The organism is Companilactobacillus nuruki (assembly GCF_002872255.1).
Classification (GTDB): Bacteria; Bacillota; Bacilli; order Lactobacillales; family Lactobacillaceae; genus Companilactobacillus; species Companilactobacillus nuruki.
Genome location: NZ_NIPR01000011.1, coordinates 1 through 53,130, shown reverse-complemented (window position 1 = coordinate 53,130; position 53,130 = coordinate 1). Strand labels below are relative to the sequence as shown.

Annotated in this window: 75 protein-coding genes, 1 tRNA gene and 1 pseudogene; 8 read left to right on the top strand and 69 right to left on the bottom strand. The window is 34.9% G+C overall.

Annotated features, from left to right (window positions below; all coding sequences use genetic code 11):
- Nucleotides 1-395: 395 nt before the first annotated feature.
- The 56 genes from CBP76_RS05255 to CBP76_RS05000 form a co-directional block, all read right to left on the bottom strand.
- Nucleotides 396-1,421, bottom strand: a complete 1,026-nt coding sequence (locus tag CBP76_RS05255; protein ID WP_102195893.1) for a GH25 family lysozyme — start codon at nt 1,419-1,421, stop codon at nt 396-398.
- Between the two features lies 1 nt (nt 1,422).
- Entirely contained in the window at nt 1,423-1,791 is a 369-nt protein-coding gene (locus tag CBP76_RS05250; protein ID WP_102195892.1) for a hypothetical protein, read from the bottom strand.
- A 152-nt stretch (nt 1,792-1,943) separates the two neighbouring features.
- Nucleotides 1,944-2,468, bottom strand: a complete 525-nt coding sequence (locus CBP76_RS05240; RefSeq protein ID WP_133120385.1) for a hypothetical protein — start codon at nt 2,466-2,468, stop codon at nt 1,944-1,946.
- Nucleotides 2,469-2,527: 59 nt separating this feature from the next.
- Complete coding sequence (locus CBP76_RS13335; RefSeq protein WP_245865617.1) at nt 2,528-3,493, bottom strand: hypothetical protein; 966 nt, start codon at nt 3,491-3,493, stop codon at nt 2,528-2,530.
- On the bottom strand, nt 3,471-3,716 hold the full coding sequence (locus CBP76_RS05235; RefSeq protein WP_245865615.1) for a phage holin: 246 nt from the start codon (nt 3,714-3,716) through the stop codon (nt 3,471-3,473). The genes CBP76_RS13335 and CBP76_RS05235 overlap by 23 nt, the downstream gene beginning before the upstream one ends.
- Nucleotides 3,706-3,981, bottom strand: a complete 276-nt coding sequence (locus tag CBP76_RS05230; RefSeq protein ID WP_102195890.1) for a hypothetical protein — start codon at nt 3,979-3,981, stop codon at nt 3,706-3,708. The genes CBP76_RS05235 and CBP76_RS05230 overlap by 11 nt, the downstream gene beginning before the upstream one ends.
- A gap of 36 nt (nt 3,982-4,017) precedes the next feature.
- Nucleotides 4,018-4,155: an XkdX family protein gene (locus tag CBP76_RS05225; RefSeq protein WP_102195889.1), complete on the bottom strand. Its 138-nt coding sequence runs from the start codon at nt 4,153-4,155 to the stop codon at nt 4,018-4,020.
- On the bottom strand, nt 4,155-4,535 hold the full coding sequence (locus tag CBP76_RS05220; RefSeq protein ID WP_102195888.1) for a hypothetical protein: 381 nt from the start codon (nt 4,533-4,535) through the stop codon (nt 4,155-4,157). Before CBP76_RS05220 ends, CBP76_RS05225 begins: the two co-directional genes overlap by 1 nt.
- A gap of 11 nt (nt 4,536-4,546) precedes the next feature.
- A complete protein-coding gene (locus CBP76_RS05215; RefSeq protein WP_102195887.1) occupies nt 4,547-5,815 on the bottom strand; it encodes a hypothetical protein in 1,269 nt (422 codons plus the stop codon).
- Nucleotides 5,815-6,594, bottom strand: coding sequence for a BppU family phage baseplate upper protein (locus CBP76_RS05210; protein ID WP_102195886.1), 780 nt, complete (start codon nt 6,592-6,594; stop codon nt 5,815-5,817). The genes CBP76_RS05215 and CBP76_RS05210 overlap by 1 nt, the downstream gene beginning before the upstream one ends.
- A gap of 15 nt (nt 6,595-6,609) precedes the next feature.
- Nucleotides 6,610-7,170 carry a hypothetical protein gene (locus CBP76_RS05205; RefSeq protein ID WP_102195885.1) on the bottom strand — a complete coding sequence of 187 codons (561 nt, stop codon included), beginning with the start codon at nt 7,168-7,170 and terminating at the stop codon, nt 6,610-6,612.
- Between the two features lie 4 nt (nt 7,171-7,174).
- Complete coding sequence (locus CBP76_RS05200; RefSeq protein WP_166667192.1) at nt 7,175-7,438, bottom strand: hypothetical protein; 264 nt, start codon at nt 7,436-7,438, stop codon at nt 7,175-7,177.
- 71 nt (nt 7,439-7,509) lie between these two features.
- On the bottom strand, nt 7,510-8,433 hold the full coding sequence (locus tag CBP76_RS05195; RefSeq protein ID WP_166667191.1) for a phage tail protein: 924 nt from the start codon (nt 8,431-8,433) through the stop codon (nt 7,510-7,512).
- Nucleotides 8,426-9,751: a phage tail protein gene (locus CBP76_RS05190; protein ID WP_102195882.1), complete on the bottom strand. Its 1,326-nt coding sequence runs from the start codon at nt 9,749-9,751 to the stop codon at nt 8,426-8,428. Before CBP76_RS05190 ends, CBP76_RS05195 begins: the two co-directional genes overlap by 8 nt.
- On the bottom strand, nt 9,748-10,605 hold the full coding sequence (locus tag CBP76_RS05185; RefSeq protein WP_166667190.1) for a phage tail domain-containing protein: 858 nt from the start codon (nt 10,603-10,605) through the stop codon (nt 9,748-9,750). The genes CBP76_RS05190 and CBP76_RS05185 overlap by 4 nt, the downstream gene beginning before the upstream one ends.
- Complete coding sequence (locus CBP76_RS05180) at nt 10,598-15,889, bottom strand: phage tail tape measure protein (RefSeq protein WP_102195880.1); 5,292 nt, start codon at nt 15,887-15,889, stop codon at nt 10,598-10,600. Before CBP76_RS05180 ends, CBP76_RS05185 begins: the two co-directional genes overlap by 8 nt.
- 6 nt (nt 15,890-15,895) lie before the next feature.
- A complete protein-coding gene (locus CBP76_RS13135) occupies nt 15,896-16,072 on the bottom strand; it encodes a hypothetical protein (protein ID WP_166667189.1) in 177 nt (58 codons plus the stop codon).
- Between the two features lie 47 nt (nt 16,073-16,119).
- A complete protein-coding gene (locus CBP76_RS05175) occupies nt 16,120-16,533 on the bottom strand; it encodes a phage tail tube assembly chaperone (protein WP_102195879.1) in 414 nt (137 codons plus the stop codon).
- A gap of 29 nt (nt 16,534-16,562) precedes the next feature.
- Nucleotides 16,563-17,222 (bottom strand): major tail protein, encoded by a 660-nt coding sequence (locus tag CBP76_RS05170; protein WP_102195878.1) that lies wholly within the window; start codon nt 17,220-17,222, stop codon nt 16,563-16,565.
- Nucleotides 17,223-17,588, bottom strand: coding sequence for a DUF806 family protein (locus tag CBP76_RS05165; RefSeq protein ID WP_102195877.1), 366 nt, complete (start codon nt 17,586-17,588; stop codon nt 17,223-17,225).
- Between the two features lies 1 nt (nt 17,589).
- Complete coding sequence (locus CBP76_RS05160; protein WP_102195876.1) at nt 17,590-18,024, bottom strand: HK97 gp10 family phage protein; 435 nt, start codon at nt 18,022-18,024, stop codon at nt 17,590-17,592.
- A complete protein-coding gene (locus CBP76_RS05155) occupies nt 18,011-18,364 on the bottom strand; it encodes a phage head completion protein (RefSeq protein ID WP_102195875.1) in 354 nt (117 codons plus the stop codon). Before CBP76_RS05155 ends, CBP76_RS05160 begins: the two co-directional genes overlap by 14 nt.
- On the bottom strand, nt 18,342-18,695 hold the full coding sequence (locus CBP76_RS05150; protein ID WP_102195874.1) for a head-tail connector protein: 354 nt from the start codon (nt 18,693-18,695) through the stop codon (nt 18,342-18,344). The genes CBP76_RS05155 and CBP76_RS05150 overlap by 23 nt, the downstream gene beginning before the upstream one ends.
- A gap of 2 nt (nt 18,696-18,697) precedes the next feature.
- Nucleotides 18,698-19,918: a phage major capsid protein gene (locus CBP76_RS05145; protein WP_102195873.1), complete on the bottom strand. Its 1,221-nt coding sequence runs from the start codon at nt 19,916-19,918 to the stop codon at nt 18,698-18,700.
- Nucleotides 19,887-20,510 carry an HK97 family phage prohead protease gene (locus CBP76_RS05140; protein WP_166667188.1) on the bottom strand — a complete coding sequence of 208 codons (624 nt, stop codon included), beginning with the start codon at nt 20,508-20,510 and terminating at the stop codon, nt 19,887-19,889. The genes CBP76_RS05145 and CBP76_RS05140 overlap by 32 nt, the downstream gene beginning before the upstream one ends.
- Nucleotides 20,476-21,678: a phage portal protein gene (locus CBP76_RS05135; RefSeq protein WP_102195871.1), complete on the bottom strand. Its 1,203-nt coding sequence runs from the start codon at nt 21,676-21,678 to the stop codon at nt 20,476-20,478. Before CBP76_RS05135 ends, CBP76_RS05140 begins: the two co-directional genes overlap by 35 nt.
- 28 nt (nt 21,679-21,706) lie before the next feature.
- Nucleotides 21,707-21,901 (bottom strand): hypothetical protein, encoded by a 195-nt coding sequence (locus tag CBP76_RS05130; RefSeq protein ID WP_102195870.1) that lies wholly within the window; start codon nt 21,899-21,901, stop codon nt 21,707-21,709.
- Between the two features lie 12 nt (nt 21,902-21,913).
- The gene (locus CBP76_RS05125) at nt 21,914-23,788 is read right to left on the bottom strand and encodes a terminase large subunit (protein ID WP_102195869.1); all 1,875 of its coding nucleotides are present in this window, start codon (nt 23,786-23,788) and stop codon (nt 21,914-21,916) included.
- A gap of 3 nt (nt 23,789-23,791) precedes the next feature.
- Complete coding sequence (locus CBP76_RS05120; RefSeq protein ID WP_102195868.1) at nt 23,792-24,280, bottom strand: phage terminase small subunit P27 family; 489 nt, start codon at nt 24,278-24,280, stop codon at nt 23,792-23,794.
- A 96-nt stretch (nt 24,281-24,376) separates the two neighbouring features.
- Nucleotides 24,377-24,886 (bottom strand): HNH endonuclease, encoded by a 510-nt coding sequence (locus tag CBP76_RS05115; RefSeq protein WP_102195867.1) that lies wholly within the window; start codon nt 24,884-24,886, stop codon nt 24,377-24,379.
- Between the two features lie 813 nt (nt 24,887-25,699).
- Nucleotides 25,700-26,134: a transcriptional regulator gene (locus tag CBP76_RS05110; protein WP_102195866.1), complete on the bottom strand. Its 435-nt coding sequence runs from the start codon at nt 26,132-26,134 to the stop codon at nt 25,700-25,702.
- 182 nt (nt 26,135-26,316) lie between these two features.
- A complete protein-coding gene (locus tag CBP76_RS05105) occupies nt 26,317-26,694 on the bottom strand; it encodes a hypothetical protein (protein ID WP_102195865.1) in 378 nt (125 codons plus the stop codon).
- 58 nt (nt 26,695-26,752) lie between these two features.
- The gene (locus tag CBP76_RS13130; RefSeq protein ID WP_166667187.1) at nt 26,753-26,926 is read right to left on the bottom strand and encodes a hypothetical protein; all 174 of its coding nucleotides are present in this window, start codon (nt 26,924-26,926) and stop codon (nt 26,753-26,755) included.
- Nucleotides 26,923-27,132 carry a hypothetical protein gene (locus CBP76_RS05100; RefSeq protein ID WP_102195864.1) on the bottom strand — a complete coding sequence of 70 codons (210 nt, stop codon included), beginning with the start codon at nt 27,130-27,132 and terminating at the stop codon, nt 26,923-26,925. Before CBP76_RS05100 ends, CBP76_RS13130 begins: the two co-directional genes overlap by 4 nt.
- Nucleotides 27,133-27,134: 2 nt before the next feature.
- A complete protein-coding gene (locus tag CBP76_RS05095; protein WP_102195863.1) occupies nt 27,135-27,320 on the bottom strand; it encodes a hypothetical protein in 186 nt (61 codons plus the stop codon).
- Nucleotides 27,320-27,592 (bottom strand): hypothetical protein, encoded by a 273-nt coding sequence (locus CBP76_RS05090; RefSeq protein WP_102195862.1) that lies wholly within the window; start codon nt 27,590-27,592, stop codon nt 27,320-27,322. Before CBP76_RS05090 ends, CBP76_RS05095 begins: the two co-directional genes overlap by 1 nt.
- Nucleotides 27,592-27,822, bottom strand: a complete 231-nt coding sequence (locus CBP76_RS05085) for a hypothetical protein (RefSeq protein WP_102195861.1) — start codon at nt 27,820-27,822, stop codon at nt 27,592-27,594. Before CBP76_RS05085 ends, CBP76_RS05090 begins: the two co-directional genes overlap by 1 nt.
- Complete coding sequence (locus CBP76_RS05080) at nt 27,819-28,103, bottom strand: hypothetical protein (RefSeq protein ID WP_102195860.1); 285 nt, start codon at nt 28,101-28,103, stop codon at nt 27,819-27,821. Before CBP76_RS05080 ends, CBP76_RS05085 begins: the two co-directional genes overlap by 4 nt.
- Before the next feature lie 19 nt (nt 28,104-28,122).
- On the bottom strand, nt 28,123-28,275 hold the full coding sequence (locus CBP76_RS13125) for a hypothetical protein (RefSeq protein WP_166667186.1): 153 nt from the start codon (nt 28,273-28,275) through the stop codon (nt 28,123-28,125).
- The gene (locus tag CBP76_RS05075; RefSeq protein WP_102195859.1) at nt 28,272-28,664 is read right to left on the bottom strand and encodes a hypothetical protein; all 393 of its coding nucleotides are present in this window, start codon (nt 28,662-28,664) and stop codon (nt 28,272-28,274) included. Before CBP76_RS05075 ends, CBP76_RS13125 begins: the two co-directional genes overlap by 4 nt.
- A complete protein-coding gene (locus CBP76_RS05070; protein WP_102195858.1) occupies nt 28,657-29,082 on the bottom strand; it encodes a hypothetical protein in 426 nt (141 codons plus the stop codon). The genes CBP76_RS05075 and CBP76_RS05070 overlap by 8 nt, the downstream gene beginning before the upstream one ends.
- A gap of 75 nt (nt 29,083-29,157) precedes the next feature.
- Nucleotides 29,158-29,379: a hypothetical protein gene (locus CBP76_RS05065; protein WP_102195857.1), complete on the bottom strand. Its 222-nt coding sequence runs from the start codon at nt 29,377-29,379 to the stop codon at nt 29,158-29,160.
- Nucleotides 29,380-29,388: 9 nt separating this feature from the next.
- Nucleotides 29,389-29,544 carry a hypothetical protein gene (locus tag CBP76_RS13120; RefSeq protein ID WP_166667185.1) on the bottom strand — a complete coding sequence of 52 codons (156 nt, stop codon included), beginning with the start codon at nt 29,542-29,544 and terminating at the stop codon, nt 29,389-29,391.
- 206 nt (nt 29,545-29,750) lie between these two features.
- The gene (locus CBP76_RS05055) at nt 29,751-30,044 is read right to left on the bottom strand and encodes a hypothetical protein (RefSeq protein WP_102195855.1); all 294 of its coding nucleotides are present in this window, start codon (nt 30,042-30,044) and stop codon (nt 29,751-29,753) included.
- Nucleotides 30,037-30,534, bottom strand: a complete 498-nt coding sequence (locus CBP76_RS05050; protein ID WP_102195854.1) for a hypothetical protein — start codon at nt 30,532-30,534, stop codon at nt 30,037-30,039. Before CBP76_RS05050 ends, CBP76_RS05055 begins: the two co-directional genes overlap by 8 nt.
- 110 nt (nt 30,535-30,644) lie before the next feature.
- Nucleotides 30,645-30,794 (bottom strand): hypothetical protein, encoded by a 150-nt coding sequence (locus CBP76_RS13115; protein WP_166667184.1) that lies wholly within the window; start codon nt 30,792-30,794, stop codon nt 30,645-30,647.
- Nucleotides 30,781-31,086: a VRR-NUC domain-containing protein gene (locus CBP76_RS05045; protein ID WP_245865610.1), complete on the bottom strand. Its 306-nt coding sequence runs from the start codon at nt 31,084-31,086 to the stop codon at nt 30,781-30,783. Before CBP76_RS05045 ends, CBP76_RS13115 begins: the two co-directional genes overlap by 14 nt.
- A 315-nt stretch (nt 31,087-31,401) precedes the next feature.
- Complete coding sequence (locus CBP76_RS05040; protein WP_102195852.1) at nt 31,402-33,726, bottom strand: phage/plasmid primase, P4 family; 2,325 nt, start codon at nt 33,724-33,726, stop codon at nt 31,402-31,404.
- Between the two features lie 11 nt (nt 33,727-33,737).
- A complete protein-coding gene (locus tag CBP76_RS05035; protein WP_102195851.1) occupies nt 33,738-34,262 on the bottom strand; it encodes a DUF669 domain-containing protein in 525 nt (174 codons plus the stop codon).
- Nucleotides 34,263-34,276: 14 nt separating this feature from the next.
- Nucleotides 34,277-35,635, bottom strand: a complete 1,359-nt coding sequence (locus CBP76_RS05030) for a DEAD/DEAH box helicase (protein WP_174683319.1) — start codon at nt 35,633-35,635, stop codon at nt 34,277-34,279.
- Nucleotides 35,628-36,098 carry a hypothetical protein gene (locus CBP76_RS05025; protein WP_102195850.1) on the bottom strand — a complete coding sequence of 157 codons (471 nt, stop codon included), beginning with the start codon at nt 36,096-36,098 and terminating at the stop codon, nt 35,628-35,630. The genes CBP76_RS05030 and CBP76_RS05025 overlap by 8 nt, the downstream gene beginning before the upstream one ends.
- Nucleotides 36,040-36,780, bottom strand: coding sequence for an AAA family ATPase (locus tag CBP76_RS05020; protein WP_102195849.1), 741 nt, complete (start codon nt 36,778-36,780; stop codon nt 36,040-36,042). Before CBP76_RS05020 ends, CBP76_RS05025 begins: the two co-directional genes overlap by 59 nt.
- A complete protein-coding gene (locus tag CBP76_RS05015; RefSeq protein WP_102195848.1) occupies nt 36,781-37,260 on the bottom strand; it encodes a siphovirus Gp157 family protein in 480 nt (159 codons plus the stop codon).
- Entirely contained in the window at nt 37,261-37,536 is a 276-nt protein-coding gene (locus CBP76_RS05010) for a hypothetical protein (protein WP_102195847.1), read from the bottom strand. It lies immediately after the preceding gene.
- Between the two features lie 30 nt (nt 37,537-37,566).
- Entirely contained in the window at nt 37,567-37,755 is a 189-nt protein-coding gene (locus CBP76_RS05005) for a hypothetical protein (protein WP_102195846.1), read from the bottom strand.
- Between the two features lie 15 nt (nt 37,756-37,770).
- Nucleotides 37,771-38,115 (bottom strand): hypothetical protein, encoded by a 345-nt coding sequence (locus tag CBP76_RS05000; RefSeq protein ID WP_102195845.1) that lies wholly within the window; start codon nt 38,113-38,115, stop codon nt 37,771-37,773.
- A gap of 46 nt (nt 38,116-38,161) precedes the next feature.
- On the opposite strand from CBP76_RS05000, the gene CBP76_RS04995 reads away from it, so the two are divergent.
- Nucleotides 38,162-38,428: a hypothetical protein gene (locus CBP76_RS04995; protein WP_102195844.1), complete on the top strand. Its 267-nt coding sequence runs from the start codon at nt 38,162-38,164 to the stop codon at nt 38,426-38,428.
- Here CBP76_RS04995 and CBP76_RS04990 read toward each other — a convergent pair.
- The 5 genes and pseudogenes from CBP76_RS04990 to CBP76_RS04975 all read right to left on the bottom strand — a co-directional run bounded on the left by CBP76_RS04990 (nt 38,421) and on the right by CBP76_RS04975 (nt 40,137).
- Nucleotides 38,421-38,636 (bottom strand): hypothetical protein, encoded by a 216-nt coding sequence (locus tag CBP76_RS04990; protein ID WP_102195843.1) that lies wholly within the window; start codon nt 38,634-38,636, stop codon nt 38,421-38,423. The two genes, CBP76_RS04995 and CBP76_RS04990, sit on opposite strands and share 8 nt — an antisense overlap.
- A 13-nt stretch (nt 38,637-38,649) precedes the next feature.
- On the bottom strand, nt 38,650-38,772 hold the full coding sequence (locus CBP76_RS13470) for a hypothetical protein (RefSeq protein ID WP_281258463.1): 123 nt from the start codon (nt 38,770-38,772) through the stop codon (nt 38,650-38,652).
- A gap of 11 nt (nt 38,773-38,783) precedes the next feature.
- Entirely contained in the window at nt 38,784-39,128 is a 345-nt protein-coding gene (locus CBP76_RS04985; RefSeq protein WP_102195842.1) for a DUF771 domain-containing protein, read from the bottom strand.
- A gap of 3 nt (nt 39,129-39,131) precedes the next feature.
- Nucleotides 39,132-39,914, bottom strand: a pseudogene (locus CBP76_RS04980) (phage antirepressor KilAC domain-containing protein).
- A 19-nt stretch (nt 39,915-39,933) separates the two neighbouring features.
- Nucleotides 39,934-40,137: a helix-turn-helix domain-containing protein gene (locus CBP76_RS04975; RefSeq protein ID WP_076615752.1), complete on the bottom strand. Its 204-nt coding sequence runs from the start codon at nt 40,135-40,137 to the stop codon at nt 39,934-39,936.
- Nucleotides 40,138-40,199: 62 nt separating this feature from the next.
- On the opposite strand from CBP76_RS04975, the gene CBP76_RS04970 reads away from it, so the two are divergent.
- A complete protein-coding gene (locus CBP76_RS04970) occupies nt 40,200-40,547 on the top strand; it encodes a hypothetical protein (RefSeq protein ID WP_102195841.1) in 348 nt (115 codons plus the stop codon).
- Here CBP76_RS04970 and CBP76_RS04965 read toward each other — a convergent pair.
- A complete protein-coding gene (locus CBP76_RS04965) occupies nt 40,537-40,746 on the bottom strand; it encodes a Thoeris anti-defense Tad2 family protein (RefSeq protein ID WP_102195840.1) in 210 nt (69 codons plus the stop codon). The two genes, CBP76_RS04970 and CBP76_RS04965, sit on opposite strands and share 11 nt — an antisense overlap.
- Nucleotides 40,747-41,222: 476 nt before the next feature.
- On the opposite strand from CBP76_RS04965, the gene CBP76_RS04960 reads away from it, so the two are divergent.
- The 4 genes from CBP76_RS04960 to CBP76_RS04945 all read left to right on the top strand — a co-directional run bounded on the left by CBP76_RS04960 (nt 41,223) and on the right by CBP76_RS04945 (nt 44,449).
- The gene (locus tag CBP76_RS04960; protein ID WP_102195839.1) at nt 41,223-41,564 is read left to right on the top strand and encodes a helix-turn-helix domain-containing protein; all 342 of its coding nucleotides are present in this window, start codon (nt 41,223-41,225) and stop codon (nt 41,562-41,564) included.
- On the top strand, nt 41,554-41,964 hold the full coding sequence (locus CBP76_RS04955) for an ImmA/IrrE family metallo-endopeptidase (protein ID WP_102195838.1): 411 nt from the start codon (nt 41,554-41,556) through the stop codon (nt 41,962-41,964). The genes CBP76_RS04960 and CBP76_RS04955 overlap by 11 nt, the downstream gene beginning before the upstream one ends.
- A 30-nt stretch (nt 41,965-41,994) precedes the next feature.
- Nucleotides 41,995-43,242: a hypothetical protein gene (locus CBP76_RS04950; RefSeq protein ID WP_102195837.1), complete on the top strand. Its 1,248-nt coding sequence runs from the start codon at nt 41,995-41,997 to the stop codon at nt 43,240-43,242.
- A gap of 67 nt (nt 43,243-43,309) precedes the next feature.
- Nucleotides 43,310-44,449, top strand: a complete 1,140-nt coding sequence (locus CBP76_RS04945; RefSeq protein WP_102195836.1) for a tyrosine-type recombinase/integrase — start codon at nt 43,310-43,312, stop codon at nt 44,447-44,449.
- A gap of 213 nt (nt 44,450-44,662) precedes the next feature.
- On the opposite strand, the gene CBP76_RS04940 is transcribed toward CBP76_RS04945, so the two are convergent.
- The 4 genes from CBP76_RS04940 to CBP76_RS04925 form a co-directional block, all read right to left on the bottom strand.
- A tRNA-Ser gene (locus tag CBP76_RS04940) sits at nt 44,663-44,752 on the bottom strand.
- Between the two features lie 37 nt (nt 44,753-44,789).
- Nucleotides 44,790-45,308, bottom strand: a complete 519-nt coding sequence (locus CBP76_RS04935) for an adenine phosphoribosyltransferase (protein ID WP_102195894.1) — start codon at nt 45,306-45,308, stop codon at nt 44,790-44,792.
- A 22-nt stretch (nt 45,309-45,330) separates the two neighbouring features.
- A complete protein-coding gene (gene recJ, locus CBP76_RS04930) occupies nt 45,331-47,640 on the bottom strand; it encodes a single-stranded-DNA-specific exonuclease RecJ (RefSeq protein ID WP_102195835.1) in 2,310 nt (769 codons plus the stop codon).
- Nucleotides 47,641-47,754: 114 nt separating this feature from the next.
- Nucleotides 47,755-48,414, bottom strand: a complete 660-nt coding sequence (locus CBP76_RS04925; RefSeq protein ID WP_102195834.1) for a class A sortase — start codon at nt 48,412-48,414, stop codon at nt 47,755-47,757.
- Nucleotides 48,415-48,578: 164 nt separating this feature from the next.
- Here CBP76_RS04925 and galE point away from each other — a divergent pair, with 164 nt between their 5' ends.
- Nucleotides 48,579-49,571 carry a UDP-glucose 4-epimerase GalE gene (galE, locus tag CBP76_RS04920; RefSeq protein ID WP_102195833.1) on the top strand — a complete coding sequence of 331 codons (993 nt, stop codon included), beginning with the start codon at nt 48,579-48,581 and terminating at the stop codon, nt 49,569-49,571.
- A 119-nt stretch (nt 49,572-49,690) separates the two neighbouring features.
- On the opposite strand, the gene CBP76_RS04915 is transcribed toward galE, so the two are convergent.
- Genes CBP76_RS04915 through thiD form a run of 3 tightly spaced genes read right to left on the bottom strand, consistent with a single transcriptional unit; the run spans nt 49,691 to nt 51,563 of the window.
- Nucleotides 49,691-50,260 carry a TIGR01440 family protein gene (locus tag CBP76_RS04915; protein WP_102195832.1) on the bottom strand — a complete coding sequence of 190 codons (570 nt, stop codon included), beginning with the start codon at nt 50,258-50,260 and terminating at the stop codon, nt 49,691-49,693.
- Between the two features lie 6 nt (nt 50,261-50,266).
- Nucleotides 50,267-50,773: an ECF transporter S component gene (locus CBP76_RS04910; protein ID WP_102195831.1), complete on the bottom strand. Its 507-nt coding sequence runs from the start codon at nt 50,771-50,773 to the stop codon at nt 50,267-50,269.
- A complete protein-coding gene (gene thiD / locus CBP76_RS04905) occupies nt 50,754-51,563 on the bottom strand; it encodes a bifunctional hydroxymethylpyrimidine kinase/phosphomethylpyrimidine kinase (protein ID WP_102195830.1) in 810 nt (269 codons plus the stop codon). Before thiD ends, CBP76_RS04910 begins: the two co-directional genes overlap by 20 nt.
- Before the next feature lie 118 nt (nt 51,564-51,681).
- On the opposite strand from thiD, the gene CBP76_RS04900 reads away from it, so the two are divergent.
- A complete protein-coding gene (locus CBP76_RS04900; RefSeq protein WP_102195829.1) occupies nt 51,682-53,085 on the top strand; it encodes an aminotransferase-like domain-containing protein in 1,404 nt (467 codons plus the stop codon).
- The last annotated feature ends 45 nt before the right edge of the window (nt 53,086-53,130 follow it).

Genomic DNA, 53,130 nt, shown 5'->3' with positions numbered 1-53,130 from the left:
TTTTACTGAGATATTATGCTTATTTAAGTCAAAAAAATAGAACATCCGAGAATGTTCTAAAATCAGTTATTTAAGGAGAGTACAGGATTATTTTATTGCTACTTTACGCCGTTAAATCAATGCTTACATGAATCTTTGGGACAACTTTGGGACAATGGATTTTAAAAGAGTATAGGTTTAAATACTGTCGTTAGTCTTAATTGACTAGCGATTTTTTTGTATAAAAATGAACTCAAATAAAAAAAAGCCCATCATCTAAATTAATAGATGATGGGTATTTTTTGTGTTTAGTAAGATACTAATAAATTAGAAAGGCAAGCTTAATATCACAAAAGCAATTATTAAGCTTAATTTAAAGTTAACTTCTTTCCGTATATTTCACAACATTTCTGTTTCTATTCAAATTTTGAACCTGATGTGTACTCGAATGGAATAAATTCATTGGTTGCAATTTTAGCCATCGGAATATCATTGATAACTTTGAATCCAGCGGTCTTAAAGGATTTACCAGTGCTGACAGATGCGTTCTGTACTCGGTTTCCATTACTATCAAAGACAGGTGCCGGTGAATAGCCCGTATATTTAACGATGATAAAATCTTTAAACTCTGTTTTTGATAGTGGCACAAAAATATTTGTTGCAATTTTATAATGTGGTTCGTTATTGATCATTACAATATCTGAACTCTTCCAAGTTGAACCAGCCTCATAAGCTTCAGGTCGTTCAATTCCTAATCTATCTACTGGATGAGTTTGTTCCGTCAATTTGATGACATTTTCTACTTTTGGTTTTTCAGGTTCAATTGTAGGCTGTGTGACTGCTTCAGTTTTAGCTGGTTGCTTATCAAAGATTCCCCAGTCATAACTCATATCTTGAGAACCACCTCCCCAGCTTGATGTGTATTGCCAAGCGACAATATTACCTCTTGCTCCACAATCGCTTGATCCGTAACTAGCTACCCAAGTCGGGTACTTATTAGCATTTAAGATACCTTGGTTGAACCAACTAGCCATACTGTATTGAAATACATTTGTATAGCCTTGTGCTTCAAGGTAATTAATGAAAGTATCGACATAACTTCCTACATTATTAGCATCCAATGATGGATCTTCAACATCAACACATAGTGGCGTATCCTTTCCAAAACCAAGTTTAATTACTGATTGCTCGAAGAATTTAGCTTCATTGATCGAATCGGCAACACTTGAAGCTAGAAAATAATGATAGAAACCAACATTCATTCCAGCTGCTAAAGCATTTTTTGCTTGGTTGATTGATTTAGGATTGAGGTAGTTATCTCCATCAGGGCTGCCTTGTGTGGTTTTAATTAGAACGCTAGCCACACCTGCATTAACTAATCCTTGAAAGAAGCCTAAATCGTCACGTTGAAAGCTAGACACGTCCGCAAAATATTTAGTCATACTAGTTCCTCCTTGTATTATTTTCTTGATTATACTTAGGTGTTTTCACTTCAGTTAAATCATCACTAATGGTACTTTTTGCTGAGGAATCGTATCCCCCAAGTGATCCCTTTACTCCAGCATATAAACCGGAAGTAAATCCACCTACCAATAATCCGGCAATTGTAGCTCTCCCTATATCTTCATGGAAAATAAGTGCAACTAATATACCGGCAATTATTCCAAAGATCATCGATGCAAATGGTAAATATTTACTCTCTAAAGGCGTTGCTACCTTAGTTAAGGCAGTGAATCCCATAGAACAGATAAGAATCAAAACTGTTAATCCTGCATTATCTATTAAATTTAAGCTTTTAATTATCTCCATCATGTTTACCCTTCTTATTGTTTTCCTTTAAAAAAGGCTAGCCAAACGGCCAGCCAGAACTTGACACTCAGTAATCGTACTTTCCAATTAATCTTCATCATCATTATCTCCTTTGATGAGTGCCTTCAACTTGCACTTATTCAATTGTTTACCCCCTAATTTAATACGTCTTCTGGTGCCGGTGTCCAAGGTGTAGTAGTGGTGCCCACCTCAATCTTAGGCTGATAAAAATATAAGAAGGTTCCTTTAGTGAAATCAAAAACGGCACCTAAGTTGGCAAGGTCAAATGCCCTAATATTGTCAGTGCTACTAGCAGGCCACGTATACGTGCTCGTTATTCTGTATACGTTTTTGCTAATGCTTGAAATATCATCTTTACCATTTGTATTATGTCCATACGTTGTAGTAAACCAGCTCACTTGCACAGCTTCCCCAGTTAAAGGAGCATCAGTGCTCACATAAATAGACTGTGTATAGAAAATTCCAGGAGTAGCACGAAGGTAAAAGGCAGGGTTTTGAGGCGTTATTTCCCTTGGTGAGACCGTTGCAGGTAAAGATATTTCCGTGCGTTTTTTATCCGCATTCCATACAGTATTCAGTGTTCCATACCACATAGTGAATGGGCCACTTGTCCCTGCCACCAAGTTTCTACCATAAACTTGTTTGTCGTTGCTGAACACCTTGTCTACTGGCGTGCCATTAACAACGCACGCTCTACCATTAATCGTTGTCATTTTAATCACCCCTCAATAAAATAGACACCAGACTTGTCAGTCAATGCGTCATAATCAGCTTGTGATATGACATTGATGACGGCAACTTCACCTTTGTCGCCCTTGTCACCTTTGTCACCCTTGTCACCCTTAGGTCCTTGTGGTCCAATATCGCCTTTGTCACCCTTAGGACCAGTTTTAGCAACCGTTAAAGCATCTATTTTAGCCTTTAAGTCTGAAATTGATTGAGCTACTTTTGCTTGCTGGTCAGCTGTGAAACTAGCGTTGGCTGCAATAATTTGCTTTTGAACGTCATCTAAAAAAGAATTAACGGGAGCTAATTGTGCCTTGATATCCGCAATTGTTTTATTTAATTCATCGCTGTTATTTTCCAAATCTAATTTTTTAGCAGCTAAATCAGCAACGATATTCTCGACATTTTCTTTAGCAGCATCTATGGTTGGTTGATATTGAGCCTTGGCATCACTCAAAGCCTTATCCATAAGCAACTTGAATTCATCTGGAATGTCTAATCCATCAATTTGAGATTTCATTTGTTGGATTTTTCCGAGCCAGTCTGCTTCGGCAGATTCCAAAAACTTATTAATGCTCTCAAGACCCGGAATGTAGTTGACTGAAGTATCATCAAGCTGTGCGCTAGGGATAATTGAGATATCAAATCCATTTGTGGTCACCTCGTTATTGATCACAAAATAAGCATCTTGAATCTTACCAACAGACTCAGTTAAATGCTTACTTACAGAATAACTGATCACGCTACCATTAACATTTGCTGGGTCATTAGAAACAATTGTCCCATCGGGTTTTTTGGCTACAAAGGTAGCAAAATCAATTTGTAAGGTTTCGTCTCCCCCATTTAAGATAGTTGCTTCAATAGTCACATCACTTTCACCTTGACGCAGAATAATTGGTTCATTATTGATCACAGCATCTTTACGAATATCGAGGCTAATATTTGCTATTTTTGTCATTTTTATCACTCACACCATCCTTTCCTGAAGTATCATAAATTAATCCTAGTGATCCAGCTATAACCAGCAACGTATTTACAATAGCCACAATCTGATTAATTTCATCGCTAGTAATTTCCCAACCAAATAAATGGCCAACTTGCTGGATTAATACCAAAACTAAGGAAGTCATGGATAACCACCAAGTTTTATTTTGATTTTTAATCGTTAATTTATTTTTCATTATTTATTCCTATTCCTATCCTATCTTCAACACGAATCAATCTTTTTTCATGATCCTTAAATATTTCTGTTAGGGTTTGATTATCATTCTTTGTTTCATCTTTAAAAGATTTAAATTGATTAGATAAATTCTTAATATCTGACCTTAATGGCTTAATAATTAATACGTTTACAAACCAAGCTAGTGCACCAATAAATATTGAAAAAAGTGAAAACAATGATAACCACTCTTCTAAGGAATACCCCATTATGATATGTGGTGGCATAAATTACCTTCTTCCCACAAAAAACTAGCCAAATGGCTAGCCTTCTTTGTTGTAATCTTGTCCTGTAATTGTCTTATATTGATCTGCATCAATATTCCCAATACCTACAAAGTAGGCAACTCCTTTATTGTCATATCCATTAATTGAATACATAAACTTGATAAATTCAAACATTATTTAGTACCTCCGTCTGTTGCTGTATTTTGTGCTGCTACTTGTTTTCCTAAAAGTGCTAATCCTGCAATAGCATTATCGGCCTTTTGATCAGCTGTATTGGCTGTTGCTATTGCCACCCCAACATTTTTACCTAGTAATGCATCAGCTTGAGTTTTCTCCTCGTCTGGTGTCATACCCGTTGAAACGTGAACTAATTTATTATCGGATTCGCGAATTGTCCACAAATACGATTCAGCACTAGAAAAGGCTGGATCACTATCAACTAGTACCCAACCTTTATCTTTAAATAATTTGACTTGTAATTCTGCACCTAGTTCATTAGTCGTTACTGTACCAACGATATTTCTATTATCGTCTAATTGAACTGCTATTTTCATATTCTGCCTCCTTAATTTTTATATGTAGTTACTTTAGTTGTTTTAACTGTGAAGCCAGGATATGTGCCACCACTATTATTTCCCTTTGCATCTTTTGATGTAAGACTAAAGGAAATCGTTAAATCAATAACCGAATTTTCTTTAATGTCAACATATGCATCATCAATTTTTGACAGATAATACGACATGCTCCCTTTATAAACATCTTCTTTAGAAGAAACCCAAGTGTCACGGTTTGATTCAATTTTAGTTTCAAGACTTAACTCAGTCGTTACATTTTTAATATCTAATTTATATCTATTTCCAATGATTAATTCTTCTTTAGGAATAGTAATTTTTGAAATATCAAATGGTGCTAAATCAAATCTATAACCAAAACCATTGCCCGGCAATCCTAGTGTATACGGCCCTGTAGCGTAATTGTCGGTAGTTACTTGTAACCCGTCCATTGAGTTATCAAATCCTTTTGTTAATCCTGCTAAAACAATATCTCCACTTGCACTTCCTGCAAACAAATTCACACTGGGTGGTAGTTGTGCCACAGCTGACTGAACTGAAAATGTGGCAATTATATCAACAATATAATCATAATTAGCACCCGTTGCACCAGATGTATTTCCATCATTAACATATCCTTGAATATGTTTGATAGTCAGTGTTTTGTCAGTATTGTAAGCCAATTGAATTTCTGGAGACTTAATATTGTCTCCATTTAGATTTTCACCCACACCGTTTATTGGAATAGATAGACTCTTACCGACTACTAAACCTTCAGATTTAACATAGTTTGGATATGAAGCAGTAGTGGTAAAGTAACCATCTTTTGGAGTATTACTTGGATCATAATTCAAATCAAGTGTACTTACTGCTCCTTTGGTTCCAGCAGTCATGACGGTCTTTTGAATATGGCCCAAAATTGTAAGCCCTGTATATTGCCCAAAGGGTTTTAATCCAGGGTCATCATTAAATGTGACAATAGTATCTTTTGTAGGATCATCAATTCCCGACCATTCCAAATTTCTTTCAGTAATTTCACCATCTGCTAATGATCCAGCGTAATAATTATCTCCAAAAGTCGGATGACCTGGGTTGTCTGGATCTGTATTGCCACCATTATTGTTTGATGAGGAGCCAAACCATTTTGATTCTAGAGAAATATAATTAGTTTTCAAATCTGTTTTTGCAGTGTGTGTTGTATTCCCTTTATCATCAATTATTTTAACTCCAACAGGCATCATGTTATTACGATTTCTCGATTCATTATCAATCACATTTACCATTAATTTGCCTCCAATTCTGATAATATATATTGCCAATGCTTTTCAATATCAGGATCAACTTGACCAATATCAAAATCACTATTTAAAGCTGTTTGAATAGCCTTAGTAAAATCGTTGTTTTTGATAGCCTCTTCAATAACAGACATGCGGTTGTTGTAGTCAGATAACTTTGCCAAAACAATATCATCTAAATTTTGAATATTATTCATAATCAAATCTGTATATGACTTTTGAAGCTGTCCTAACTCATATAGGGCTCTTTCACCCTCACCCCAATATTCCTTATGAGGAAGTTCATCAGGATAATAATTACTATCTTCTAAAATTCGCACATTGAAAAATAAAGTTTTAACAACATTTAAATTCTTATCTCTAAATTTGAAATAGGCGTTTCGATAATCTCCTGCATGAATAGTTGCCTCTTTTGGTAATGAGAAACTAATCAAACCTGTAGTTGGATCTTTGGAATCAAAATTATCATCACTTGTAATTGGAATACCTGCTGGATCTGTTCCAACAAAATCTCCATGCCAATCTGTTAAATCGAATTTATTGCCATAATTCAATATCTGAACATCAATCTTGGAAAGGCCACCCTCACCTTGCTTAGCCAAAAGAATTGGCATAACCCGTTTTGTAATCTGTCGCATATAAACACTTTGAGGACTGTTCATATTGTTTTCGTCAGATGAATCTAATCTGTCTAAATAAAATGCTTCTTCTTTACCGATATCAAAAATTATAATTTGAGGAATTGGTAAATCTGTTGTTACATCCATATTTTTACTTCCTTTCTAAAATACTCCTGGTTTTTTAATCCCATTAGAAGTAGGATTTTCATTTTTTAAATGATCTATTTGTGACTGCAAGACACGTACTTTTTCGTCAATTTCTTCTTTTTTATAATATTGATCAGAAAACTTACTTAAAAATTCCGCCGTTTTAGCAGAAATAATTGTTTCAACAAACCCTTTAAAGTTGCTTAACGTATCTTTAAGCTTTGCAAAAAAATTTCTTTGATCAGTTTCATATTCATATAGTGAATTAATAGACTTTTGAATCTGATCGCTGTTGCTATTGAAAATGTCTTTAGAATTGCTATCAATAACACCATTCCATTTATCTAAATCAACGTTGTGCCAATAATTAGGTAAGTCAGGAACTGGTGGGAATACCGTTTCATCAGTTACAGCTTTAAAGTTATATACTTCTGAATCAGTAGTGCCATCAGAATTTTGTTTTGAAATAATTACTTTCTCACCATTATCAAAACTTAAAACTGCTGTCTTTCCATCTTTAGACTGCATACTCAAGCCTGGAAATTCTGAATCTACTACTCCGTCTGGTAAGTACAATTAATCACGCCCTTTCTTTTAATTCAGACATTTCACCGTCTGTAAATTCGTAATATTCGTTAGTTGTAATAATTTCTACAATTCCATTTTTTGAATCTATAAATGTTGCCCGTAGGTATCCTTTTGGGATATTTGCGGGTTTATTTAATGTATTTTCATCAAAATAAAAAGGACCCGAAGCATTAATTAACTTCATATCCTTAACATATGTTGCATAAGTATTATTTTGATTCATTAATTCTTTAATGTGATCGTCTAAATCAACCACGGCTAAATAATGCGTTTGTGGATAATAATATTTACCAGTTATTGGATCAGGAATCCTACGTATATCCTCCGTTATACCTCGCCTACTTTCTGTGTAATGAATGGACTTGCAATAACTCCATTTGATATTGAAATTGCTCCATTGTACCTAGCGTTTGCTAAAGAACTTTGAACTGATAATTCATAATCTGATAATGTTTGGGACGTATTATTTAATGTAACCTCATAAGTATTCGTATAACTTAACGGATTATATTTAATACTTACAACTGTGACCCAAGTAGTAAAATTTTCTGGTTCTATATCACAATAGACCATATCACCAATACTGAAAGTTTCTTTGCCTGAATAAGTTAGCGTAATGTCCACAGTTGGTTCTGTTTTCATTTGAGATAACGCATATTTTCTCATTTCTTCCGGATCTTCAATGTCATTGTTAGTGATTGGTGGCCCTGGTCGTTCTCCCCATTCTTGAATAGATTTTTCATCTCTAATAATAAAGGGCTGGAAGTAATCGGTCGAATGGTCGTCTTCTGCGTTGTCATCATCTGACTTTTTAACTTCTGTTGGCTCTACATCAGTATCACCAGTAAATATGAAATTATCAGAACAGACCCACTCATTTGTAGCCACACGATACCATGTCTTTCCCCCTGCGCCATCAGTGATTTCTCCGTTAATTCTCCATTGAGTACCATTAGCTAACTTTCGGCCCACTTCATGTTGTGGTGTCCATGGTGAATCGTAAATAATTGATTCAGTGGGTGTTACTTCCGATGGGCTAACATCTGTTTTGCCTGAAAAATCTAATTGATCTTGCATTACCCATTGATTAGTTCCAATTTGATACCAGGATTTACCTTGCGCTCCGTCTGAAACCGAAGCATTAATAAACCACTGTGTCCCAGGAGCAAGCGTGCCACCAGTCTTATTTTGAGGAGTAAATGGCGAATCGTAAACATAAACAATTGAGGAATCTTCTGTAGAATCACTCATTTGAATCATCACCGTCCTTAGAATCCGTATCAGCACTCTTATCAGTCTCTGGAGCCTTAACAGTTCCTTGCCCACTTACTGGTGTAATAGTGTGATCTTCTGGTTTCACGCTTCCATCTTTATCGAAATTAATATATTGAGAATCTACCCATTGATTAGCAGCAACCTCATAATAGGTTGTATCATTAACAACTTTTTTATTGTTAATAGACCATGTTGACCCATTGACCAAGTGATTAACTATTGAATCAGGTTTCAATGGATCACTCAACACAGGTGCACCACCACTCACCATAGTATTAACAGTACCAACAGCATTACCAACTGGTAGAACTTTGCCACCAGAAGTATCTTCCTTTAGTGCGTCTGTGGAAGTTTTGATTGTTCCCTGTCCTGTTACCTCGGTAATAATATGATTTTCTGGTTGTACGTCACCATTCTTATCAAATACGATGTACTTTTCATTGACCCAGCCGTTGGTTGATACACGGTACCAAGTTTCACCATTTGCTACTACCTTAGAATCCATTACCCATTTAGTACCATTAGGCAAATTCTGAACTGTGTGAGTGGGCTTATTAGGATCATCCACAACAGGAGCACCATTGGTTTCCATTGTGTTAATAGTTCCAATGGCTGTACCGATTGGAGATGTAACTGGTGCGTTAGCTTTGCCGTAAACCCTAGCAATATTTTGAATTTCTGTTGTATCAATGTTAGCTGTGAATGTGGGTGTGTTGTTAATGTATCTAAACGACCTATTAACCTTATGTTGCCAATCATTCATAGGAATTAAAGTAATATTTTTATTGTCTGCGACAACAACTAGATTAAATTTCTCAATACAATCATTCACACATTCAAGACCTGATTTTTCACCGTAATCTGTGAATGTTAATTTATCAGTTGTACCAGAAACTTTCCAAGTAAAACCATGATTACCGAGTTCGTTCTGATCAAAAACGAAGCTCATCAAATCGTTGGCTGAAAGTTTCTTAGTACCTTTGATTTTGTCATATTGATAAACATATTGGCAATCAAACCAGATGTGAGTTGCTGAAACAGTTCGTTTGAAGTCGTAGCCTTCATCGTCCTTTTCAGCCTGCTTGATACGATACTTTTGACCGTCAAATACAATGTAATTTTCATTTTGCAATAATTGATAACCAATAGAATTATCATTAGTTGCCGTGAAATCGATTTGATTGGTCTTGTTCATTTCTTCTGAATTTGATAATGAATCTCTATCAATACAAGTAAGTGTTTCATCATACTTGCCTTCTCTGTCTTGAACTCTATACTTTTTAAAATTGATCATAGATATATAAAAGGAAAATCAAACGTGACGGTACCACTAAAACCTGTCAAATTGAAATTGTTCCACCCTTTCTTTAAATTGATATGACCGTGATTGGTTTCTATTTCACAAGAATCACCATTAAGCAGTGGGTGCACACCTTTTAAAACCAGAGAATCGTTTGAAGAAATGTTTGAGTTCATTGAGAAAGTATTATTAGTAGTTGTGTTAGTTAAACTAGGACTACCAGAACCTTTAAAAGTAATATTTAATTCATGATTCTGTTCATACGGTTGGATATCGAAATCGGACGGATTAAATATTTTAAAAGTTCCTTGAGAGTGAGTGTAATTCAAATCAGTTGTTGAAAGATTCAAATTATTAGAAATCAAATCTTCCTTACTTGGATCAATTGGAAAATCCGTTGATCTAGCCACTGAATACATATAAGCACTAGGAATATCAAACTCTACTGAAAAAGTTTTATCATAAAATCCAACATCAGTATAGGAAAATGGTTTAGGGATTCCGTAGAAACAACGACCAATATCATAGCTTTGACGAACTCTCACTAAACCCCGATTGAAGAACTTATTATAAAATTCATGGAATCGGCTTTCTAAATCAGTTCCATCATCAACTCTTAGCAAAAAGTCGGCCTTTGCCGTGCGTGAGGTGTACAATACAGGACCAGTTTGGACTTGTCCGTCTACACCCGCATTAGTCTTTAGATTAGGAACTGTCTGCGGTGAACCAATCGTGAGTCTGGTAAATATCAATCCACGATAGTTACTTATTTCAAATTCATTCTGCCCATCAGATTTAATTAATAATGAGTTCTGTCTATAATGTCCATCTGATAATCTTTTAGACAAGTGCAGTACCTCCTTTAGCTTGGAATTTAGTCATTTTACGATTAGATAAACCAATTTTATCTAGAACGTTAGAAATGTCATTTAATGATGTACCGCCGTTTGAAACGTCAGAAGCCATTGAACCATCAGCAATTTTGCTCAATAATTTAACCATGACTTGTGTCATCATCAATTGTTGTTGTTGATTGCTTTCAACTCTGGCCGTATCAACCGATGCAGTCACATTAGAATCATCAGGACCACCAATTGTGTTCTTAGCTTGTTGTAAGATTTGAACAGCTCTCATTTTATTGTTCAAAGGAATCATAACTTCGGGACCAGCTTCTCCACCAATAATACTTGTTGGCTTATTAATAAAACCACCATCATACATTAGTCTTGGACCAGAAGGTCCACTAGCTGAACCACGCCATTCACCATATTTCCCGTTATAGCCCATACCCATATCAGAACGCCATGTGGCATCATTGAATAACGCTATTAGTTGATCTAATGGATTGTGGATATTAGTATGTCCTGGCATAGCATAGTTTAAAAATGTAGGTAGAATATACTGAAGAATACCAGTTGATGGATGACCTGCCTTAGCATTATCATCCCAATTATTAGTAACATTAGGATCGCCACCAGATTCATTAGCAATGATTCTTTCAATCATATCCACATTGAAATCGGTTATTTGCTGGTGCATATAAGCAGCAGCGGCTTTAATCATTGGACCATATGCTTTAGCTGGTCTAGCTCCACCAGCTCCACTAAAGTCCATATCAGCTAATGTCTTCTTAAACGGCTCTGCAATAGCCTTCAAGAAACCGTTTGAAATAGCATTTCCGAAACGACTAATAAACTCACTTCCATTAAAATTAGCCTTTTCAAAGTAAGGTTTCTTTAAAAATGGAACTGGGTCTTTTTTTAACTCGTCTAAATGTTCAAAGACATAATCAGTCATATCTTCGGAAGTTTTATTTGTGTCGCCCTTACCAGTTGCATGGTGTGGAAGGTTAGCTACCATTCCCATAAATTGCTCTGATAAATGATGTGGAAGGATTGCCGTGTCAGCTCCTAAATAGCGAACTTCTTCGCCTTTTAAGCCAACTGGATAAATTCCATTAGCTTTGTCATAAGCAAGCTCATATCCTTGCTCACCAACAACAGCTAAATTACCACCAGGAGTACCAGCAGTACCAACAGCATATTTTGCTAAATTCAGTGATTTACCACCAAAATCAGTAATGACTGAATTAATTCCGCCAATACCTTTATTAACTTCTGAAATGACCTTACTTAGTGATTTACTTGCAAGGCCAGGTAACGAATTGAAAGCAGTCTTAAATGTGCTTGTAACAGATTTTAACCATGAACTCCATTTATTTAAATAGTCGCTAGAAAAGCTAGTTTCCTTCTTAGAAATAGCATTCATTTTAGAGCTGTAATTATTTACAACTTTGGCTAATGCGTCCTTTTCCTCAGAGCCTGTATTAGCCCACACATCTTTCCAGGACTTATCAAAGTTAGTCTTGAATGATTTTAGGGCGTCCACAACATTATCCGTATCAGTCTTGAAATCTTTATCAAAGGTAACATTAGAGGTTGCCTTATTAGCTTCAGTTATTTGAGACTTTAGAATTTTACCAATGTTCTGATTATTTAAAGTCTTAGTTAAGTTTTGAATATCCTTATTCAAATTGGCAAATGGATCAGATTTACTATACGTTTTAGTAAATTTATTAAGTTCTTGAAAAGCCTTTTGAACGTCTCTAATTGGTTTAGCGAATTTAGTCCACGTCTTAGTATTGTCCTTAATACTGTCAGACATCTTATCAAACTGATTGTAGAGTTTGTCTTTCTTTAGTTGTTTGTATAAATCATCTAAATAATTAGAAAGTTTAGAATTTTTTAACGTGGTTTCTAAGTTCTTTAAATCTGTATTAAGACTTTCAAATGGATCTTTCTTCATAGACTTAGCAAATGAATTTAAAGTTTTAAACGACTTACTTACTTTTTCAATAGGCTTATCAAATTTATTCCATTCACTAGTATCCTTTTTAATACTTTTAGTCATACTATCTAGTGTGGATGAAAGTTTGTTATTCTTTAAATCCTTATTCATATCACTAAGATATTTCGAGATTTTTGAATTCTTAAGAGTCTTTTCTAATTTTGGTAAATCATCATTTAAAGAAGCAAAGGCATCTTTTTTTGACATAGACTTACTAAATGAAGTCAAAGTCTTAAAAGCATTTCCAATATCTTTGATAGGTTTAGCTAAGCTACTCCATTTTTTAGTTGAGCCTTGAATACTAGAGTCAATTTTAGAAAGTTCTTTGGCTGGACTATTGTTCTTTAAAAACTTCTTTAAACCTGAAAGTGCGTCTTCGTAATCTTTGATAGCTGGCACCATATCTTTAACATTCTTAATATCTGTTTTAGATACATGTGTCGTTGCTACGTCCTGAATTGCTTTAGCAGTGGAAGTCTTCTTAGGCTTTTTCTTATCATTCTCAATACGCTTGAGCTGTTGTTCGTATCTCTTAATATCTTTATCATTTTGATCCAAAGCATCTTTACTAACGGAGGAATGAAACCAATTATATTCTCGCTTATTTGCCTTAGATTGATCCTGAGCTTCTTTCAAACGTTTCTTAATATCTGATTCAGAACCCTTAGTAGATGTATTTCCATGATCAAGATAGTTGCTAATACCTGGTCCAACATTTTTACCAATTAGATCCCCAAGCTGTGCTCCTAGAACCGCTGCTTCTGGTCCCAAAAGAATTCCTGCAATACCTGCACCTAAAGCTGAACCAATACCTCCACCGATATTTTTAGCTTTATCAGTAGGATTTTTAGCTTTAATGGCACCAATAATATCAAATCCGACTTGTACTGCACTCATACCGATGGAAATTTTTCCCATCATCGAACCACCAAGCGAACTTAATCTACTACTAATTGAACTGCTTCCGGCTTTTGATTCAATGCCCTTAGCTAAATTCTCACCTGATTGTTCGACAATTTCACTGGCAGCAGTTTCAATATTTGAATGAACTAGTTTATCTTTCAAACCTTTAAAGGCATCAGTAACATCATTGATTTTAACTGCAAAATTAGCTACTTTATCAGCTACCCAAATACCAGCTAACAAGCCGCCAATAGTTTTGAGAGCTTGTTCATGTTTAGCAATACCAGACACAAATTGATTCAAAATTTTTAGTGGGTCTTCGGCCTTTTTACCATTGGTATGAACTAAATTAAATGCCTTACCGATTCCCTTGATAATTCCATAAAACGTATCCCAAGCACCCTTGGCTATATCTTTAACAATTGTTCCTAAAGAACCTGTAATACCTTTTAAGTCATCAGAATGTTTGCCTAAGTAAGTAAAGAAAACAGCTACATTGTCAGTTAAGTTACCTACCCATTTGCCAACACCTTTTACAGCATTTTCAAACTCTTTGGTACCTGCTGCTTTAGCTAACTTGTCGCCTATTTCTGTAATAGCCGGCAATGCGGCACTTGAAATTGTCATAGTAATAGCATTAACAGATTGCTTTAATCTATCTAATGCAACTTTACCTGTTTCACTATTCTTTTTAGATAGCTTTCCAACGTAATCATTTTTAGCAGAATCAGCAACCTTTTGATTCAATTCACCAAGTTGCTTAGCATTTTCAGCCAAGATTAAACCGGCTTGTTGACCTGTTGTACCAAATAAATCATGGAAAATATCGGTTTGCTTGTTCTTACCCATACCTTGCATTTTGTCATGTAATAGACTGAAAATGTCAGTCATGGATTTCATATTACCTTTGTTATCAGTAAAGTCTTTTGTAATTAATCCTAATTCTTGAAGTGCAGAAGCACCTGTTTTAGTTGGCGAAATCAAACTATTAATTGTTTTTCGCAGACCTGTACCAGCCTTGTCTGCTTCCAGTCCATTATTACTTAAGATACCCATTGCACTAGAAGTTTCAGATAAACTAAATCCAGCTTGATGAGCAGTTGAGCCAACATATGACATACCAACACCCAAGTCACTAAATCCTGTGGCTGTCATATCGGCTGCATATGCTAAATCATTAACAGCGATTTTAGTATTCTTAACCATTCCTGCTGTAGAATTAGTACGCATACCGAATGCTTCAAGCGTTTGAGATGAGACTTTAACAACATCTTTAAAATCATCACCAGAAGCAACAGAAGCCTGTAATTCAGACTTCATAGCACCCAATGCTTGTTTGGTGTCATATCCACGCTTGATTAAGTCTTCGTAGCCATCTGCAATTTCTTGTTGAGATTTACCATACTTTAAAGCGTATTTTTGACCGTCTTCTTGCATTCTAGATACGTTCTTAGTAGCTTCCGCTACCTTTTCGCCACCCGTTTCAGCCAGGTTAGTAATCTGTTTGTAGCTATTTTCAAGTTCAACAGATTTTTTAGCACCACTAACGAACATAGCAGTAACTGCTGCACCCGCTATACCTGCTGTCATAGCCATATTCTTCATATGACTTATACTATTTTTAATACTGCTATTCATATTGCCAATAGCAGTTTTAGAAGTAGCAGCCGCTTGCCTAATACCAGTGAAATGTGTACCCATTCCACCTAACTCACTGCCTAACTCACGATAGCGAGTACGACTTTTAGCAATTTCAGTACCAAGTTCATTAACACGTTTAGTCTGTGTAGCATATTCCTTAGATGTTTCACCAGATTCTTTTTTAACACGTTCTAGCTCGCTTGATTCCTTTGAATACAGAGAGTTTAGCTCTTGAATACGTGCTTTCAGTGCCGTTCTTTCGGTCGCCGATGCCTTAATTTCTTTACCTTCAGCTTTGTAACGCTCAACAAGTGATTGAGAAATGTTCTTAGCATTTTCCATTGCTTGTTTTTGGTCTTTAATACCAGTCGTATACAAGTTCAAAGTAGATTTAGCACGTTCTTGTTGCATAACCATGTTATTTAATTGACGTGTAGCCGTATTGACCTGATTAGTATATTGACTAAACTTCTGACTACCTTCTGTAGTAGTTCTATCGAGGTTGCTCATTTCAGACTTTAATCGATTAAGATAATTAGTCTGTCCTTCAATAGCTCGCCCTAATCCTTCGGCCTTTGCTTGATACGCTGATTGATAATCACCGTTAGCTCGTTGGACTTGCTCATTAATCTTCCACTCAGACGTTAATGCTTTGACTTGATTTCTTAGAGACTGGAGGGAGCCTTCAGCTTGAATTGAATCAATATGGATACCTGTATTCAGTTCCATATCTTTTGCCATTTATATTTATCCTCCTTTCTCTAAAATTGAGGAAACACCACCCGTTTTAATAAAGCCGGTCAAACTCATAGGACCAACAGAATTATTAGGGTTATTAGATTCACGTTTATCGTCTAAAATTTCTGCAAGTACAAAAAATGGCTGGGATTCGACTGTTTCTAGGTCCCAACCTGTTTCTTGCATAATTTGTTTTTCATAATTTAAAAAATCTTGATAAACAGTAAATGGATCTACTTGTTCCTCTTGCGTGGTTTTTTTGGGTCAATATCCTCATCATCCGAAGTGACACCGTGAGCAATTCGGCCTGCCAAAGCACCTGTTTCTGATGTAGTCATGTCGTCAAGCATTGATACTTGCTTAGGAGTCAATTTCAAAATTTCCTTAATAAAATTAACTGGAACATTTTGTAAATCTAATGCAGCTTTAGAAGCTGTATCGAAGCTGTTCATAATTTGCTCAGCAACTTCACGTTCCCCTAAATCTTTAGTTTCGATGTTGTCTGTTTCATCAGCTACAGCCATCATATTTTTGTTCTTATTACTTAAATTTGTGTAATATGCGTAAGAAAGTCTCAAATTTTTGTTACTTTTCTTGACCGTAAAGCGACGGCCGAACGCATTGATGTATACGAATTCTTTAGACATTGATTAATCTTTCCCTTCTATTTTCCTATTTAAGCGGTTGGTGTACCTGAAACCTTTGGATCAGAAGTGGTGCTACCTGAAACGCTTGGAGTAGAAGCAGCACCATCTGTTGTTAGTGGAATACCAAAGATTTTTGTTTCCCACTTGCTTGCATCGTAATTTTTTTCGTCTTCCAAAGCTTCAAAGTATGCGAATCCATCAGAATCACGATCAGTAGCACTAAATGTAAGTTGTTCTTGATCATAAACAGTTGTGTTTGTGTTTGTTTTTGGAGCAACAGTAGTAAGGTGGAATGTTCCTTTAACTAAAGCTAAATGAGCACCCACACTTTCATCTGTTGCGTCATGTGAAATCATTTCAAAAACACAATATGGTGATTCTGTTTTCTTACCGATACCTGAAATACCGCCATCGAAAGTTGCCATTCCTAAAATCTTTTGTCTAATCTCTTGTGGAATTGCGTTAGCAATAAATGCTACTGAAATAGCACCATGTCCCTTAGAACCTGCTTTCCATTCTTGATCAGACCCATAAATGGGTGTGATAGTTGGTGATAAATTTGAAATTGTTGCACTAACTACTGAACCCTTTTCTTTGGGTTCAATTGTAAAAATATTTTCCTTGTCAATTGTTTCAGTATTATCGGTATAGATACCGATACGTGCTGATTCAAAACCTGATAATGCCATTTAAATGACCTCCGTTTTTTCGTATTTCATGGTTCTAGTCAAAAAGCCCGTAACTGGATCAACGTCCGGATATGAGTCGTATTGATAGAACCGATTTTTTTCTAATTCTTGATTAATGATTGATTCTGTAATATCTGGGATAGTATCTCCACGATAGAAAATCTGTATTTCTATCCTGCTATCTTTAGTGGTAGAAATATCACTAGCTCGACCTGAATAGATACTGTCAATTTCAGATATAAGAATCGTTGTTTCGTCAACTTCTGTGTAATCTTGGGGAATATTTTGGGTAAAAAAATAGGACGGGTTAATTTTCAACTCATCCGATCTTTTTAATAAAATATTTTTAACATCTTTTGAAATCATGCTAGTCTCCTAACATTTCTTTATATTTTCTAACCTCTGCTGCTAAAACTAAAGCTTTCGTTTCATTTATAGTTCGTTCTTGAAAGTGTAATCCCGATATATATTTAGTGGTGTGTTCACTGGCACCTTTACCACCATGAGCCATATAGCCGTCATTGAGAAGTCTAGCTACATAACCCATATGACCAGGAGTATTCTTGAATCCTACATAAGTGGCACCGTCAGCGCCCTTATATTTAAGACTGATGTCATCTGCTAACTTTATGTTTGATCTACGTGTATAAGGTCCTTTATGCAAACTATCATTCAAGTTATTCTTAAGGCTCTCTTTATAAACTTCTGCTCCCGCTTTAGTCATAGCTTTCTTTTGACTAGGAGTTAGAGATAAATTAGATAATTCCCTGTCTAACTTTTCAAGACCTTCAAGAAATTCCAATTTTATCTATCTTCTTTAGAGTTATTAAGTCAAACGAACGTGGTGAATCGTCAAAGTCGGGGGAACTACCAACTAATTGATACAACTGGTCCTTAAAACGTGCGTATTTAACACCTTTTAAATTATCAGACTGATGTCTAATAATTAACACCAAATCAAATGTATTCGGTGAACCCAAAAGAGTGATCTGTTGTGTCATTGACATTGTATAGATACCGCACCAAAGACTTTTAATTTCTTTAAAATCAGGTCTATTAGTTCCTTGTGGAGTTTCTACGAATCCTGCTTTACCTAAACTAACTCGATACTTCAATCTACTAGGATTGATGTTCTGAACCATTAGCCTCACGTCTTTCTTTTTCTCTCAAATATTTACCTCGTAATTGAGCAATAATTGAATTACCAGTCATATCAACTGTATTGACACGTCCAGTCATACCAGATGATCTAAAAGTATAATAATAACTCGCCAATGAAATCACAGCGATTTCATACGATTGTTTAACATTGTCAAGCTCGTAGAAACCTTTCATCAAACCGTCATCACCACCAATTGCACCTTTAACATAACTTTCAGCAGCGATTAAATTGCGATTTAGAATCGTATCGTCTTCTTCGTCGGAATCAAGTCTTAAACTTAATTTCAAGTCACTTAATAATGAATCGTCCATAATTACTTACCAACATTAGAAGTATCAGCAGCAGTGGCAGTCTTAGTATCAACAGTTAAGAAGTAGCCAGCGTTTTCATCTGCCTTAACAATGTCATAACGAGTACCAACTTGAAGGTATTGACCATAGACAGTATCATCAACCCATCTAGCAGTAATTTGTGCACGATCGGCATAGAAAATGGCACGGTTCAAGTCGCCAATAAATGCGTGAGCATCGCCCTTAACACCAAACAAGCCATCATCAATCTTAAATACCGGAATACCAAAAATAGATGTACCAGAAGCAGATTTAACATCAGTTTGTAATAGGTAACGACCATTTCCGTCTTTTAAAGTATCTAGCCATTGATAGAATGAACCTGTTGCAACGATTGAACGATTATATGCTTGATCTAAGTCAACATTGTTAATGTGTTTAATGTCATCAAGTGTCTTAACAGTTAGTGGTTTAAATGATTCAAAGATTGCTGCAATATCAGCATTAGTCGTATTGATCTTTTGTTCATTAGCGTCATTTACTAGGAATGGAATCAAATCAACAGCTGAATCATCGATACTTTCTTGTGAAACTGGTTCGGCACCACGTCTGGTTTGAACTTTGTAACTAATTTCTGTGAAATTTGGTTTGGCTAGTTCAGGGTTCTTTTCCAATTCAGCAACTGTATTTAATTTAGCGGTAGCCTTTTTACGAATTGGATAACTACCAGTAGCAGTAGTAACTGATTTATGATTTACGAATCTACCTAAATCTACAACAGTTTTAACTTCATCTTGAGGGATGTAAGAGATTGATGTAGGAATTGTTGGATTAACATCAGCGGATTTAATACCATCTAGTGCATCACGTGTTAATTCTTTAGGAATAATTAAATCCTTGTCCTTGCCTTCTGTAAATTGAAGTTTATCTGAACGAATAGTACCGCCAGAATGTAGATAATCATTGATTGCTGAACGCATTTCCTTCAATGGATTTTTATCTTCATTAACCTTAGTACGCTTGTCGCCTTGTTGTGGAAACTTCTTTGAACGATCTTCCTTGTCGTCATCTTCTAATTCATCCAATTCATCGAATAAATCCTTAAGACCTTGAGTTTGTTTGAAACTTCTCGTAAGTTCCTTAAGTTCATTGACCTTTTTGTCCTTATCTTCTTGTGAATTATCCTTAGAACGAATAAATTCTTGAGCTTCTTTAATTTGTTTTTGAAGTTCTTCTTTTGTCATATAATTCTGTCTCCATTCTTAAAAGCTCCAATTCGTTATTTAAATTGGAATCTTCTTTCTTATTTTTTTTGCTCTCAAATTCTGAAAGAGAACGTTTAGAAACTGATGTTTCTTTGTATGCGGGCATTGGTGTAATTGATAACTCGAATAAGTCGCCAATCTGCGTGATACGACGTGTAGCGGTATCTTTATCCAAGTCAGACCAATCATCACCATCAATAGTGAAACCAAAGCTACAGCCCTTTAAATTGCCATTTCTAACATTCTCGGAAACATCATTTCCAAGTGTCGTTTTAGGAATTTGAGCATTAAAAAACAGCCCTCTGTCATCTACTGAAAGCGACAAAGTGCTGCTATCTGCTCTTGCTAAAATGTTATCCATATTGTGATTGTAAAGTAGCTGTACGTTGCTCATATCCACACCATCTAGTGCTGAACGATCAACGTATTCAATGAATCCACCTAAGTTTTCGCTTGGCTGGTCAAATACAATCGCATAGCCAGATAATGTATTAAAATCATCGTCTTCTGAACGTTTCTCAATCTTAAAATTACTGTTATTGATCGCTCGTTGTTCCACTGTTTTCGTCATCTGTATCCTCACCTCCTTTCGGTTTAATAGTGCTGCCTTGAAACGGAACATCACCAGAAACGATGTCCTCTTTAGTCAACAGATCAGAGTTACTACGAATTAAAATCTTTTGAGCAGTCTTATAACCAATAACTCTATCAGTAACAAGCCCTCTAACACGTTTTTCAACTTGTTGTCCATCAATATCAGAAATCGCATTAACATCGTAGTCAATCTCACCATTTAATTTCTGCTTAAATTCTGAAACAACTCCACGAACATAACGACCAATTGTTTGAGCGTACTGAATGGCTACCATTTCAATATTTGAATGTTCTGATTCACTACCTAAATAATCCTGCGGAACTCCGTAGACTTTAGCAATTTGATCTCCTGTCCAATCTGTGGAAGAAAGAAGCTTGGAAATATCACGATTAATTTCTAATGGTGTGTAATCTTCCAAATCGTCTAAAACAGCAATATGTCCATTCTCAGTTTGTTGTTCAAATGCTCTACGAACGCTATCTTTTGTTTCGCCTTCAAGCAATCCGCCTTTATTGATCTTCAAAAGACCAGTAATATTTAGCCCATTCTTCATCGCTCCTAACGCCAAGCCCTTATTAGCATCTTGAAGCTGCATCTCTTTAGATAGAGCACGTAGTGGCGAAATACCAATCAAACCACCGTCTAATGAAACGCCTTTTAAATGAATAATTTGACTAGCGGGAACTGACTTCATATCTGGTTCTTCTGTATCGGGAAAATTAATATCATAGGTTAATTGAGTTCCGTCTGCTGATTTATAAATATCAACTTGTGATGGTTTCAAATATTCTAAGTGATCACTTCTACCTGATTTATCGCCCCAGATTAATGCGTAGGCATTCCCAGATAACAACATTTGAGCATACATTGAGCGCCAAAAAGAAAAACTATTAGTTAATTGACTAGGATTAGTTAAAATTTTACTTGTGTATTGATTATTAGTCTTGAAATGTACACTAGCCATGTCTTCTGCCAATTTATTTACAACTGCGAATACATCGGAATTTTTTAAAGCATCCCTAGCAGATACAAAATCAGAATTAAAAACAATTTTGTTATCTTTAATTGAATAACCTAATCCTGTATATCCACTGCCCAATGCTGTATAAGGTTCCTTAGACGGTCTTAATGATCTAAATATCATTTATTCACCTCCTTTCTATAGTAGGCGGTTACTTAGTAGGCTTATTCAAAATCAATGAAACAATTATTAAAGTGGCACCCAAAACATAGTTACCAATCATCGTTCCAAAGTGGTATGTATTTATATCAACAATTAAAATTGCCAATAAAAAAAGCACTGTGTCTAAATTAATTAGAAGCCAGTGTTTAAAACTATTGAGTTTTGCTATTAGATTTTTAACCATTGGTCTCCTTCCTTAAAAACTAAATTTACCTGAATTCAAATATTTTTTAATATCATCATCAGAATATCGAGAGAGTGGATCGTCACGGTCTCGCATATCATTGAAGTAATACATTGCTTGATACATCGCATCAATTAAAGCATCAACCACATCAATCTTTAATGATTGCTTAGATTTTCCAATTTCCATACCAGCTCTGTTCTCACCAACTTCAGCATTCATTAATGCTTTCTTCATAATTTCATCGTCTTCATGAGAAATATTTCTGTGGAAGAAACTATCCTGGATATATTTAATTGATTCAGTCAAAACGTAAGATGTTTGCTTAATAGGCATGATGTTCCAATCAGTCTTATCGTTAAGTGCTTGAGTGAAGTTATTAGTACGTAGAGCGTCATAACCAAAGAATAAAACGTTCAGGTTGTTTTCTTCTACAAAAGTCATAAGCCATGTATAGACTTGATCTAAATTAATCAATCCACGCTCGTTGTTTGTAATCGTACAATAGCCTAATTCAGCAAACTTACGATATTCAATACCATCTGACTTTTCCTTTGCCGAAATAGAACCCATTAATTTCCATGGAATAAATGAGTGCTGCATGATGTGATAACGTTCCATTCCGTTCTCTTTATAAGGAAAAATAAATGTTAATGAAGTGTTATCGGATGTAAGACTGGCATCAAAACCGATGTATACGTCCTTATCTTTAATATCAAAATCAGTAGTAGAAGTAGTAGCTTCCCAGTCGTCTAAATCAATATATGAATTAGTTTTGTAGTCTAACCATAGATTTAAATTCTTATTAGCAAATCTAAACTCCTCACCCGACAGGCGCTTATCATCAAGTTCCTGTTTCAAACCTGACATCAAATTATCATGCTCGCTTGGTAGTAATAGTAAAGGATTACTTTTAGCCCAAGTTTCAGGATCATTCATTTCATCTTCACTGTCTTGCGCCCAAATTAAAACTAACTTGCGGTCGCCCTCTTCATGATCGTCACGTTCCATAATCTTAATAATAGAATCTTCTTCCTGCTTAAAAGGAACTGTAGAATCGGGATAAGCAGTAGAAATTTGAGTGAACTGCGAATTAGGAACTTTAACTTGTCCAGATGTGATTTTACTAGTAACAACAGAGTGATTAGTTTCTCCAGCTTCATCATAGACGGCAAACAAAAAATGGTAAGAATCAAACTTACCACTCTCTGCTGATAGCTGTAACAATCTATTATTAGTTTTACGCTGAATTACTTTATTGTATTGAACATCTAAATCGGTTTTATTCTTTACTTCATTAAATACGACATTCTTATCAATGATTTTATTCATCATCGTTGAAATATAGCCATAGATTTTTCTTGCTTGATCAGTAATGTTTGAAGTAACCATTAGGTCTTGATTATCTAATCCCATTGTTTCAATTAGATAAGAATAGCAAGCAATAATAGACATTAAATAAGTTTTCCCTTGTCCACGAGCAACAGAAATAATAACTGAACCATAACGTTTATTTCCTGTTTTAATTTCTCGCCAACCGAACATCAAGCAAAGTATAAAGTTTTGCCAGTCCATTAAAGGCACCGGCTCTCCTGTATCAACGTTTGGACAAATGTCCGCAAAGTTTAAAACTTGTTGACACTTTTCAACATCATAATAATAAGGATAGTTATAAGTTGAATCTTCGACACATTGAAGGTCCCTCAATTGTCTATACGCTGCAAGTTTCATATTATAGCCAGAGATAACTTCCAAATCTAGGACTTTAAAAGCGTATTTTGTTCCTTCATCTTTGTATTTTTCTTTAATGTCACTGAAGTTTCTTGAACGGTACTCTTTTAAAAGTTCAAGTGGCCGTTGACTACGTTTTATTTTTGATAAGTCCATCAACTAGCCTCCAAACTTCTTCAATTCTTTTTGAATATCAATATTGTTGGAATCATTTCCACTTACTCCTATACGTTGAGAGTGAGAGTTAAAATCAATTCCCAAAGTCATACCTAAAGATCGTAAAGTTTTAGAACAATTGTCAACAATACCAACGGCTGGGTTCTTTTTAAGATTTCCATTCTCATCCATGTAAACTTGACCATGTTCTGAAATACTATTGACTGCATCTAAGTACATGGCATACTGTGTGCAGAATAATTCGAGATTAGTTTGATCTAAAACGCTAACTAATCCGACTGATTCGAGTTGTGGTACTAATGTCTTCCATAATTTTTTAGCTTCTGGCATTAAATAGCTTGGCGCTCTACTAGGTAGCGTTTTAAGCTGCTTTCTAGCTTGTTTGACGGCAGTTTGACGTGCCTTTTGTTCTGGATGTCGTGGGTCTACAACAGCTAAATTAGGCTTTCTACCTGCGTTTCTTGGGTTCAACTTCTCACCTCCTACGTTAAAAGTTTAATTTTCGGACTTTTTTTAAAGCTCATGCCCACTATGCGAGCTGTCTCCCTAGAAGCAGTAGGCGGGGGTCTATTTTGAAAAGTTCGGCAATTCTGAAATATCTTTTAATAAAATATCTTTTTTAATTTTTTGATTATTATTTTTGTATCCTGTGTGATAAAACTTGTGTTCCCAATCTGTCTTACGACTGTGACATCCACGGCAGATTGTAGCTAAGTTAGAAGTGTCTCGGATAAGCTCCGGTGCTACTTGACCTGGTACGATATGGTCAACTGTATTAGCTGGTCTCACGATTCCAAAGCGATAACAGTATTGACAAACGTAGTTGTCACGCTCAAGTACAGACAATCGGATGTGCTTCCATTCTCTTGAGTGATAGAAGCTGTCACGCTTCTTGCGTTCACCATTAGCAACACGAGCAGTAGCATTGTACTCTTGCTGATGTCTCTTAATGTGTGAGCGTTGCTTCGCTATGCGCTCTTCATATGCTGATAGGTCTGCTGCGTGTTCATTACAGAATGGACTGTTACCACTCACTAAGTTATGACAGCCACTGTGCTTACAGCGTTTAACAAACATTAATAAAAGCCTTTAGCTTCGTTATCTTTCATATTGTTTCCTCCAAAATAAAAAGCCGATAGGAATTAACCTATCAGCTAGTGGCGTACTAAGTACGCGTTCAGTTTTAATATAGTGTGAGTGGGAATCGAGCCCACATTCTTCCAAGTAACATTCTTTTAGAGAACAACCACACTACCTAACAGCTTGGTGTGGACTTCAACCACTATGGCACTTGAATTAATTTCTTGATCTTTACAGGATTCAACAGAACCCATACCATAAGCACATATCCATATGCCAGCATTGACGTACAATGCACTTTAAGCTGTTTTAATACTCGTTAGTCCTTGCGCATTACAGGCTAACTATAGTCAGGTATGGAATCGAACCATGCACCATCATCTGTATTTAGTGTTACCCTTTGCACCACTGACTATCAGTATATGAATTAGCATCGCTACCGTATTCATATACTGTTGTTATTTACAAAAAGGAAGAACGAGGCTTCCTTTATATTTTATGGTCGTTTTCCGCCGGCCAATGTGAGACTTGGGAATCGAACCCAAAGTTAATTAAAGGTGTACGTAAAATAATATTAAGTCCTGGGAAGGAACGTCTATCTAAAATTGGTCTTTATTAACTAGCTACCATAGCCATCTCACAGAAGTAAGATGCTTTCCACACATCTTACATTGTCGATTAAACAAATTACTGGACATATTTTGTTTATTTAAATTTAGATGGTTAGTATCTCTGCCAATCATCTATGCTACTAATTTACCACTAAAACGTATGTTGTGCGTACGGAAATAATACGGTTTTATTATAGTTTTAATAAGGGTCGTATAGTCCCATTTCTTTAGCAATCTTACGAATAAGTTTCGCCTTCTTTTGAAAGGCTTGAGTATGCCCACAATATATTAAACCGTCCTCGATTAATCCATCCATTTGATACTTGGGATGCTCTTTGAAATATAGTTCTCTCGCAATAATATTAGTGTCAGTGTCACTTTCATCTAAACTCTTTTTGACGGCCATTTGTTCTCTTTCTAAAGCCTTTAACTGTTTATCCTCATCAATAGTAATAATCATTCTCTCTTGTGGACGTGATACTTTAGATGACTTACCACCACCCACATTTTCGTCTGGCTCTTGAGTAGGGTACATTAAAGACTGCTTTCTTTCATGAATATATCTATTCATATTAGGATAATCTTTTAAAATCTCTTCTATACGCTTCTTAGTTCCTGATCTAATAATGTTCACTCTCCCCTACTTAAAATGCATTGATATTTTAATAACTCCGAGTGTTATAACAAACAATAATAAAATAGTTGTTGTACTAAGATAGGTTATTTTTTTGGCAATTTTATCTGTAAATACAATAAAAATCACAGAAATCATTGAATAAATTGATAAAAATATTACTGTCGAAATCATTCCTTCACCTACTTAATAAAAGATTTAATTAGATAATAGTTTGGTGCTACTGCGTGCTGAATAGAGCCTGCTGCCTGTTCCAAATCATAAAAAAATGCAAAAACCAATATAATGCTTAGAATTGCCACACCAACATTCATAAACATTCCCGATAAACTAATTTCATATCCATCATAATAAAATCCTTCTTTATTATTAATAGAACGGACAAGCACCTTAATCAGCAAGTACAGTACAAAAATAACAACCATTGCTTCTAATACATCAAATATCCCATTAACAATATTTTGTCTAACGTACTCAGTTACAATTTCGTGATACCCTTTTGGAATTTGTTTCTCTAAAATCTTTGATAAACGTACAATTTCATTTGATAAATTACTCAATAGTTATCTCCTATGTCATGATATATATTTATAATGTATTTCTGATTAATGCTAATAGTTACTTATAAAGGCAGACGCCTATAATTGAAACTCCCAACCAGAATATTAATTCTCTCATTGAGCCGCCTTTATAATAGGTTATTAAAAATAAAATTGGTGTTAAAACAATAGCTACAAATGAAGAAATACTATTACAAATCGTTTTAATTCTATTCCATGCTTTTTTACTCATTCTTTTACCTCGGTTTCAAAGATCTTATAAAATTTAAATCCATTTTCTTTTAGAATATTGATTCTTTTCTTATCATTTAAATTATCGAATAAAGCCGCTCTTCTAAAATTGTTTGTAAATTTACCTTCAATAGCTATTTCCCCATTGAAACGAGATATAAGCTCAATCTTTTTTAAATAAAGATCATTTAGCTTTGCTACATACATAATTAATCTCCTAACTTACGCCCACACATAGGACAAAAATTAATTTTGAAATTATCCTCTGTAGCGATTTGTCCCTCGCAATGGTCATCAATTGTAATTCTGTCTTTATATAATCCAATATATAAATGGTCAAAATCATCATTGCCAACTTGAAATAATAATTTGTTTCCTTCGCAATATTCACACATCACTTAACCTCCGCATAACTCTTCTTGAAAATGTCGTCCTTGATAGCCCAATGCTCGCCGTCTACTCCTGTGGCAATCCAATAGTTAAGCCTTAGTTCAATCCATCCTTCTAGCGTTTCTATTTGATAAGGAACAGTCTCATTAAATAATTCATTCTCAGGGTCTAGCTTGTAAACTGTATTAGTTCTGATATGATATTTTTTTACCATTTCATCTGAACCATCATACTGCTCTGCTTCGACTCTTTCTTTTTTTCTATATGTTTTAATCATTAGTCTTCCTCCCAAACGACAGGCGTAATAGTCCTAACCAACGCATTCATAGGACAAAATATTTCAGCATATTCCAGCACCGCGTCTATATCGCCTTCACTTAGGCCTCTTTCATCACAAAGCTTTTCTCTAGCCTCATCATAAACACCTACTGTCATTTCATTTCGGATATTACAGCGACTATTTAGTATTGATTCCATCGGGATTGGTGCTAATTTTTTTGCTTTCATTTTTCTGCCTCTTTGGTCGATTCGAATACGTCTAACGAAACATCTTTAAATTTTGAAGTTTCGATCTGTTTAAATGAATTTGAATCACTAATCTTAATTGAAGCTTCTCTTTCTTCATCATCATCTAAACTTAACTTAAATTGAATGTAAGCATTTTTAAACTTAAAAAGGTAGCTTCCTAACCACTCTTCATGTGATTCATGAAAATCTTGTTGAACATTGTCTTTTACATAAGTATTAATGATATCTAGTGCTTCTGAAATTTCTATTGTTTTACTCATTTCTCCACCTCATAATTACTTACTTCTTATTGATTATCGTCATTGCTACTAACATGAATCCATATTGGACGGCTTGCATTAAGTCTCTTGCATAAAGCATTGCAAATGTAAGAGATACAAATATTATTATGTCTTTAATCGCATTTAATAATACTTCTTCTTTTTCAGTCATTTCTCTACCTCGTAGCCGTATCTAATTGCATCGATACATTTTGAAATTCTATCTAAATCCTCTATTGAATTACTTTCTACAAACCAGTCTTTTAGACTTAATTCGGATTCGTCATAGATACTAGCATCTACAGTTAATAAAGTATTAAAAGCTATGGCAAGAGTTTTTCTAGTGTTTGGTCCACCATATGATTCAATTACATCTTTATACCATTCATCAAAAACTTTAGGCATGATAGGCTTGACATTAAGCTCCTTAATTGAATCGGTTGAAATATCTCTAATTGCCATCAAATCGTCATTTAATGTCTCAATACTTATTGGTACATCAGCACCACCGGTTAGCTCTCTGATATCCATCAGTTGATCCATAATTTTTGCTTTATTCATCGTCTTTTACCTCTTCCATAAACACCACAAGTCTTGGATCAATAGCAACAACTTCGTCACGTGTGAACTTAGTTTTCCAATGACCAAATCCAAATTTAGTACCTAACTCTGCTCCCCCTTCCGAGTTGATATTTAGATAAGAGTATTCATCGCCTTTAATAAAATGCACATAGTATTTTTTGGGCTCCGGAAACTTAGCTTTATCGGTATAGAAATCTACAATGTCTTGGATGATAGAAAATTGATCCTGAGTTTTTGCTGCATCATATTTATCCCAAACATACTGGTAATGCGTAACTTTATATCTATATTCAGTAATGGCATGTAGAAAGTCGCCAAGATTTTCTGTGTCTTTTGCTTCCTCTAGTTCCTTACGTTCTTCTTTAGTCCAGCCTTTTAAAATTCTTACGTCATCCATTTTTATGATCTCCTGTAATTGTCTTATTTTTTTATAAAATCTGTTGTATCAACCTTAATATTCACTTCTATGTCTTTAAGACTTGCCATTACTTAACGCCTCATTCCTATGTTTATTCCTTTTGGCATTCAATCGCTGCCACTCATCGTCTTCTCTATATAGCCTTTTACCAATTCTGTTATTTTGACGTTGAAGATTGTTGATATAGTTAAGCTCTTTATGCATGGCCTTTGCTATTTCAGTCAATTTATATCTATTTTCTCGCATTTGATAAACCGCTAAATTATCATCTGTCATAATTAACCTCTAATTAAAATCGCTAAGACTTAATCGCCCTAGTCTGATCATTTCTAATTTTGCCAAGTGTTCTTGATTAGCCTTGTCAATAAGCTCAACGTTCTCATCGCTAATGTGTAAAGCATCAGTAATTTCATATACGGCACAATTTGTATTCTTTAGCAAGATCGTCCTCCTGCAAAATTGATTTGATTATTTTGTTCTTCGCCTCATCGCTAAGCTCCCTGTTAGCATTTTGAAACTCCTTCGGCATTTTATAAAAACGTTTTTGAAGATACATAATTGTCCTAACAATATCGTGACATTCATCGCTAAATACTGATCTTACATATGACTTGTAGATCTTTTCATAATTCATTATTTCGCTACCCCTACCCGTTTCTCCACTTCGTATCACTTAATTTACCTAGCTCAATATCATGCGCTAACTTTCCACTGCTAATTTCAAATATTTCACATATTTTTTTCTTTGGTATTTGCTCATCAAGCGCTTTTTGAATTTTTCGAATTTCTGTGTATGGCAAGTTTCTCTTTTTTTCTTCAGAATGTTTTAAATACCAGTCATGCAATTCTTTCAATCTGGGATCATTTTCGGACCAAAGTTTAGAGTCCATTCCATATTCGGCTTCGATGTCTAGCACTGTACTCACTACTGAATTAGTCATTTTCTATTTCCTCCACGGGTGTGAAATTATCGATAGTTAAATTGGTAGAATTATTTAAAAATTCAATTACTTTGCTTTTAGTAAATTTCATAATTCTATATGACTGTGACGTTAAAAGACCTACAGAATTCTTATCTAGTTTTGAGCCTTCATATGCTCCTCTCGTTGATAAATAAAGACTATTATCAAAGCTGCTAGTTAATTCCTTAAACTTCCAATAATACTTAGGTTCAGTAAGCTCGTAATTATCGTTATAGATATCTACAATAATCGGTACAAGTTTGTCACGGTCAGACCAATCAAAGTCATCATTATAAATTGGAAATATCATTTTATATTCCTTGGTATGTGGGTAATATGGAGTATCTTGATCCCAAATGTCTGTTGCTTCAAAAATGTCTTTGCAAAGTCTCATGATTTCAAAACCATCTTTGCGTTCATTAATGTACTTTACTAATTCTCTGTATTTACTATCTAGCTGTCTTTTCATTGCTATTTCTCCTCTATATATCATGCTGTATATTTGTGATACTTCGTAAAATTTTGGTACTATTCGGTTAATTAACATCTCTGAATAAATCCAGCCAATTGACCTAAATCTTAATTGCTATGTTCACCAGCTACTAAAATAGCTGTAGCTGCTCCAAAATCTACTTTATAGTATCTCTCTGGTTTGTTAGCCAATTTATCTAACACATATCTGATTTCCTCGACTAACTCGTCATACCTTTTCTTTTTATTTAAATCCATAACCTACCAGCTCCTCATCAATAATTTTTAATGCGTCTTCTGGCGAACGTGCTATACCGTGAATGATTCCATGATTGGTTAGCATGTAATGAAACTGCTTCTGATCATCACGAGCACGTCCAGTTCTATTTTTAACTTCGATATAGAATACTTTACCGTTAGAATGTTTGAACCCGTACAGGTCTGGATGTCCTTTGGGTAATCCTGTATCAAACCATCTTCCGTCTGACATCCTTACCATTCCCACATTCGTTCGGAAAATGGTGCAATGATGTTTACTTACATCAATCATGATTTGTGACTGAATTTCGTGTTCTTCACTTTTATTTATAAAATCACCTCAATTATGAAGGGTTATATGAAGGGTTGGTAAACGTCCGCGAGCCTTACAGCTGTAAGTCGTCAGCCTATATTTTTTCAAATATGAAGGGTTGGTTAAAATCTTTTCTGACATATATACGTATACCCTTATATATTTACTTTTTATTTTATTATTACTTTAAAAAAAGTAACCCTTCATATATATAAGAAAAGGTGTGAAACACTGTCTGCCACTAGGGTTACAGTGTGTAACAAACCCTTCATTTTTATCCTCAAACCCTTCATATTATTTAATCCATTGCAATCTCGTATCGGCTTTCAAGCAAAGCCCAGAATAGATGTTTCCGTTCATCGTATGTTTGCGATCATATTTCTGCATCATTTCTCTTCCAAACTTGGTATTGCTCATCTTGTATTGGGAATTATCATCAGCCCATTGCTTATAAACCTTATATAATTCACTTGATTTGACCTGGTATTTTGAATTGACGTCACACATCTCATCAACGAATGCACTAAGTACATCCATTTCTTGACGATAACCCTCACTCGCACTCTCAATAATCTTAGGAGTGTGGAGACCGTGTTGTTGCCACTTCAATGCTCCGTCAACAGCCCAGTTAAGTATTCCAATTGATTCACGAGCTAATTTGTACTTCAAGTCTTTATCGACTTTATCGTCCGGAATCTGAACTAAGAACGGAATCAATCTGATACGTCTCCATATACCATCGTCAGTACCACGGATAATAGGCTTGTGGTTAGTTGCCAGCCAGAGTTTAAATTCAGGTTCAAACTCGAATTCCTTACCGTACAATTGACGTGCTACAACTTTATCTCCACCAGTCAATTGCTTCACTAATCCTTCATCCATTCTTAAACCTTCATTGGGTTCAGAACTGGTTACCAGTCTAGCTCCCGCCAGTCTGGCAATGTCAGAGTTAGGACCGCCAGAATTTTGCTTAACCATGATTGAACTTGCTTGAATAGTTTTTGCATATGTTCCTAAAATATTGCTGATCGTTTCTAGGAATACTGACTTACCGTTTCGACCATTTCCATAAAGAATAAACATAATTTGTTCTTTGATTGAACCAGTCATTGAGTAACCAACAGCCGTTTGAACGTAATCAATTAATTCTTGGTCGTGGTCGAATATTTGATCTAAAAATTTTATCCACTCATCACAGCTTGCTTTATCGGAATACTCTACATTTGCTTCTTTGCTAAACAATTTATTTATATCATGGTCATGTAGCTCTCCACTTGCTAAATCGATATAACCGTTACTTGCGTTTAATAGTGTTTTATCAATATCAAACTCATTCGGTGCTACCGATACTCTATGCTTTAATTCATCCATAACAGCTTTTTTAGCCGAATTACTTCGCGAATGTTTAACGAATTTATCAAATGCTTTTTTGATAGCAGCTTCTTCTTTTTCCTCTGCATTAGCTGGAATTTCTACTTTCTCTTTTCCAATGCTTTCTGTCATAGCATCAATTAATTGATGTATTTTGCCTGACTGATCAACTTCCCAGTAGCTTCCATTAAATATGTACCAACATTTATTAATGTAGGAATATTTAATTACATCACCGAACTGATCAATAACCCTATCGGTTTCACCGGTATCATCCCACGAACGTCTTGGCAATTTCTTGTCAGGCTCTTTCATAAATTCAAGGTTGTAATGTTTAACCGTTCTGTGTTCAGGATTAGTAAAAACGTTGTTCGTATCATTGATAGCTTTGTTTAAAGTTGCCACTCCATACGTCGTTTTCCCGTGCTTCTCATCCCATTTATCACGATATAAAACAGACTGTCTAAAAATGGCATCCATTTTACCAAAATCCCTACCCGTCCAAAAGGCTAGATAGTTAGCAAGTGCTAAGTCCGCTTCTGACTGCGAACCATAAAGTTTTTCCCAACCGCCATACATGAGAGCCTTAAAGTTATCTCCACTCTTACTATTTATAGCTTGCTTGATAATTTCAAATTCTGATAAATTATTTGGCTCTAAGTCTGTGGAAGTCCTTATAGGGACAACCTTTTTATCCGCTAAATACTTGTCGTATAAGACGTTTATATCAGCTTTACTTATAGTTTTATTACTGCCTAAACTTTTGCCTGTGAGAGCGAAGAAACGACCCTCATCGTACATTTCGATATTGTTCTTACGTCTACGTGCACCAGGAATCTCGCCCTTAAAAATAATATGAATTCCTGTACCAGACTGACTGACTTCTGTGTATGAACGAGTAACATTCATAAATTCTGAAACGATATTATCTTCGTAATCACCTTGTCGGTATCGCATGATGTCACTTTCAACATGGTCAATATCAATACCTGCATATCCGTTGGCAAAGAAGAATGATAGTCCATCGAAATCTTTACTATTTAATCTCAATGCGTCTCTAGCTTCATCAAATGTTGTCCACGTACCAGGGTCATTACTTTTAGCATTGTTACCATCGATAGCACTAAATGGAATCTTAGTATTCTTCTTTCGTTCGGGTACCCATTTCAGTTTGAATAGGCCCCATTGCTTTAAGTCACGTAACTCTTTTGGAATCTGATCATAAGTTGTGACTAATTTTTCTGTCATATGCTGACCTCCTAGAATGGAAGGTCGCTGTCTGACACTTCCGGTGCTTTCATATTAGTTTGATTAGGGTCTTTAAATTTATGTTGTACATCTGAAAATTTAGTTTCACTAATATTCCAAGGCGCTACTCTATTAACTTCAGTTGTTTTGCCATCATATTCGTTTTCTTCTTTTTTCACATATACATTGACTGGTTTGCCTGAAATCATATCCATAAATGCTTGAATAGTTGGAATGTCTGTACCTTCTGGAATCTTGCAAGCGTCTAAAATATATTGAAATCCTTGCATATCATATTGATTGGTGGCTTTTCGCTTCCAGTTATCCATGAATACAATTCGATTGTGATACTTCTTTTGATTGTCACTAACTCCGTCTAAATCATTTCTAACGACTAATTTTAATCGAAGTGATTCAGCACCGTTTTTAGTTGCTTGTTCTTGAGCTGATTGGATAATCATTTCATAGTTATCACTTGGAAGTGGTTCGAAATTGTTTTCCTCGTTTTTTGAATAATCTGTTTTAATAAATGACATTTAATTTGTCCCCTTTAATTTTGATGTACGAATCCTCGTACTTTTGCTTGATAGAATGACCAACCGGGTTTATATCCACGAGCTTTGCCAATCTTCTGTAAATCTCTAAAACTAGTTGCGTCTTCTGTTTTCATCTGACTATATCTAACTTTTTCATAATCAGTTTTAAAGTGAAAATTCTTACCAATCTTTTCAACTTTTACTGTTTTATCTACTTTTAATTCTTTATTTTCTACACCAATTTCTTGTCCACATATAGGACAAATGCTGTATGCAGCTGAGATTACAGCGAAGCAGTGTGGACATGTTCTAATAGCAATTGAATTATTGCCACCGCTTTTCTTTTTGTCCCTACCCTCTAAACTCCAAGTTCTGGGAGTATCAGGCAAACCAAATCTCGTGTAATTAGCAACGTGATCAATAATTGTTGCTTTCTTATTTGGCTTATATCTCATACAGCGCATTGATTGTTGAATGTCTAACACCAATGATTCTGTAGGGCGTAGCATAATTACCACCGAACAATCAGGTACGTTATAGCCTTCACTCACTAAATCCACATTGCAAAGAACTTTAATCTTACCAGTCTTGAAGTTCGACATGATTTTTTCACGCTCTTTAGCAGGTGTCTTACTATCAGCATGTTCAGCACTAATACCAGCTTCGTTAAATTCTTGAGCTATCTTTTTACTGAACTCAATACTATGTGCATATACGATAGCTTTTTGACCATTAACTTTTTCTTTGTAAGTTTTAATGACATCTCCATAAATGACTTTACCCACGGCGTCATCAATTGACTTGTTCGTATAGTCACCAGTTGATGAACGTTTCAGTGCCGTGTCATCAATCAGCTTCACAGAATAGTAATCGTAAGGTGCTAAATAGTGATTATCAATCAACCACTTAACATCTGGACCTTCTACCATTGATTCGTATACATCGCCTAACCCTTTACCTGACAAGCGCCACGGGCTTGCTGTAAAACCTAGTCTTGGAACATCTGAATAATACTCATAGATTTTCTTATAAGTTTTAGCGAGTGAGTGGTGTGATTCATCACAGATGATTAGAGTCGGCTTTGGAATTTTATCTAATCTATGTGCTACTTTTCCGACAGTCATAATTGTGCAATGTTTTAGATCAACTCCGCCTTTTTTAAATGAATTAGTAATTTGTTCAATCAGTTCTTTTCTATGAACAAAAAACAAAACCTGTCCACCTTTATTTACTGTTAACCTCGCAAACTCACTAATTACCACGCTTTTGCCTGATCCAGCTGGACTAACTATTAGAACTGATTTCGAGCCATTCATTAAACATTTTCTTGTTTCCTCAATTAATTTTTGTTGATAGCCATACAGTTTAAACATAATGTCCATCAACTTTTTTTCTAACTGGAGTTGTAAAGGCTCTTTCAATAGTCCATTTATATCTAACTAAGCGACTATTTAATGTACGTTTTTCAATCCCTATTTTTTCGGCCCATTCTGCTTCAGTATGTGTTTCACCTTTAAAAGTTATCCATCGATTATTTGATCTGTTATTTTCTTGTGACTTGATATCCAACCATCTGCAATTTGATGGTTCGTAGTTTTTCTGAACATCAATTCTATCAATAGTTAAATTATCCTTGTAGCCATGACTCATCGCCCATTTATAAAATGACATGAAACTTGTATTCCACTCATTACATAATTGAATTCCTTTACCACCATAATTTTTATAGCAATTGACGTTTGGGTTATAGCATCTCGCTCTCATTCCACGCCATATATTATGAATTCTTGTCCCCGTCATTCCGTGATGTTCCGGTTTCTTGGCTTGTATTAGCATCAGATTCACCACCTTCGTTGAATAAGTCGGCTTGCAAACACCCCTTACGACTATCTAATTGATTCTTTGCAAACACTGAATCGGTTGGCATTAATTGAAATCCACGTTCACCAGACTTGGGAGAAATTGTTAATCTACCGACTTGTAAAGCAAGTCCCATTACATTAGTTAAAATCGGCTTTCTAATCTGTGGATATGCTCGTGTAAAGCTTTGACCATTCTCCGCTGTATATTCATCAGTCGTCTCCCAAGCGGTAATTAGGGCATTTTTGTTCATACTTTTCAAATATCTAATAGTATCTAATTCAAAAAACTGTAATTGTTGATAATTTTGAATACCAGGAACGCCATTATTGTTTCCTTTTTTTCCATATTCAGTTAATACTGCATTTTCAAGTTCTGAAATATTGTCTAACACAATATTGTCGTATTTATCGATGTAATTGTCTTTAATGTCCTTGAGCAACTTAGGTAAACTCTCTCTGGGATTTTCCTTATCAGGCAATGTAGTGATGTCAATATTACTGCAACCTTTTAAAACGCTTGATGTGCCATCAATATCAATTAATAAAGTAAGACCAGGCATATACTTAATCGTGGTAGTTTTTCCAAGACCTGGATTACCATAGATAATTCTTAATGCACTTGGTTTGGTCAATTCTGCTGCATTTTTTATTTCCATTTATCTAATCCGTAGAGATGAACTAGTGCTTAACTCTGCACCAGGTACATCTTTTCCTTCCTTTAATAGTTTTTTTATTCTAGTTTTATCTGGTGCCATCACAGTTTTAGTTAAGTAAGCTGGAATTTTACTTTCATCAGGAATTCTCACAGATGGGGCGTTATTTTGAATATAAATAGTAAATTCATTTGTTTTGATCTTAGTTTTTCCTGTAGTTTCCATAGCCTCTTGCAGGTTTTGCTTTAAAATCTTACGATTATTACTAATGGATTTAGCACGTGCAGATAACCTACTAGCTTCATCTTTAAGAGCTCTTTCATCCTTATCTAACTCTTTATCAACCTTTGCGTAACCAACGGCCTTATCCTCAATAGCGTCTGTAATAGAATCCATTGTGTCATTGAATAACGTTGGGTCTGTATCTTCTGATAATTCAAGCAGTTTATAATAACTACCCGTCAATTCATACAATGTAGCCATTTATTTGACCTCCATGTCAGGAAACATACTTGTAATCCACATCCTTGCTATATCTTTATAAGAGTAGCCAGTTTCCATGTTTGCTTTTTTTACTGCTTGATTCATATATCCATTTATAATTTTTAAATCTTCATCAAATCTCAAATCCTGTATATGTTTTAGTCTGTCATATACATCGTTTTGCCTAATTCCAATCTGATTTTTCATATCATTAAGTAGTCTATTTAATTCAATTGATGACCTGGTGCTACTTATATTTTTTTCTGAGAAGTTCATTTTTACTCCCTCTGTGGTATAATTTATTTGTTAGTAAACATAGTTATTAGCTGATTTGTCGTTTGCCATTGTTGTGGTGAGCGACTTTTTTTTCTCGTTCAATTCGCCAGCTAATCTAAGAAATTCATGTACGTGCCAGTGAGTCGGTTCACGATTAACTAGAACCCTCATCTGTCCGAATTGAATAGCTACATCTATAAGCTTCTCTAATTCAGTCATTTACTCGTCTCCTTTCTATGAATAGTAATGCTCAAAAGCACGTTTAACATCTTCTCTAGCTTGATCACGAATGTTTTTGGCACCGTCGCGTTTATCAGATATCCTTTGAATTTGACTATTAAAGGCATCTCTATCATCAGGATTAGTAACGCCGTCCAGTCTTTCGTAAATCTCACCGATTGTTCCGTTGGCGTATCCAATATTCTCACTGGACTTGCCAAATGTTTCTAATGCTTGATCTATTGCGTCTACATCTTTGTTGATAGCATCAGTCCCTTTGTCATCAACGTATTTGTCATATGGTTCACAGTCACCGACTGGGCTGTATTCGTCATCGTTTCTGATTCTTATATCTGTCATGCGGTCTCCTTTGATATAATCTTTCTTGAGAAAGGAAGTGATAATAATGGAAATAGTTATGTCTAATAGTAAAATTTTGTCTCTTGATAACGAGACCCCAATCTCTGTTTATAAATCAGATAATGAATTCGATCATAATTATCTTAGACAAGGTTATCTTGCCAGAATCTTTGAGGGATTTATCAATTCTACTGAAGTCTTTACATCGCCCAATCAGATTGGTATAGCTGGTTTCTTAGCTGATGGTGATTACTTTACAATTAATAATAATTACCATTTCTACAAAACCTCATCTATTGTTTCGATTAATTAGTCTTTTGATCTAAGGCCCGTCCCCTTATTTCATCAGATACCATTTTTATTAGCTCCGTTGAATATTGATTGACTGAATAAAATTGTTCATGTCTCAAATTCAACAGGGCTTTTTTATATGTCACATTTTTTTCTAGTAATTCATCAGCACATTTATTTACTAAATCTTTTAGCTCGTTTACATAATTGCCAATGTTCGCTTCACTCATTCATTTCATCTCCCTACATATCAAAATCGAAAAACTCTTTTATAAATCCATGCCAGCCATGATATTTAGTTAACAGGTATGTAATTGCCCAGACTAGGGCTGGTATCACTAAAATAATTGGTATTTTTATACTCATTTCCATATCTCCTATGAATTAATTTCTGTGAAATGTTCTTTCATGAACTTTCGAAATCTACCAGGTTCAAAACTCCAATATCTTCCGTTGTACTTTTGGTCCTTTATAGGTTCATTAGTTGAGTAATGTACGCACCCGCCATATTCGGTTGACAGTTCTTTTTTATACTTTTGAACGTATAGCACCTTGTCTTTGAACCAAGCGAGATCATGGTGATAGTGCTCTTTTAAATCTGCTGGAGTCCACCACGTATCATCGTCTTTTAAGGCTTGGTATTCGCTATATTCGGCTTTAGTGATAATTACTTTGTCATCTGGTACTTCCATTACTACCGTTGCCGTAATCGTTTGTGGCATTCGTTAGACCTCCATAAGTTGTTCAATCATAGGATAAATATTGTGCTGCTTAAGAACTTCATATAGTCCTAAACGACCTTTTTGAGTCCACTTAGTGTTTAAAACAGCCTTTTCAGTTCCATCTTTTCGTTTAACCATCGTTGTATCTGAATGAGTCCAACCATTATGTTGATATTTAGAATAAAGCAACCATGTTTTACCTTACTTATACTGAATTCCAAGTTCATGAAGTTTGGTATTCATTTCTCTGCCACTCATCCCATAATCTTTAGCAATGATAGTTATAGTTACTAACGATGGATTAGCGAGAACCTTGTCATAGTAAGTAACTTTCGGTCTATCTTCTGCCACCTGTTGTTCAGCAATCAATCTCCCTTCACGTTCCGTTTTAAGCTGTGTGGCTAATTTAATTAGGTAATCTGGATCAGTTAGTGTTTGTTCAATTGCTGAATCAGTTAAGTAAGCACCATGCTTTCGTATTGTTGGTAGAACTTCTGATGTAACCCAATCTTGAAACTTCTCAGCTGTTGGGTTGTTGGCTTTAATTGCCAACTTATAAAATTGTGGCTCAGTGATAAAATCGCCTTTTGAAACCTTTCTGCCACTTTTGGCAGAATTTAAATATTCATTAACTCGATTCCATCTAACATTTGTATAACCTTTTGAATTTGATGTAATTCCCAATCCAATAGCTGCTTTTTCAGCGTCGAATTCAATGTCACCATTTTCGTTAGTTCTAACTGGTAATTTAATATCACCATTTGTAAATTCCTGTAAGTTGTTCATCATTTACTTACCTTCTTTTTTATAGATTTAAAACTCGTGCAACTTGTTCACGTAATTCACGTGACTTAGGTGTCATGTCACCTTTAATAGCTCTATTCAACTGTTGTGGATTAGCATGAATCAATTCAGCTAACTCTTTTTGAGTCATATCTCTATTAAGCAATGCGACCTTAATTGATCGTTCAATATCATGTGCTACCTTTGCGAATTGTTGTTCTGGCATGTAATCAGCTCCTTTCTATTGTTATAATTTGATTAATTCATATATATTCGAGGTGAAATTTAATGGAAAAATATGAAAACTTAACCAATGATGCTAAATATCTTCTATCTAATATGTATAAGCTCTATCTAGAAAGGGTTAACAACGGTAGTACTAAAAAAGCTGCTAATAACTTTGGAAACTCTTATACAATTAAAGAAGATGTATTGTCTGGAGAAAATATAAATGATGTTGATATTTATGCAAAAGAGTTATCTACTAAAGGGTTTCTTATAACTAGCACTGCCAGTGACATAGTTTGGACATCCTCCCTTAGCTCTGATGCATTAGCTTTTATGGAACATAAATTTGGTAATAATGTAAAAGCTGTAGCAAAAGGAATATTTGAACTTGCAAAGCTTATCCTGTAATCTGCCAATCATTTGCTAAAATATCTTCAGCTGTTGGGTTCCATCTTCGACCAATCCGATCGTCTTCATCAAATGGAACCAAAATGAAACATGATGAAGTATTAGTTGGAATTATCGTTGCTGCATAGGGCATCCACTTTTGACGTGTGATGCCTTTTTGCTTTGCCCGAGCTTTAATGATCGCTTTCCGTATATTCATTTTTCTCACTCCTTTCTATTTCATATTTCACTGATAAGAGAAGAAAGTTTACTGAAATGGTTCTTATAAGAATTCTTTTACCAGCTTTTGTTTCAATAATTGCCTCAATTTTCTCAACCTACTTTTTACTTTAATTAAGAAAATGGACTGTAATTATTGAAACAACTATTGAAATGATAATTGAAACAATTGTCCAACCCCATTCGTTATCATCCATATTTCCTACCTCCTTTACTGTTATTTTTTCATCAAGTTGTTGCATTTATTTAAACTATAGTTTAATATAAAGGCATACCAAATAAGCAATTTAAACCCTATTACTACCGCAATTCTCGCCAAAGCATTGTATAGGTGGTCGTGTGTTTTTGTTGCTCAATTACTTGATGAATTAATAATATAACTAAAGTTTAAACTTTGCAAGAAGTTTTAATACTATAGTTTAAATTAATATCGTCATTTTGGGAGAAAAGACTAATATGACAATGTTTGATAAGATAAAAGAAATTTCAAAAAAACGTGGCATGAGTTTAAATCAACTTAATGAAAAAGCTGGATTTAAGCAAAACGTAATTTACTCATGGAAAAACAAACAGCCATCTATTGAAAGAGTAAACAGGGTTGCCGAAGTTCTTCACGTTTCTGTAGACTATTTACTAGGAAAAACAGACGACCCAGATATTAAATCAGAAACATCCTCAAAGAAAAAAGTAGAAATCAATGATGATGATGTAATTATGACATTTGAAGGTCGTCCTATTCCTCCTGAAGATATTGAATTAATGAAGCGCTTGCTGCGAGGTGGAAGAAATGATAAATAGTGTAACTAGGAAACTAATGGCAATTGCATACGATAAGGGCTTCTCTGTAATCTTAGATGATAGATTTGCATCTCATACACCCTCAGCAGTTAATCCTTTTACTAATACAATTGTTATTAATGAAAATTGGTATAAACCTGAACAGCTTTCATTTCAACTAGCACATGAGTTGGGCCATCTTATCAATAAAGACAGGACTAATGTGTGCCTCTACTTTTCTCCTTCTAAGTCAGGTATCGAAGGAAATGCAAATAGAACGGCCATAAGATTATTGTTACCTATTTACTTAGATGGAAAAGATAAGGAACAAGTAAATATAACTAAATTCATTGACGATCTTGATATGCCTCATTATTTAGAGGATATGGTTGAAAAAGAGATTCTGAATTACTATGATTAGAACAAATATATATTTATGGGGGAAATGTTAATGGACTATTTTTGGATAATTTTTAATGTATTACTGATTGTTGCACTAATTTATTGGATGTTTAGAAGTTATAAAAGTAAAAAATACAACAAGATATTATTTGTAATTTCAGTAATTGTATCGGTAATACTTATAATACCTTTGTTAAATGGCATAGTTTCTAATGCTGACAGTATTATTCATCCCACACCATTTTTAAAATTAAGATCTAAGAATGTACATATTAATGGTACACATACCAAAGGTGTTTTGTATGGTGAAACACTATCAAACAGTAAAGTAATTTTAAAAGATGCTGATGGCATAGATGACAATATTATTGTTAAGTCTAATGGGAACGGTACTTTTAAAGCAACTGGGTTAGATGATCGTACTGATTATAAAGTTACGGCCCAAAAAAATGGTAAAAAATCAGATACACTTAAAATATCTGTCGGAGACATCCCAGAATCAGCATATACAAAATTGCATGTAAATCATTCTAATTCCAATAATGCTTTAATTATCAATAATACCGATGGAAATACTATTATTGCTAGTGGTACTAGTTCACCTTACGCTACTATTAAGTTTGAGGATCCCGACAGAGATTACAAATTAATAAAAAAAATAACCGCCAATAAAAATGGAAAATGGTCTGTTAAGTTAAACGGTCCTGGAACAGGAGAAAATGACAAAAAAGAGATTGAATATTATATAGAAGCCAAAATTGATAATCGACTTACTAATAATGGTGGCGCTATTTTTATTGAAAATACTAACCACAAAAAATCAAACAACAATCAAAATCCTGAATCTGACAACAATTTAAAGGCAATTATATCTGCACCCATTGATAAATCAGGATATTTAACACTTGAAGAGAATCTGTTAGAGAGTGCTAACGTTGATGACGTAAATTCTGTAAATTCTTCTACCCAAGCCGAATTAAGAGATTTTCATAACAAGGCTAATAATATTTTAGATAAAGAAAAGGACGCAGAGAGCTTATTAAGCAAAAACAAATCTCAATTAAATAGTGCAGATCAGAAAAAATTAAAAGTATATTCTGAATCTCTTAGTAATTATCTGTCTGACCTACATGATTATGCTATAACTTATCAGAATGATAACCCAGTAATAAACAATTCTGAAACTTCTGAGGATACCTTAAAATCTACTAAAGTAGAGCTTAATGAAGCCAAAAAAACTTTTGATAAATCAAAAAATAATTGGTCAACTCAGTATGATTCTATTATTAACAATTAATCACAAAAATAAACTAAGTCTCAAGTAGGCTTATTTATTTTTGCCAAAATTTAAGGAGGCCTTTAAAATGGCAACAATAGAAAAACATGGTAAATCATATCGATATAAAATTGGTTATCAAGACAAACAAGGCAATAATAAAAGATATGTCAAAGGTGGGTTCTCTACCAAGACAGAAGCACGTCATGCCGCCGAAGAAATGGAAATACAAATGCGTCACGGCTCAAGTCTCGATAAACAAGATGTTACTATCAATGATTATTATAAAAAATGGGTCGAAGTATATAAAAAGCCAAATGTCGGTTATTCATCAATGAACAGATTTAATAATATTGCAACCGTAATTGACAACTACTTCCCTAACACAAAAATAACCGATATATCTAAAATGGACTATCAGTCTTTCATGAACGATTATCAAAAAACACGCTCAACTGTTACATGTAAGAAAACTAATTCAATAATTAGGTCATGTGTTCAAGATGCAATTGATGATCAAATCATTTATTCTGATTTCACTCGTAAAGTAACAATCAATGGTGCACCTAGTAAAAAACGTGCAGTTAAATTTTTATCTATTGAAAACTTCAAAAAGTTAATTGATTACGCCGACAAAAATAAATCTTATTCAGCAATCACTTATTACATGATACTAACAGGCGCATATACTGGCCTCCGTTTCGAAGAAATAGGTGGATTGACTTGGGACAATGTAGATTTTGAAAAGAAAGAAATCCACGTCAAAAATATTTATGACTATCAAAACGAAAAGAAAATTGTCCCTAGGACTAAAACTCCTAGTTCTGTTAGAACCGTTCCTATATTGCCAGAATTATCTACAATTCTAAAACAATTGAAGTTAGAACAATCTAAGTGGCAAGTTGCTAACAAATATCGTGATCCCGAAAATGCCGTTTTTAAATCATCTGAATGCAAAATTCCAAGTGACACAGGATGTATTAAAACGCTTATGTTAATTCAAGATGAAATAAACATCCCTCGCAAACAACAGATAGCCACACACGGTCTACGTCACACTCTAGCATCTTATCTATTAGCCCAAGGTGTTCAGATTAAATATGTATCGGAATTGCTAGGACACAAAAATACAGCCATTACCATGCGCGCATATGAACATTTGCTTAAAGAACAAAATATTGAACAACAAGGTAAAACCTTAAATGCTTTAAATGAATTATCTAAATAAACGTTGATATATCAACCATTGTCCCAAAAAGGGTAAAAATGGGACAATTGGGACAATCCTGGGACAATAGAAACTCTATTGCTAGAATAAACTAGAACATGTTTGTATTTTTTTGTAATAAATTATTGTGGTTAATCTCTTTATTATCAAGGTCTTTAGCGATTTAAGTCAAAAAAATAGAACATCCGAGAATGTTCTAAAATCAGTTATTTAAGGAGAGTACAGGATTTGAACCTGCGCGCCTGCTATAAAACAGGTTCGTCGGATTTCGAGTCCGATGCATTACCACTCTGCCAACTCTCCATAATAAAGGTTTGAAAACCTCAAACCCTATTTTAAATTAATATTGCATAAGAGTAAACATATCATACCCTTTTATTTTATCACGACCGTGCAAATCAGTTAATTCAATCAAGAAAGCTGTACCAACAACGATACCACCCAACTTTTCAATCAACTTAATTGTAGCAGCTAAAGTACCACCTGTTGCCATCAAATCATCCACAACCAATACTTTTTGTCCGGGTTTAATAGCGTCTTTTTGCATATATAATGATGCCTGACCATATTCAAGATCATAAGAAACTGAAACTGTTTCTCGTGGCAACTTACCCTTTTTACGAGCCGGTGCAAAACCAACTCCCAATTTGTAAGCTACTGGGCATCCTACGATGAATCCACGCGCTTCAGGTCCTGCAATCATTTCTGCACCACGGCTCTTAGCATATTCAACAATCTTATCGGTTGCTGCAGCGTATGCTTTACCATCAGCCATTAATGGTGAAATATCTCGAAATAGTACACCAGGTTCTGGAAAATCTTGAACATTAGCAACATATTTCTTAAAATCAATATCCATTTTTTTAAATTCCCCATTCAACCTAACAATGGCAATCATAATCACTCATCCACGATAAGAGATCGTCAAAGTTGGATTCAATTAATATTTTTTCAACATCATTGCGTTGTAATCTCTTCGAATACGTTGGAGATTCAATCAATTCGCGTTGTTGTGAAGCATCAGCTTTTTCAACAAAGCCATTTACCATTTTAACAAAATTTAGCTCAAAAAACACTTTTAAATAAAAATCAACGTCATTTTTTTGCATATTCAAGTAATCTGCTACCAAATTCATCTCATCGGCCTTAATACTTTGATGAGTATATAGATATTTGAGCAATGTTTTCATCTTTATCATATCAGGTTTTAGATAACGTGCAGTCAAATCAGTATGAAAATATAAAGCCGTGTAGTGAGTTTTATTATTTTTTATAAAGCTCTTGAATAATTCAATATCATGTGGTCGATCATAAATCAAAACGTTTTGTCCTTCGCAAGGTTCATCATAATGAATCAATTTTGCCTTGGGATCTAATCGTTTCACTGCTTCATAATAAATATCGTTAAAGAAAACAATACTATCAAAATGATCAATTGCCTTTTGAGATATTCGCTTATTTCGATAATCTAAGTAAACACCTTTTAAAGCAGCTACTTTTTGTGCTTGAGGTGAGATTTGGAAATCATCCAACATTAATTGCAAATTTTTCTTCCCCGCCCATTCGTTAATGCCTAACTCAGCATAAACATCGCACAGATTATCTCCCATTTCAGCAGACTGTTGAAACATTCCAAAACCAATTGCACCAATTTGATGAATATTATCAGTAATCATCGTTTTTAAATGTGTAGCATCTTTACCAATTGATCGGGATTGTGATAATGAAACATTACTCAGTTTTATCACAGGCTTGGGATTACCCATTCCAAAAGGAGCCAATTGATTAATTTTTTTTATCAAATCAAAATTCAATTCATCCAAATGCAAATCTAAATCATAATTTTTAACCACAGCGGCTGTCGGATCAAACCCTTGAATCTCTGGCTCAGATTGTAACAGTTCTGTTAATTCATCTAATTTATCTTCAGCAATTGAGAACCCACATGCCTGAGCATGTCCTCCAAAGGCTACAAAAAGATCACGATGCTTATTTAATGCCGTGAAAAGGTTAAATCCTTCCGGACTACGTCCTGATCCCTTCATAACACCACTATTATCATCAAATTGGGTCACCAAAACAGGTTTATTTTCTTGACCCATAGTTCTACTAGCAACAATACCTAGAATACCTTGATGCCAACCATTTCCTTTTAAAACAATTACTCCATGATCTTTTTGTTCAGCAATTTGACTTTGAGCATCATTAAAAGCTGTATTAACTAAATCTTGACGTCTGGAATTAATATCTTCTGTTTCATCAACAATTTCTTTAGCAAAAGACTCATCACCAGTAGTTAACAATTCTACCCCGGAAGATGCACTTTCCAATCTTCCAAGCGCATTAATTCTTGGAGCCAACTTAAAAGCAATATCTTCTTCACTAATACCATTCAATTTTAATTTACACTTCTTGACTAATACACCCAAACCAACATGATGATTCTTCTTCATTTGACGCAAACCTTCGGCAACAATCACACGATTCTCACCTTTTAAGGCCACAGAATCAGCTACAGTCCCAATTGCGGCCAAATCGATCAACTCTAAAGCCTCATCCCCTAAAAGGGCGTCAGCTATCTTAAAGGCCACTCCTGCACCAGATAAATAGGGACAGATATACTCCGACCCTGGAATTGTTGGATGAACGATTGCATCAGCTTCAGGCAGTTCAGCAGGTAAATCATGATGATCAGTAACAATTACCTTAATCCCCTGATCCTTCATATATTTAATTTCATCTTTACCACCAACACCATTATCAACAGTGATCAATAAATTGATTCCTTGATCTGCTAAAAACCTATACCTATCCAAATTAGGACCATATCCATCTTTAAAACGATCAGGAATATAGAAAATTGGTTTGGCTCCAAGCTTTTGTAAGGCTAACTTCATAATCGAGGTACTTGTAACTCCATCAGCATCATAATCACCATAAATAGCAATCTTACTGTCGGACTCAATTGCCTCATCAATTAATTCCAGAGCTTTGTCCATATCATGCAAACCAAAAGGATCTTGCAGTTCATCTACATTGGCATGCAAAAAAGTCTCAACATCTCCATTATCCGTAATATCTCTTTCCAAAAGTAATTCTGCTACTATTGGATCAAGTTTTTTTTCTGAAGTAAATTTATCTATTTCTTGTTTTGTGGGATTTTTACGCTTTTCCCAATTTATTAATGTCAATACATCACCTACTAACAATTAATTATATCAATTATCAAACATAAAAAAAAAGTCTTGAAAGATAATTTACAACACACTTAGTAAATACCTTTCAAAACTCATTTTAAGGAATTATTAAGAAAAGACTGCTAATGTTCCCTTATTAGCCGGTTGGTTGCTAACTAAAGAACCTTGCAAAGCCCATCGGTTAGTTCCTCCATCAGCACAGGTAATCAAGGTCAAAATACTCTGACCCTTTACGTCATCCAATAAATAGACGGCCGTTGGTGGTACAATTTTTTTATAATAAATTTTATATGTATAAACACGCTTCATATCCGTGATATAAGCCAAATCGCCAATTTGGGCATTTTCCAATGGTGAAAACAAGGCGCCCTTATTAGTCATATAATGACCAGCTAAGGCATAGTTAGATTTTCCCATCTTCTCATTCTCCTTCATCGTGCCACCACCAGTAGAAAGAGCATTATCACTCAAACCAACTACAATTGGTAGTTTAAGATTAACTGAAGGAACAGCCATTTTTCCAATAACTGCGGCGTCGTTATTAACAGAGGCTTTAGCTACCTGACCGGCTGAAATAGGTTTTACTTTGCTAAAATCAAATTGTCCATTCTTCTTGGAATTCTCTTTAGCCTTTTTAGCAGTTAAAGTAGTCAAATTTCGCTCAGAAATTCGTTTAACCGCGTACTCTTTGATTGGTTGATTAAAAATCAAGGCCAAAGCAATTAGCAATAAGAGGACAGTTCCAAAAATTGAAAAGAATTTTTTCATTTTCTTCATTCCGTTTCAATAAATTTGCAATATAAATTATATTTTAAAACATTATTTGAAAAAAGTTAAATCATTAATTTATTGTAATGTTTACCATGTTTACTAAATTTAAAATCCACTAAATAAGTTATAATGGATTTATAAAACAATCTGGAGGTAATTTTATGAGTATTCTTGTTTTAGGTGGTGCCGGTTATATCGGTTCACATACTGTCGATCATTTATGTGAATTAGGATATGACGTTATTGTAGCAGACAACTTATCAACTGGTCACGTTCAAGCTATTAATTCTAAAGCTAAGTTTTATCAAGGTGACGTTCGTGATAAGGAATTTTTAATTAAGTTATTCCAAAACGAAAAAATCACTGATGTGATTCATTTTGCAGCCTTTTCAATTGTTCCAGAATCAATGAAAGATCCTTTAAAATACTTTGATAATAATACATCTGGAATGATTTCTCTTCTTCAAGTAATGCATAATTTTGACGTTAAACATATTGTCTTCTCGTCCACTGCCGCTACTTACGGCGAACCAAAACAAATACCAATTAAAGAAACTGATCCCACCGTTCCTACTAACCCATATGGTGAAAGTAAACTTGCTATGGAAAAGATCATGCACTGGTGTGATGTAGCTTATGGCATTAAATTTGTTGCTTTAAGATACTTCAATGTTGGTGGAGCTAAGTCAGACGGTTCAATTGGCGAAGACCATAATCCAGAAACTCATTTGATCCCAGTCGTTCTACAAGTTGCTGCTGGTCAAAGAGACGAATTGACCATTTTTGGTGATGACTATGATACTAAGGATGGTACTAACGTTCGTGATTATGTTCACGTCGAGGATTTAGCTGAAGCACATCGTTTAGCTATGGAATATCTACGCAAAGGTAATAATAGTAATGTCTTTAATTTAGGTTCTTCAAATGGATTTTCCAACAAAGAAATTCTTGAAGCAGCTCGTAAAGCAACTGGCAAAGAAATTCCTGCAAAGATTGGACCACGTCGTCCTGGTGACCCAAGTACTCTAATTGCTGATTCAACCAAAGCTAGAACAATTTTAAAATGGCAACCTAAGTATGATGATGTTGAAAAGGTTATCAGTGACGCCTGGAATTTCAAGTCAAAACATTTAAACGGTTATGAGGAAGATTAATAACCTCAATATAAAAATTAAACTTATAGCATGTCTCTATATTAATAGTGGACATGCTTTTTTTTCAAAAAAATGCTTCACAATTGCTAAAGGGTTCAACAATTATGAAGCATTTTCATTTACTCAACAAATTCTTTATGTGCTATCGGTTCATAATTTGCTCTTGGACCACCAACATACTTAGGTCTTGAACGAAGTGCTGTTACGTGGGCTGCTCCAAGCTCTTTTTGTGTTGTTCGTACTGGTACCTGAACAAACTTGACATGCATTCCTATTGAGGTATCTCCGATATCAATTCCTGCTTGGGCAACAATATGTTCAACCTCCACTGGATCATCAAATTGTTCAAATGCCGCAATTGAACAAGCTCCACCTGCATGCATTGCGGGTACTACAGAAACAATTTCAAAATTATTGTTCTCTGCAACTGAACGTTCAACAACAACGCTACGATTAATATGTTCACAGCCTTGAACGGCTAAATGAATATCTAGTGGGGTCAGAATCGAAAGTAAAGTATGGACTACCCGTTCACCAACTTGAGGATCAGAGTCCTTGCCAATATGTCCACCCACAATTTCACTGGTTGTACATCCTAAAACAAAAATATCATCCGGACGTAATTTGGCGGCATCCAATATTTCTTGCATCATTTTAGTTAAATCTGATTCTAGATTCTCTAATTTCATAATTTATCATTCCTTCATCCAATTTAATTTTATTTTTGCCAAACTCCCTGCAACCAGGATTGTTACACTTATACCAAATCCAACTTGAACCAGATTTCCTGGTACAGATGCTAAACCAGCTGGCCAGCCATATAACAAACTTGTTGCAAAATAATAACCACCAATCATGATGACACTACCAACTAACAGTGGCAGTAACATGTTACGAACAGATAATTTTCGATTTTTCATTAGATACGCGACAATAAATCCTTGTAACCCATGAATTACTAACGAAAAAAGACACCAGACGGGGTATCCTGAAATAATATCGATCAAGAATCCACTTGCACCACCAACAATAAGCCCAATCGGATTACCAAATAAAATTGCACTAGTATAAATTCCAACTTCACACAAAGTGACTAATCCATGAGTAGCTGGAACCGGAATAACTACCAAGATTGACATCGCCGTAGTTAAGGATGTTAGAATTGCGGCCAAAACTTCCTGCCTAATTAAATTTCTTTGCATGATAATTCTCCCTTTGTCGAAGTGCCCCTTGCCAAACACTTCCAAAATCGCCAATCTTAACTCCATCAATTATTGATAATCTTACAAATTTCTTTGCCATCTTTACGGATTCTAATACTGACATTCCCAATGCCATGTAAGCTGTTATAGCTGCTGAAAACGTACACCCGGCACCATCAGTTATCTTTGTATCAACCTTGTCATTCCGAAACCAATAATCCCGTTTTTCCGTTAACAGATAATCGATTGCTTCAGTACCTTCCAACCGACTGCCGCCTTTGATAATGACATTAGGACAACCTAAAGCCTGAATCCTTTGCGCAACTTGAGGAATTTGCTCTACTGATTTTATTTTTAAACCGGTTAACTTCTCAGCTTCAATCAAGTTAGGCGTTACTACAGTCGCTAATGGTAACAAATCATTTTTTATAGCCATTAGATAATCTATATTTTTTGATGTCTCTCCTTCTTTAAAAACCAAGACGGGATCGACAATTAATGACAAGTTTTTTTGTTCAATTTCAGCTTTAATCAGCTTAATTATCGCTGTTGAGCCTAGAAATCCTGTTTTAACACTAGTAATTTCAACTTGAGTTAAAACCGATTCTAATTGTTCTTTAACTAATTTTGAATTCAAAGCTTTAATTGAAACACTATCCGGAAAAATATCTGCAATACTAGTAACAACACTTAGTCCAAAAACATTCAGTTCCTCAAAAGTTTTTAAATCAGCTTGTAATCCCCCACCTGCTAGACTGTCTGAACCGGCAATGGTCAAAACATTTTTCATTGAACCACCTCCCAATTCTTTTATTTTCCCGTTAAAAAGCTGATTAAACAACATCCAATTGGATTGTTTTTAATCCAGCCAATTCTTATAATAATGATTATACAAAGGAGAAGGCAACATGATCAATTGGTCCAAAAACCTACCAAGCACTAAACCAAAATACTTAGCAATTGTTCAATTAATTAAGACTTTGATCCAAACCGATCAGCTGCTCCCTGGTGAAAAACTTCCTGCTGAACGCAGTTTAGCCTATCAGCTTAAAGTTGATCGATCGACTGTAACAAGAGCGTTGAACGAATTAGCTATACAGGATTTAGTTTATAAAAAAATCGGAAGCGGTACATTTATTTCACAAACACCTCAAATTAAATCACTTTCTATTAATATCAATTGGCAATCATTACTTGATCCTGTCTCAACTACTACCAGTCGTATTCAAGATCGGCTGTCACAGGCAAGAATTCTCAATCATGAAAAAACCATTGATGCGGCGACTGATGAATTACCAGTTGAATTAATTCCTAAACTAGAGACATTTCAATTAAACTGGCAAACACATCTAATAAATAATAAATATTCTTCTTCTACTTACAAGTCCTTGATCGATACGCTCAGTCATCAGCAGCAATTAAGTCATAAGATCTCTCTAAATCAGCAAAATATTGTCGTTTCTGGTGGTGCTGCTCAATCGTTACTATTAGTTTTAAGCAGTCTGTTACTTCCAGGGGATTCTGTTGCCTTTGCATCACCATCATATTTCAATTCAACGGCTGTTTTTGATACTCTTGATATCCACACCTATTCGGTTCCATTAATAAATAGCAATTTCAATCTTGCTAAACTGGAAGAAACAATTTTGAAACATCGTATCAAATTACTAATTTTGAACCCGACTTTTGAAAACCCTACTGGTGAAACGTTATCTCTCAAACAACGTCAACAAATACTCAACATGTGTCAAAAGTATCAAATACCAATAATTGAAGATGACGTCTTTGGCTGGTTAAGTTCCTCAGACTCTGATGTTCCGACTTTAAAATCATTATCACCATTAAATGTTATATATATTAGCTCGATGTCAAAATTACTTGGAAAAGGCACCCGTATTGGTTGGATCATTGCTCCACAAGTCATTAGTAAACGTCTATTGCAAGTTCAAAAACAGTTAGACATGATTCCCAGTATGCTTGCTCAGGAAATGGTCGACATGGCATTAAATACACCTAGTTTTCCTACTCAACTTAATCAATTGATCTCAAAATTGAAACAAAGACGTTTGGCCGTCGCAGATATTTTTAAAAAATATCAACCAACATGGAGATTCTCAATCCCTGAAGGCGGTTTTTACTTATGGATCACACAAGATGATCCAGATATTTTCACCAAATTGTTGAAAAAAAATATTCTTGTTAAACCTGGTTCAATATTTGGAGCAAGTCGAAAATCCTTTCGATTCAACGTTGCCTGTATGGACAAAAAAGGGCTCAATCTACTTGAAGAATATTTAAAATATTTAGACTAACAACAATATAACAAGAGAATTAAAAAACTAAAAATGAAGTGAACC

What these genes read in the sequence shown, in the direction of transcription:
- CBP76_RS04915 (WP_102195832.1), bottom strand. Translation starts at nt 50,260, where the DNA reads ATGAAATTAGAGAATCTAGAATCAGATTTAACTAAAATGATGCAAGAA.
- CBP76_RS13125 (WP_166667186.1), bottom strand. Translation starts at nt 28,275, where the DNA reads ATGACTGAAAAAGAAGAAGTATTATTAAATGCGATTAAAGACATAATA.
- CBP76_RS05065 (WP_102195857.1), bottom strand. Translation starts at nt 29,379, where the DNA reads ATGACAGATGATAATTTAGCGGTTTATCAAATGCGAGAAAATAGATAT.
- CBP76_RS05190 (WP_102195882.1), bottom strand. Translation starts at nt 9,751, where the DNA reads ATGATCAATTTTAAAAAGTATAGAGTTCAAGACAGAGAAGGCAAGTAT.
- CBP76_RS05020 (WP_102195849.1), bottom strand. Translation starts at nt 36,780, where the DNA reads ATGGAAATAAAAAATGCAGCAGAATTGACCAAACCAAGTGCATTAAGA.
- CBP76_RS05155 (WP_102195875.1), bottom strand. Translation starts at nt 18,364, where the DNA reads ATGGTTCAGAACATCAATCCTAGTAGATTGAAGTATCGAGTTAGTTTA.
- CBP76_RS05230 (WP_102195890.1), bottom strand. Translation starts at nt 3,981, where the DNA reads ATGCCACCACATATCATAATGGGGTATTCCTTAGAAGAGTGGTTATCA.
- CBP76_RS04955 (WP_102195838.1), top strand. Translation starts at nt 41,554, where the DNA reads ATGATAAATAGTGTAACTAGGAAACTAATGGCAATTGCATACGATAAG.
- CBP76_RS04995 (WP_102195844.1), top strand. Translation starts at nt 38,162, where the DNA reads ATGGAAATAGTTATGTCTAATAGTAAAATTTTGTCTCTTGATAACGAG.
- CBP76_RS04925 (WP_102195834.1), bottom strand. Translation starts at nt 48,414, where the DNA reads ATGAAAAAATTCTTTTCAATTTTTGGAACTGTCCTCTTATTGCTAATT.
- CBP76_RS04945 (WP_102195836.1), top strand. Translation starts at nt 43,310, where the DNA reads ATGGCAACAATAGAAAAACATGGTAAATCATATCGATATAAAATTGGT.
- CBP76_RS04910 (WP_102195831.1), bottom strand. Translation starts at nt 50,773, where the DNA reads ATGCAAAGAAATTTAATTAGGCAGGAAGTTTTGGCCGCAATTCTAACA.
- CBP76_RS05080 (WP_102195860.1), bottom strand. Translation starts at nt 28,103, where the DNA reads ATGAGTAAAACAATAGAAATTTCAGAAGCACTAGATATCATTAATACT.
- CBP76_RS05195 (WP_166667191.1), bottom strand. Translation starts at nt 8,433, where the DNA reads ATGAGTGATTCTACAGAAGATTCCTCAATTGTTTATGTTTACGATTCG.
- CBP76_RS04900 (WP_102195829.1), top strand. Translation starts at nt 51,682, where the DNA reads ATGATCAATTGGTCCAAAAACCTACCAAGCACTAAACCAAAATACTTA.
- CBP76_RS13335 (WP_245865617.1), bottom strand. Translation starts at nt 3,493, where the DNA reads ATGACAAAAATAGCAAATATTAGCCTCGATATTCGTAAAGATGCTGTG.
- CBP76_RS05045 (WP_245865610.1), bottom strand. Translation starts at nt 31,086, where the DNA reads ATGATTGATGTAAGTAAACATCATTGCACCATTTTCCGAACGAATGTG.
- CBP76_RS05135 (WP_102195871.1), bottom strand. Translation starts at nt 21,678, where the DNA reads ATGATATTTAGATCATTAAGACCGTCTAAGGAACCTTATACAGCATTG.
- CBP76_RS05015 (WP_102195848.1), bottom strand. Translation starts at nt 37,260, where the DNA reads ATGGCTACATTGTATGAATTGACGGGTAGTTATTATAAACTGCTTGAA.
- CBP76_RS13130 (WP_166667187.1), bottom strand. Translation starts at nt 26,926, where the DNA reads ATGAGTAAAAAAGCATGGAATAGAATTAAAACGATTTGTAATAGTATT.
- CBP76_RS04950 (WP_102195837.1), top strand. Translation starts at nt 41,995, where the DNA reads ATGGACTATTTTTGGATAATTTTTAATGTATTACTGATTGTTGCACTA.
- CBP76_RS05075 (WP_102195859.1), bottom strand. Translation starts at nt 28,664, where the DNA reads ATGAATAAAGCAAAAATTATGGATCAACTGATGGATATCAGAGAGCTA.
- CBP76_RS05000 (WP_102195845.1), bottom strand. Translation starts at nt 38,115, where the DNA reads ATGACAGATATAAGAATCAGAAACGATGACGAATACAGCCCAGTCGGT.
- CBP76_RS05025 (WP_102195850.1), bottom strand. Translation starts at nt 36,098, where the DNA reads ATGCTAATACAAGCCAAGAAACCGGAACATCACGGAATGACGGGGACA.
- CBP76_RS05040 (WP_102195852.1), bottom strand. Translation starts at nt 33,726, where the DNA reads ATGACAGAAAAATTAGTCACAACTTATGATCAGATTCCAAAAGAGTTA.
- galE (WP_102195833.1), top strand. Translation starts at nt 48,579, where the DNA reads ATGAGTATTCTTGTTTTAGGTGGTGCCGGTTATATCGGTTCACATACT.
- CBP76_RS13115 (WP_166667184.1), bottom strand. Translation starts at nt 30,794, where the DNA reads ATGGATTTAAATAAAAAGAAAAGGTATGACGAGTTAGTCGAGGAAATC.
- CBP76_RS04935 (WP_102195894.1), bottom strand. Translation starts at nt 45,308, where the DNA reads ATGGATATTGATTTTAAGAAATATGTTGCTAATGTTCAAGATTTTCCA.
- CBP76_RS04965 (WP_102195840.1), bottom strand. Translation starts at nt 40,746, where the DNA reads ATGAATATACGGAAAGCGATCATTAAAGCTCGGGCAAAGCAAAAAGGC.
- CBP76_RS05255 (WP_102195893.1), bottom strand. Translation starts at nt 1,421, where the DNA reads ATGACTAAATATTTTGCGGACGTGTCTAGCTTTCAACGTGACGATTTA.
- CBP76_RS05215 (WP_102195887.1), bottom strand. Translation starts at nt 5,815, where the DNA reads ATGGTAAATGTGATTGATAATGAATCGAGAAATCGTAATAACATGATG.
- CBP76_RS04985 (WP_102195842.1), bottom strand. Translation starts at nt 39,128, where the DNA reads ATGCCACAAACGATTACGGCAACGGTAGTAATGGAAGTACCAGATGAC.
- CBP76_RS13470 (WP_281258463.1), bottom strand. Translation starts at nt 38,772, where the DNA reads ATGAGTATAAAAATACCAATTATTTTAGTGATACCAGCCCTAGTCTGG.
- CBP76_RS05250 (WP_102195892.1), bottom strand. Translation starts at nt 1,791, where the DNA reads ATGATGGAGATAATTAAAAGCTTAAATTTAATAGATAATGCAGGATTA.
- CBP76_RS04975 (WP_076615752.1), bottom strand. Translation starts at nt 40,137, where the DNA reads ATGCCAGAACAACAATTCGCAAAGGTAGCACATGATATTGAACGATCA.
- thiD (WP_102195830.1), bottom strand. Translation starts at nt 51,563, where the DNA reads ATGAAAAATGTTTTGACCATTGCCGGTTCAGACAGTCTAGCAGGTGGG.
- CBP76_RS05035 (WP_102195851.1), bottom strand. Translation starts at nt 34,262, where the DNA reads ATGTCATTTATTAAAACAGATTATTCAAAAAACGAGGAAAACAATTTC.
- CBP76_RS05090 (WP_102195862.1), bottom strand. Translation starts at nt 27,592, where the DNA reads ATGATTAAAACATATAGAAAAAAAGAAAGAGTCGAAGCAGAGCAGTAT.
- CBP76_RS05010 (WP_102195847.1), bottom strand. Translation starts at nt 37,536, where the DNA reads ATGAACTTCTCAGAAAAAAATATAAGTAGCACCAGGTCATCAATTGAA.
- CBP76_RS05100 (WP_102195864.1), bottom strand. Translation starts at nt 27,132, where the DNA reads ATGTATGTAGCAAAGCTAAATGATCTTTATTTAAAAAAGATTGAGCTT.
- CBP76_RS05145 (WP_102195873.1), bottom strand. Translation starts at nt 19,918, where the DNA reads ATGACAAAAGAAGAACTTCAAAAACAAATTAAAGAAGCTCAAGAATTT.
- CBP76_RS05165 (WP_102195877.1), bottom strand. Translation starts at nt 17,588, where the DNA reads ATGATTTCAAAAGATGTTAAAAATATTTTATTAAAAAGATCGGATGAG.
- CBP76_RS04970 (WP_102195841.1), top strand. Translation starts at nt 40,200, where the DNA reads ATGGAAAAATATGAAAACTTAACCAATGATGCTAAATATCTTCTATCT.
- CBP76_RS04960 (WP_102195839.1), top strand. Translation starts at nt 41,223, where the DNA reads ATGACAATGTTTGATAAGATAAAAGAAATTTCAAAAAAACGTGGCATG.
- CBP76_RS05085 (WP_102195861.1), bottom strand. Translation starts at nt 27,822, where the DNA reads ATGAAAGCAAAAAAATTAGCACCAATCCCGATGGAATCAATACTAAAT.
- CBP76_RS05140 (WP_166667188.1), bottom strand. Translation starts at nt 20,510, where the DNA reads ATGACGAAAACAGTGGAACAACGAGCGATCAATAACAGTAATTTTAAG.
- CBP76_RS05070 (WP_102195858.1), bottom strand. Translation starts at nt 29,082, where the DNA reads ATGGATGACGTAAGAATTTTAAAAGGCTGGACTAAAGAAGAACGTAAG.
- CBP76_RS05180 (WP_102195880.1), bottom strand. Translation starts at nt 15,889, where the DNA reads ATGGCAAAAGATATGGAACTGAATACAGGTATCCATATTGATTCAATT.
- CBP76_RS05225 (WP_102195889.1), bottom strand. Translation starts at nt 4,155, where the DNA reads ATGTTTGAATTTATCAAGTTTATGTATTCAATTAATGGATATGACAAT.
- CBP76_RS05170 (WP_102195878.1), bottom strand. Translation starts at nt 17,222, where the DNA reads ATGGCATTATCAGGTTTTGAATCAGCACGTATCGGTATCTATACCGAT.
- CBP76_RS05050 (WP_102195854.1), bottom strand. Translation starts at nt 30,534, where the DNA reads ATGAAAAGACAGCTAGATAGTAAATACAGAGAATTAGTAAAGTACATT.
- CBP76_RS04990 (WP_102195843.1), bottom strand. Translation starts at nt 38,636, where the DNA reads ATGAGTGAAGCGAACATTGGCAATTATGTAAACGAGCTAAAAGATTTA.
- CBP76_RS05030 (WP_174683319.1), bottom strand. Translation starts at nt 35,635, where the DNA reads ATGTTTAAACTGTATGGCTATCAACAAAAATTAATTGAGGAAACAAGA.
- CBP76_RS05150 (WP_102195874.1), bottom strand. Translation starts at nt 18,695, where the DNA reads ATGGACGATTCATTATTAAGTGACTTGAAATTAAGTTTAAGACTTGAT.
- CBP76_RS05055 (WP_102195855.1), bottom strand. Translation starts at nt 30,044, where the DNA reads ATGACTAATTCAGTAGTGAGTACAGTGCTAGACATCGAAGCCGAATAT.
- CBP76_RS05125 (WP_102195869.1), bottom strand. Translation starts at nt 23,788, where the DNA reads ATGGACTTATCAAAAATAAAACGTAGTCAACGGCCACTTGAACTTTTA.
- CBP76_RS05220 (WP_102195888.1), bottom strand. Translation starts at nt 4,535, where the DNA reads ATGAAAATAGCAGTTCAATTAGACGATAATAGAAATATCGTTGGTACA.
- CBP76_RS05175 (WP_102195879.1), bottom strand. Translation starts at nt 16,533, where the DNA reads ATGTCTAAAGAATTCGTATACATCAATGCGTTCGGCCGTCGCTTTACG.
- CBP76_RS13135 (WP_166667189.1), bottom strand. Translation starts at nt 16,072, where the DNA reads ATGCAAGAAACAGGTTGGGACCTAGAAACAGTCGAATCCCAGCCATTT.
- CBP76_RS05005 (WP_102195846.1), bottom strand. Translation starts at nt 37,755, where the DNA reads ATGACTGAATTAGAGAAGCTTATAGATGTAGCTATTCAATTCGGACAG.
- CBP76_RS05235 (WP_245865615.1), bottom strand. Translation starts at nt 3,716, where the DNA reads ATGAAAAATAAATTAACGATTAAAAATCAAAATAAAACTTGGTGGTTA.
- CBP76_RS05115 (WP_102195867.1), bottom strand. Translation starts at nt 24,886, where the DNA reads ATGTTTGTTAAACGCTGTAAGCACAGTGGCTGTCATAACTTAGTGAGT.
- CBP76_RS05130 (WP_102195870.1), bottom strand. Translation starts at nt 21,901, where the DNA reads ATGGTTAAAAATCTAATAGCAAAACTCAATAGTTTTAAACACTGGCTT.
- CBP76_RS05095 (WP_102195863.1), bottom strand. Translation starts at nt 27,320, where the DNA reads ATGTGTGAATATTGCGAAGGAAACAAATTATTATTTCAAGTTGGCAAT.
- CBP76_RS05210 (WP_102195886.1), bottom strand. Translation starts at nt 6,594, where the DNA reads ATGGATGTAACAACAGATTTACCAATTCCTCAAATTATAATTTTTGAT.